51 protein-coding genes and 3 pseudogenes (2 of these 54 only partly in view) are annotated in these 57,671 nt (G+C 42.9%); 9 read left to right on the top strand and 45 right to left on the bottom strand.

Annotated features, from left to right (window positions below; all coding sequences use genetic code 11):
* Window positions 1-367: pseudogene (tpx, locus tag AC0L6V_RS23095) on the bottom strand (thiol peroxidase) (it extends 132 nt beyond the left edge of the window).
* Window positions 368-394: 27 nt separating this feature from the next.
* A complete protein-coding gene (locus AC0L6V_RS23090) occupies window positions 395-865 on the bottom strand; it encodes a cold-shock protein (RefSeq protein WP_321160391.1) in 471 nt (156 codons plus the stop codon).
* 288 nt (window positions 866-1,153) lie between these two features.
* On the opposite strand from AC0L6V_RS23090, the gene AC0L6V_RS23085 reads away from it, so the two are divergent.
* A complete protein-coding gene (locus tag AC0L6V_RS23085) occupies window positions 1,154-1,366 on the top strand; it encodes a SlyX family protein (protein ID WP_265220677.1) in 213 nt (70 codons plus the stop codon).
* Between the two features lie 20 nt (window positions 1,367-1,386).
* Here AC0L6V_RS23085 and AC0L6V_RS23080 read toward each other — a convergent pair whose 3' ends face one another.
* From AC0L6V_RS23080 to cysM, 9 genes and pseudogenes are all read right to left on the bottom strand, one after another.
* A complete protein-coding gene (locus AC0L6V_RS23080; RefSeq protein ID WP_265220676.1) occupies window positions 1,387-2,181 on the bottom strand; it encodes a class I SAM-dependent methyltransferase in 795 nt (264 codons plus the stop codon).
* A gap of 65 nt (window positions 2,182-2,246) precedes the next feature.
* On the bottom strand, window positions 2,247-3,047 hold the full coding sequence (locus AC0L6V_RS23075; RefSeq protein ID WP_265220675.1) for an undecaprenyl-diphosphate phosphatase: 801 nt from the start codon (window positions 3,045-3,047) through the stop codon (window positions 2,247-2,249).
* Between the two features lie 4 nt (window positions 3,048-3,051).
* Entirely contained in the window at window positions 3,052-3,759 is a 708-nt protein-coding gene (tsaB, locus tag AC0L6V_RS23070) for a tRNA (adenosine(37)-N6)-threonylcarbamoyltransferase complex dimerization subunit type 1 TsaB (RefSeq protein ID WP_265220674.1), read from the bottom strand.
* Window positions 3,760-3,766: 7 nt separating this feature from the next.
* Entirely contained in the window at window positions 3,767-4,423 is a 657-nt protein-coding gene (gene adk / locus AC0L6V_RS23065) for an adenylate kinase (protein WP_265220673.1), read from the bottom strand.
* A gap of 227 nt (window positions 4,424-4,650) precedes the next feature.
* Window positions 4,651-7,281, bottom strand: a pseudogene (ppc, locus tag AC0L6V_RS23060) (phosphoenolpyruvate carboxylase).
* Between the two features lie 71 nt (window positions 7,282-7,352).
* The gene (gene mazG / locus AC0L6V_RS23055) at window positions 7,353-8,156 is read right to left on the bottom strand and encodes a nucleoside triphosphate pyrophosphohydrolase (protein WP_265220672.1); all 804 of its coding nucleotides are present in this window, start codon (window positions 8,154-8,156) and stop codon (window positions 7,353-7,355) included.
* Window positions 8,153-10,402: a GTP diphosphokinase gene (gene relA, locus AC0L6V_RS23050; RefSeq protein ID WP_265220671.1), complete on the bottom strand. Its 2,250-nt coding sequence runs from the start codon at window positions 10,400-10,402 to the stop codon at window positions 8,153-8,155. Before relA ends, mazG begins: the two co-directional genes overlap by 4 nt.
* A 16-nt stretch (window positions 10,403-10,418) precedes the next feature.
* Complete coding sequence (rlmD, locus tag AC0L6V_RS23045) at window positions 10,419-11,735, bottom strand: 23S rRNA (uracil(1939)-C(5))-methyltransferase RlmD (protein WP_409419146.1); 1,317 nt, start codon at window positions 11,733-11,735, stop codon at window positions 10,419-10,421.
* Between the two features lie 119 nt (window positions 11,736-11,854).
* Window positions 11,855-12,748: a cysteine synthase CysM gene (gene cysM, locus AC0L6V_RS23040; RefSeq protein WP_265220669.1), complete on the bottom strand. Its 894-nt coding sequence runs from the start codon at window positions 12,746-12,748 to the stop codon at window positions 11,855-11,857.
* A gap of 375 nt (window positions 12,749-13,123) precedes the next feature.
* Between cysM and AC0L6V_RS23035 the strand changes: the two genes are divergently transcribed.
* The gene (locus AC0L6V_RS23035; protein WP_265220667.1) at window positions 13,124-15,922 is read left to right on the top strand and encodes a response regulator; all 2,799 of its coding nucleotides are present in this window, start codon (window positions 13,124-13,126) and stop codon (window positions 15,920-15,922) included.
* On the opposite strand, the gene acpS is transcribed toward AC0L6V_RS23035, so the two are convergent.
* The 8 genes from acpS to glgC form a co-directional block, all read right to left on the bottom strand.
* The gene (gene acpS / locus AC0L6V_RS23030) at window positions 15,885-16,298 is read right to left on the bottom strand and encodes a holo-ACP synthase (protein ID WP_265220666.1); all 414 of its coding nucleotides are present in this window, start codon (window positions 16,296-16,298) and stop codon (window positions 15,885-15,887) included. The genes AC0L6V_RS23035 and acpS overlap by 38 nt on opposite strands.
* A 26-nt stretch (window positions 16,299-16,324) precedes the next feature.
* Window positions 16,325-17,062 (bottom strand): DNA repair protein RecO, encoded by a 738-nt coding sequence (gene recO / locus AC0L6V_RS23025; RefSeq protein WP_265220665.1) that lies wholly within the window; start codon window positions 17,060-17,062, stop codon window positions 16,325-16,327.
* Window positions 17,063-17,067: 5 nt separating this feature from the next.
* Window positions 17,068-17,970: a GTPase Era gene (era, locus tag AC0L6V_RS23020; RefSeq protein WP_265220664.1), complete on the bottom strand. Its 903-nt coding sequence runs from the start codon at window positions 17,968-17,970 to the stop codon at window positions 17,068-17,070.
* Complete coding sequence (gene rnc / locus AC0L6V_RS23015) at window positions 17,963-18,646, bottom strand: ribonuclease III (protein WP_111608048.1); 684 nt, start codon at window positions 18,644-18,646, stop codon at window positions 17,963-17,965. The genes era and rnc overlap by 8 nt, the downstream gene beginning before the upstream one ends.
* Before the next feature lie 18 nt (window positions 18,647-18,664).
* Entirely contained in the window at window positions 18,665-19,489 is an 825-nt protein-coding gene (gene lepB / locus AC0L6V_RS23010) for a signal peptidase I (RefSeq protein WP_409419145.1), read from the bottom strand.
* Window positions 19,490-19,540: 51 nt separating this feature from the next.
* Complete coding sequence (gene lepA / locus AC0L6V_RS23005) at window positions 19,541-21,346, bottom strand: translation elongation factor 4 (protein WP_409419144.1); 1,806 nt, start codon at window positions 21,344-21,346, stop codon at window positions 19,541-19,543.
* 240 nt (window positions 21,347-21,586) lie between these two features.
* Window positions 21,587-22,219: a riboflavin synthase subunit alpha gene (locus AC0L6V_RS23000; RefSeq protein WP_265220662.1), complete on the bottom strand. Its 633-nt coding sequence runs from the start codon at window positions 22,217-22,219 to the stop codon at window positions 21,587-21,589.
* Window positions 22,220-22,556: 337 nt separating this feature from the next.
* The gene (gene glgC, locus AC0L6V_RS22995) at window positions 22,557-23,810 is read right to left on the bottom strand and encodes a glucose-1-phosphate adenylyltransferase (protein ID WP_409419143.1); all 1,254 of its coding nucleotides are present in this window, start codon (window positions 23,808-23,810) and stop codon (window positions 22,557-22,559) included.
* Window positions 23,811-23,902: 92 nt separating this feature from the next.
* On the opposite strand from glgC, the gene glgA reads away from it, so the two are divergent.
* On the top strand, window positions 23,903-25,336 hold the full coding sequence (gene glgA / locus AC0L6V_RS22990; protein WP_265220660.1) for a glycogen synthase GlgA: 1,434 nt from the start codon (window positions 23,903-23,905) through the stop codon (window positions 25,334-25,336).
* Between the two features lie 49 nt (window positions 25,337-25,385).
* On the opposite strand, the gene AC0L6V_RS22985 is transcribed toward glgA, so the two are convergent.
* The 3 genes from AC0L6V_RS22985 to AC0L6V_RS22975 all read right to left on the bottom strand — a co-directional run bounded on the left by AC0L6V_RS22985 (window position 25,386) and on the right by AC0L6V_RS22975 (window position 28,622).
* Window positions 25,386-26,222 (bottom strand): substrate-binding periplasmic protein, encoded by an 837-nt coding sequence (locus AC0L6V_RS22985; RefSeq protein WP_265220659.1) that lies wholly within the window; start codon window positions 26,220-26,222, stop codon window positions 25,386-25,388.
* A gap of 275 nt (window positions 26,223-26,497) precedes the next feature.
* On the bottom strand, window positions 26,498-27,478 hold the full coding sequence (locus tag AC0L6V_RS22980) for a penicillin-binding transpeptidase domain-containing protein (protein WP_418139106.1): 981 nt from the start codon (window positions 27,476-27,478) through the stop codon (window positions 26,498-26,500).
* Window positions 27,479-27,500: 22 nt separating this feature from the next.
* Window positions 27,501-28,622, bottom strand: coding sequence for a transglycosylase domain-containing protein (locus AC0L6V_RS22975; protein WP_418138648.1), 1,122 nt, complete (start codon window positions 28,620-28,622; stop codon window positions 27,501-27,503).
* Between the two features lie 462 nt (window positions 28,623-29,084).
* Between AC0L6V_RS22975 and AC0L6V_RS22970 the strand changes: the two genes are divergently transcribed.
* Complete coding sequence (locus AC0L6V_RS22970; protein ID WP_265220657.1) at window positions 29,085-29,414, top strand: Rieske (2Fe-2S) protein; 330 nt, start codon at window positions 29,085-29,087, stop codon at window positions 29,412-29,414.
* Between the two features lie 101 nt (window positions 29,415-29,515).
* Here the strand turns inward: AC0L6V_RS22970 and AC0L6V_RS22965 are convergent, their stop codons facing one another.
* Window positions 29,516-29,932, bottom strand: coding sequence for a DUF2798 domain-containing protein (locus AC0L6V_RS22965; RefSeq protein ID WP_473483172.1), 417 nt, complete (start codon window positions 29,930-29,932; stop codon window positions 29,516-29,518).
* Between the two features lie 130 nt (window positions 29,933-30,062).
* Between AC0L6V_RS22965 and AC0L6V_RS22960 the strand changes: the two genes are divergently transcribed.
* Window positions 30,063-30,509, top strand: coding sequence for a MarR family winged helix-turn-helix transcriptional regulator (locus AC0L6V_RS22960; protein ID WP_265220655.1), 447 nt, complete (start codon window positions 30,063-30,065; stop codon window positions 30,507-30,509).
* 27 nt (window positions 30,510-30,536) lie between these two features.
* Here the strand turns inward: AC0L6V_RS22960 and AC0L6V_RS22955 are convergent, their stop codons facing one another.
* From AC0L6V_RS22955 to AC0L6V_RS22945, 3 genes are all read right to left on the bottom strand, one after another.
* On the bottom strand, window positions 30,537-30,887 hold the full coding sequence (locus AC0L6V_RS22955) for an HD domain-containing protein (RefSeq protein ID WP_418138646.1): 351 nt from the start codon (window positions 30,885-30,887) through the stop codon (window positions 30,537-30,539).
* On the bottom strand, window positions 30,847-31,173 hold the full coding sequence (locus tag AC0L6V_RS22950) for an HD domain-containing protein (RefSeq protein ID WP_418138645.1): 327 nt from the start codon (window positions 31,171-31,173) through the stop codon (window positions 30,847-30,849). The genes AC0L6V_RS22955 and AC0L6V_RS22950 overlap by 41 nt, the downstream gene beginning before the upstream one ends.
* 132 nt (window positions 31,174-31,305) lie before the next feature.
* Window positions 31,306-31,917 carry an OmpW family outer membrane protein gene (locus AC0L6V_RS22945; protein ID WP_265220653.1) on the bottom strand — a complete coding sequence of 204 codons (612 nt, stop codon included), beginning with the start codon at window positions 31,915-31,917 and terminating at the stop codon, window positions 31,306-31,308.
* A gap of 315 nt (window positions 31,918-32,232) precedes the next feature.
* On the opposite strand from AC0L6V_RS22945, the gene AC0L6V_RS22940 reads away from it, so the two are divergent.
* On the top strand, window positions 32,233-33,114 hold the full coding sequence (locus AC0L6V_RS22940) for a carboxylate/amino acid/amine transporter (RefSeq protein ID WP_265220652.1): 882 nt from the start codon (window positions 32,233-32,235) through the stop codon (window positions 33,112-33,114).
* Between the two features lie 67 nt (window positions 33,115-33,181).
* Here AC0L6V_RS22940 and AC0L6V_RS22935 read toward each other — a convergent pair whose 3' ends face one another.
* Window positions 33,182-33,907, bottom strand: a complete 726-nt coding sequence (locus AC0L6V_RS22935; protein WP_409419140.1) for a YccT family protein — start codon at window positions 33,905-33,907, stop codon at window positions 33,182-33,184.
* A gap of 356 nt (window positions 33,908-34,263) precedes the next feature.
* Here AC0L6V_RS22935 and AC0L6V_RS22930 point away from each other — a divergent pair, with 356 nt between their 5' ends.
* Window positions 34,264-35,163, top strand: coding sequence for a GGDEF domain-containing protein (locus AC0L6V_RS22930; protein ID WP_418138644.1), 900 nt, complete (start codon window positions 34,264-34,266; stop codon window positions 35,161-35,163).
* Window positions 35,164-35,179: 16 nt separating this feature from the next.
* On the opposite strand, the gene AC0L6V_RS22925 is transcribed toward AC0L6V_RS22930, so the two are convergent.
* The 15 genes and pseudogenes from AC0L6V_RS22925 to AC0L6V_RS22855 all read right to left on the bottom strand — a co-directional run bounded on the left by AC0L6V_RS22925 (window position 35,180) and on the right by AC0L6V_RS22855 (window position 54,532).
* Window positions 35,180-35,614 (bottom strand): GNAT family N-acetyltransferase, encoded by a 435-nt coding sequence (locus tag AC0L6V_RS22925; RefSeq protein WP_265220648.1) that lies wholly within the window; start codon window positions 35,612-35,614, stop codon window positions 35,180-35,182.
* Between the two features lie 162 nt (window positions 35,615-35,776).
* Window positions 35,777-36,124 carry an MgtC/SapB family protein gene (locus AC0L6V_RS22920; RefSeq protein ID WP_418138643.1) on the bottom strand — a complete coding sequence of 116 codons (348 nt, stop codon included), beginning with the start codon at window positions 36,122-36,124 and terminating at the stop codon, window positions 35,777-35,779.
* Window positions 36,125-36,288: 164 nt separating this feature from the next.
* On the bottom strand, window positions 36,289-38,280 hold the full coding sequence (locus AC0L6V_RS22915; protein WP_265220646.1) for a cache domain-containing protein: 1,992 nt from the start codon (window positions 38,278-38,280) through the stop codon (window positions 36,289-36,291).
* 196 nt (window positions 38,281-38,476) lie between these two features.
* Window positions 38,477-39,805, bottom strand: coding sequence for an esterase-like activity of phytase family protein (locus AC0L6V_RS22910; protein WP_418138642.1), 1,329 nt, complete (start codon window positions 39,803-39,805; stop codon window positions 38,477-38,479).
* Between the two features lie 212 nt (window positions 39,806-40,017).
* Window positions 40,018-40,362, bottom strand: a complete 345-nt coding sequence (locus AC0L6V_RS22905; protein WP_265220644.1) for a response regulator — start codon at window positions 40,360-40,362, stop codon at window positions 40,018-40,020.
* Window positions 40,363-40,385: 23 nt separating this feature from the next.
* Window positions 40,386-41,822 (bottom strand): sensor histidine kinase, encoded by a 1,437-nt coding sequence (locus tag AC0L6V_RS22900; protein WP_265220643.1) that lies wholly within the window; start codon window positions 41,820-41,822, stop codon window positions 40,386-40,388.
* A 180-nt stretch (window positions 41,823-42,002) separates the two neighbouring features.
* The gene (locus tag AC0L6V_RS22895) at window positions 42,003-42,611 is read right to left on the bottom strand and encodes a hypothetical protein (protein WP_418138641.1); all 609 of its coding nucleotides are present in this window, start codon (window positions 42,609-42,611) and stop codon (window positions 42,003-42,005) included.
* A gap of 31 nt (window positions 42,612-42,642) precedes the next feature.
* Entirely contained in the window at window positions 42,643-43,065 is a 423-nt protein-coding gene (locus AC0L6V_RS22890; RefSeq protein WP_418138640.1) for a hypothetical protein, read from the bottom strand.
* Between the two features lie 99 nt (window positions 43,066-43,164).
* Window positions 43,165-45,678, bottom strand: a complete 2,514-nt coding sequence (locus AC0L6V_RS22885) for a hypothetical protein (RefSeq protein WP_265220640.1) — start codon at window positions 45,676-45,678, stop codon at window positions 43,165-43,167.
* Window positions 45,679-45,726: 48 nt separating this feature from the next.
* Window positions 45,727-46,773 carry a toxin VasX gene (locus AC0L6V_RS22880; protein WP_265220639.1) on the bottom strand — a complete coding sequence of 349 codons (1,047 nt, stop codon included), beginning with the start codon at window positions 46,771-46,773 and terminating at the stop codon, window positions 45,727-45,729.
* Window positions 46,760-47,680 carry a DUF4123 domain-containing protein gene (locus AC0L6V_RS22875; protein ID WP_265220638.1) on the bottom strand — a complete coding sequence of 307 codons (921 nt, stop codon included), beginning with the start codon at window positions 47,678-47,680 and terminating at the stop codon, window positions 46,760-46,762. The genes AC0L6V_RS22880 and AC0L6V_RS22875 overlap by 14 nt, the downstream gene beginning before the upstream one ends.
* A 3-nt stretch (window positions 47,681-47,683) precedes the next feature.
* A complete protein-coding gene (locus AC0L6V_RS22870; RefSeq protein WP_418138639.1) occupies window positions 47,684-49,822 on the bottom strand; it encodes a type VI secretion system Vgr family protein in 2,139 nt (712 codons plus the stop codon).
* 80 nt (window positions 49,823-49,902) lie between these two features.
* Window positions 49,903-50,421, bottom strand: a complete 519-nt coding sequence (locus AC0L6V_RS22865) for an Hcp family type VI secretion system effector (RefSeq protein ID WP_265220636.1) — start codon at window positions 50,419-50,421, stop codon at window positions 49,903-49,905.
* A gap of 275 nt (window positions 50,422-50,696) precedes the next feature.
* Window positions 50,697-52,298, bottom strand: coding sequence for an isocitrate lyase (locus AC0L6V_RS22860; RefSeq protein WP_265220635.1), 1,602 nt, complete (start codon window positions 52,296-52,298; stop codon window positions 50,697-50,699).
* A 61-nt stretch (window positions 52,299-52,359) separates the two neighbouring features.
* A pseudogene (locus AC0L6V_RS22855) lies at window positions 52,360-54,532 on the bottom strand (malate synthase G).
* 143 nt (window positions 54,533-54,675) lie between these two features.
* Here AC0L6V_RS22855 and AC0L6V_RS22850 point away from each other — a divergent pair.
* Window positions 54,676-55,146, top strand: a complete 471-nt coding sequence (locus AC0L6V_RS22850) for a helix-turn-helix domain-containing protein (protein ID WP_418138638.1) — start codon at window positions 54,676-54,678, stop codon at window positions 55,144-55,146.
* Between the two features lie 19 nt (window positions 55,147-55,165).
* A complete protein-coding gene (locus AC0L6V_RS22845; protein WP_418138637.1) occupies window positions 55,166-56,203 on the top strand; it encodes a DUF3612 domain-containing protein in 1,038 nt (345 codons plus the stop codon).
* 122 nt (window positions 56,204-56,325) lie between these two features.
* On the opposite strand, the gene AC0L6V_RS22840 is transcribed toward AC0L6V_RS22845, so the two are convergent.
* The 3 genes in view from AC0L6V_RS22840 to AC0L6V_RS22830 are tightly spaced (at most 17 nt apart) and all read right to left on the bottom strand, a layout consistent with a single transcriptional unit that may run on beyond the window.
* Entirely contained in the window at window positions 56,326-56,553 is a 228-nt protein-coding gene (locus AC0L6V_RS22840; RefSeq protein WP_265220632.1) for a DeoR family transcriptional regulator, read from the bottom strand.
* Window positions 56,554-56,570: 17 nt separating this feature from the next.
* Complete coding sequence (locus AC0L6V_RS22835; protein ID WP_265220631.1) at window positions 56,571-56,789, bottom strand: hypothetical protein; 219 nt, start codon at window positions 56,787-56,789, stop codon at window positions 56,571-56,573.
* Window positions 56,790-56,799: 10 nt separating this feature from the next.
* On the bottom strand, window positions 56,800-57,671 hold the 3' portion of the coding sequence (locus AC0L6V_RS22830; protein WP_418138636.1) for an MFS transporter. The gene runs 67 nt beyond the window's last position; 872 of the gene's 939 nt are visible here — the last part of the coding sequence; the start codon falls outside the window, past its right edge — the gene reads right to left on this strand; it ends in the stop codon at window positions 56,800-56,802.

Raw genomic sequence — 57,671 nt, 5'->3', positions numbered from 1 at the left:
AGTAGTAAAAACAAGACCGTAGTCCTCGCCAAAAGTAGAGCGGAAAGTCGACCCAGTATCAACATTATCAATCCCTTCAGCGCCACAAAAACGAGCCGCAGCAAAAGGTAAATCAGCAGACACACAAAGTACATTAACGCCTTTTAACGCTGCCGCTGACTCATTAAACTTACGAACAGACATCGCACAAGTAGGCGTGTCAACGGAAGGGAAAATATTCAATACCAGTTTAGCGCCTTTATAATCAGCCAACGTAGCGACGGATAAATCCGTTTTAACAAGCTCAAAAGCTGGCGCAGTAGAGCCCCACCGCAGGAAGAGAACCAGCCGTTTCAAAAGGATTACCTTTTAGTGTTACTGTTGCCATAAATACCTCTTTAAAAAAATAAGAAAATTAACCGCGAATAATAGAGACATTCTCAGCTTGCTTGCCTTTTTCACCTTCGGTGACATAAAAACGAACCAGCTGTCCTTCAACCAAAAAGCGACGACCACGACCACGAATAGCGCGATAATGAACAAATACATCATCACCATTCTCCATCGTTAGAAAACCAAAGCCTTTCGATGAGTTAAACCACTTAACGGTTCCCTGCTCACGATCATCATCTTCGTCTTCTTCAGAGTCTGAATCATAACCTACAGAGCCGACTTGACTCACCATGGCACCAACGTAAACAGAAACCAGTATAAAACCAAAATACACGAGAAAATGTTGGCCGATCTCTTCTTGCAATACGCCTGCAATAAGCAAAGGCACAATCAAAGCAATAACAAGGCTAACTATAAATGTACGTAACGAGAAAAAAGCAGAACCAACAGAAGATTCTTTATTACGCGAAACATTATCCTGATGATCATTCATAACAGTATATCTCTTATCAAATTAAATATTATTGTGAAGCGAAGCCAATTTCAAAGAAAACAGACTCCGTATTAGTGCAAAAGTGAATAAATGAATATTTTACTAAACTCTTTCTAAAATCACCGTGCGAAGCAAAAGAAGATAGTAGTAAAATACACAACTTCTTTTGAGAGCAATTTTCACGCCACTCTTACATTTTAAATGACCGATACTTGCGCCATATATTTTTATAGAAGAGTTCTTAAAATACGAGTTTAGCTTGTTAAGGTTAACACACAGAAGGTATCTATGAACACCTCACAAATCAACCAACGTATCGACGAACTGGAATTCAAACTACAATTTCAAGAAGATACGATCGATAGTTTAAATCAAGCGCTAATCCATCAACAAAAAGATTTACTACTAATGCAAGAAAAACTGACGATGTTAGGAAAACAGCTTGAATCCTATCGCCAGCAGCAACCTAACTTTGAAGCAGAAAAGCCACCACATTATTAGATATCACTCTTAAAATAATACTACATAGAAAGAGAATCGAGCGATTTGAGCACATAGACATCAAATCGCCCAGATTTTCCCTCTAATTGGTAAGTTGGTTGTGTATTATTTAAAAATGTTGCCCCTTTGGGACGCTTTACTACAACACGATACTTTGCCAATTCCATGGCTAGGGGCAATAATGTATCGGCATCATCGTCCTTTCCAACTAAATCCCTAAAAAAAGCCATTTCTTTTTTGGCCGCTGCTGACGATTTATCAGTATGTGGATACATGGGATCCAAATACACAACATCAAATACGGCATCATTAGAGATACCACTTATATCCGTAGTCAGTAACGACATCCTTGCCACAATATCAGCCACTTCATGGTGAAATGCGGCTCGATACAAACCATCTTGAAGCATCGCTCTAACAAAGCCCACACGCTCACAAAGCGACACTGAGCATCCAAGGCAAGCCAGAACAAAAGCATCTCGCCCAAGTCCCGCTGTCGCATCTAACACGGATAAGTTAGAGCCTTTATTTAAACCAACCGCTTTCGCAATATCTTGGCCCTTGCCGCCACCAAAACGCCTTCTATGATCTACCGCTCCAGAGGTAAAATCCACATAAACAGGTTTAGGCGCAGCCTTGCCCGTCTTTGCCACCGCAATACCATCTGGTGTATGCAATAAAAGATAATCGTAATTAGCAACAAACTTTATCGGCCCGGTAAGCGATAAGAAAGGCAAGCCTAACGACTGAGCTGACAGTCGAGCATCAGGTTCCAAAAACCTATCTGTTGTTGCAACCGCGATAGAATGAAGCAAACAAACCTCTCCTCGAAATAGTATAAAACACCTTATACGCTGAGCCGTACAAAAAAACCAAGGTATTAAAGATAAACAATCGCTAAAAGAATGAGACCTAAAATCAATCGATAGACAAAAAAGGGAAAGAAACCTATTGTATTAAGCCATTTCAAAAATAAATAAATACAAATATAAGCGCTGATAGCAGACAACATAACGCCCATAAAGATCCCACTCCAATCTACCGCCAAATTAGACGACACAAGCTCAATGGATTTTAGACCACCAGCTGCCAAAATAAGAGGGATGGACAAAAGAAACGAAAAACGCGCCGCACTTTCTCGGCTAAAACCAAGAAAACGTGCCGCCGTCATAGTAATACCGGAGCGTGATGTACCAGGGATTAAAGCTAATGCTTGAGCAAACCCGATGTATAACACACTTTTGAAACCAAGCTCTTGTTCTGATTTGGTCGTTGCTCCATAACGGTCTGACAACCAAAGCAATACCCCAAAACCAATGGTGGTGTAGGCAATTACCTCCAGTGAGCGCAAATGTGTTTCAATAAAACCATCAAACACCAAACCGGCAACACAAGCTGGCAATGTCGCCAGACAAATCCACCAGCCTAGCCGACTATTAGGCGTCGATTGCCTGTCTCTAATAGAAATACACCAAGCCACCATAATCTGGACAATATCTTTTCTAAAATAACCAACGATCGCAAGTAATGTGCCTACATGCACAGCAACATCAAACGCCAACCCCTGATCTTGCCAACCAAGCAGCTGTGCCGGCAATATTAAATGAGCAGAACTCGATATTGGCAGAAATTCAGTCAATCCTTGAATAACGGCCAAGAAAACAATTTGATACCACAACATACAATTAACGTTTTCCTATTCGAGGAGCCTGCTTTTCCCACGTAATTTCATCTCTTAGATAGGTTGGAATCGCATCGTATGCACTGACCATATCACCTCTTTGAAAGGCCAGCAGAGCCAATTCAGCAATACATGCCGCACGAGGTGCAAGGTCGACCAAAACATGTTCAGGAGGAACAGGAAGCAACGGTGTAAGAATATTGTCATAACACCAACCAGAACCGACACCGTTAAAATGAGTGGAAAACGCAGACAAGTCGGTCGGTTTCACTACGCATTCTTCAATTAATGCATCAACTTGGTAATTCCCCGCTACTTTATTAACGCAGTAGCCGCCCATATAGATTTCCCCCATACGGGCATCAAGCGCTGCCAACCAATTATTTTGACCCGTGGTTTGAAAACCCTCCAACGACAAAGCCGCGAGCGTTGACACAGGAATAACAGGCAGATCAGCGCCAAAAGCCAGTCCTTGAACGACACCTGCACTGATCCTCAGCCCCGTAAAAGACCCAGGACCTCGGCCAAACGCAATCGCATCAAGATTCGCGAGCGTCAGCCCTGCTTGGCTTAATATTTGATCCACCATTGGGAGAATCAGATCATTATGAAGGCGAGGCGCCATGCGGAAATCTTCCAACACAACACCGTTTATAGACAACGCCACTGAACAAGCTGGCGTTGAAGTATCTAATGCTAAAATAACCGCCATTGCGTGTTTAGGCCTTTAACGATGCTAATAGACTTTGTTTGATCTCATTCAAATCACCAACACCATTCACTTTAACGAATTTAGGCGCCGTCGCACTGTCTGCTTTTAGCCAGTCTTGGTAATAACCAATAAGTGGTGCTGTCTGTTCATGATACACACCTAAACGCAGACGAACCGTCTCTTCTACGTCATCAGCACGCTGAACAAGGTCTTCACCTGTAACATCATCTTTACCTTCTACCTTCGGTGGATTGTAAACTAGATGATAAGTGCGACCGGATGCCTCATGAACGCGACGACCACTCATGCGTTTAACAATTTCTTCATCCGCTACATCAATTTCGACCACATAGTCAATCTTAACACCCGCATCCTTCAACGCATCTGCCTGAGGGATAGTACGCGGAAAGCCGTCAAAAAGGGCACCATTAGCACAATCCTCTTGAGTAAGACGTTCTTTGACTAAACCAATGATAATGTCATCAGACACAAGCTGACCGGCGTCCATTACCGCTTTGGCTTTTAGACCCATCTCACTTCCTGCTTTGACTGCGGCGCGTAACATGTCTCCAGTAGAGATCTGAGGAATGCCAAATTCTTCCGTAATAAATTGAGCTTGAGTGCCCTTACCAGCGCCTGGTGCGCCTAATAATATTACTCGCATAAAAAGTCTCCAAAAAAACTACGTAAACTGAATAGCAAAGGTGACCAACACAACAAACCATTGACGTAAAATATGCACGGCAACAAAGTGTTCAGGCAAACCATTTGCATGCTAAAAAATTGAATGGTCGCCAAGCATACCCAAGCTGCCCTTCACTATGCAAATTTACGCGTCTTTTTTTATCATTTTCTTACTCATAGTGAGCATTTTCTAACCGTATAATCCCATTAACCTGTGTTTTGCATTCCGCTGGCAATACCCGCCATCGTAATCATTAACGCTTTATTCACCTCAGCATTACCTTCATCTTTACGGCTGCGATACAAAAGTTCAGCTTGCAAATAGTGCAATGGGTCGATGTAAGGATTTCGAACATCGATAGATTGACGAATGGTTTTATTGTCTTCAATAAGGCGTTCTTGTTTTTTCAACAACTTCACAAGCTCGCTTACTTGCTTCAATTTACCACGTAACAAGCGCCCTAAACCTTGCAGTTCTTCACCAACAAGTCGCTTTTCATAATATTCCGCTATTTCGAGCATCAGCTTTTGCTAACACCATGTCCAACATGTCTAAATACGCACCAAAGAACGGCCACTTTTTGTGCATCTCACGTAATTTTTCCAAATTACCAGAATCAACGCCTTGTTGTAATGCGCTCTCAGCCCCCAACCAAGCCGGTAACATCAAACGAATTTGCATCCAAGCAAAAATCCAAGGAATAGCTCGTAGACTCTCTACCCCCCATCAGAACGTCGACGGGCAGGACGTGAGCCTAATGGCAGTTTTGCCAACTCTTGCTCTGGCGTTGTGGCTCTAAAATACGGCACGAAATCTTCATGTCCACGTATTATTGAACGATATTGATTCATCCCCACTTCCGCCATTTCATCCATAATGGCACGCCACTCCTCTTTCGGAGGAGAAGCTGGTATTAAAGAGGCTTCCATTACAGCCGAGCAATACAGTTCAAGAGACCGCACGGCAATATCAGGGATACCAAACTTGAAACGGATCATTTCCCCTTGCTCGGTAACACGAATCGCTCCATTAACGGAACCCGGTGGCTGAGAAAGAATCGCCACATGAGCTGGACCGCCGCCACGACCAACGGTGCCGCCGCGACCATGGAACAGAGTCAGGTGAATGCCATGCTTCTTGCAAAGACGTGTTAAGGCTTCTTGGGCACGATATTGCCCCCAAGTTGCTGCGATCTGTCCCGCGTCTTTCGCTGAATCTGAGTAACCAATCATGACCTCTTGATGACCATTGATGTAGGACTTATACCAAGGAATCGAAAATAATTGCTCAATAATCGGTTCAGCATTGTCCAGATCCGCCAATGTTTCAAACAAAGGCACTATGCGCATAGGAAAGCTCACACTAGACTCTTTCAGCATCAGAGCAACTGCCAAAACATCTGATGGAGCACTCGCCATGGAAATAACATAAGAGCCAAAAGAGTTTTGCTGCCCTTTCGAAATCATCTTGAAGGTATCCAGCACCTCTTTTACTTCTGCAGTCGGTGTCCATTCCATTGGTAACAGAGGTCGTTTAGAGTTTAACTCAGTTAACAAAAAGGCTTGCCGAGACGCCTCATCCCATTCAGCATAATCACCTAAGCCATAAAAACGTGTAATCGCAGACAAGGCATCAATATGACGAGAAGCATCTTGGCGAACATCTAATCGTACAAGGGTGGCACCGAATGTAGCAGCACAGCGAATCAGATCCAACAAAGAGCCATTGGCAATAACCTTCATACCGCAATCTAATAAAGATTGGTAACATAATACCAAATCATCGATAAGCTCTTGAATATCAAGAAAAACATCTTCAGATGAAGTCGGCTTTCCATCCAAACTTGCTTTCGCCCAATTTTTGGTCGCCAGCATTTTATTCTCTAAGTGTCGCAACACTTCGCGATAAGGTTGCGCACTGTCACCAACACGCTCACGCAATGCTGCGTTGCATTGCGTCATAGAAAATTCAGAACGCAACACGTTGAGATCTTTTATGTAAAGATCAGCCGCCATCCAACGAGCCAGCAAAGTCACTTCTTTCGTCACTTTGTGAGTAACATTTGGGTTGCCATCACGGTCACCGCCCATCCAAGTTGCAAAACGAATGGGCGCTAAATCCAGCGGTAAGCGATCGGCTTTAGAAAATTGGCTAAACTGCTCATCCAGTTGACGAAAGAAGCGTGGTACGGCTTGCCACAAGGACTGTTCAATCACAGCGAAGCCCCATTTAGCCTCATCAACTGGTGTCGGCCTTTCTTCACGAATTTCATCCGTGTGCCAAGCTTGTGTAATAATTTCCTTCAAGCGTCGTATGTGTTTGGTTTCTTCGAGTGGTAAAATATTGTCTTTGTCTAAGGCTTCCAACTCGCTAGAAATATTGTCATATTTTCGAATCAAAGAGCGACGAACCACTTCTGTTGGATGAGCTGTCAACACAAGTTCAATAGATTGTGATTGCAATGAGGCAATCATTTGTTCAGCGGTAAAATTTTGCTTGGAAAGGCGGGTCAGTAAATCGCCTATGGGATTATGGTAAACACCTAAACTTTCATTCGTACGACGACGGTGAACTCGGTGGTATTGCTCCGCAATATTAGATAAGTTCAAAAACTGATTAAATGCTCGAGCGACAGGCACAATCTCTTTGTCTTCTAAAGCTTCTAAGGCCTGAATAAGCGCTGCCGAATCTCCAGATTGACGGCCATCTTTCGAAAGCTGGCGTATGTTTTCTACTTTTTCAAGAAAGCCTTCGCCCAAATGATTACTCATACTTTCGCCAAGACAATCTCCCAGCAACCTAACATTTTCACGTAATGACGCCTGACGATCACTCACTTCACCCTCCTAAAATTACCAATAGCACCAGCTTAAAGGCGTTCTTTTTATCCATTAAATAGATGCGCAGTCTACAAACCTTCTCGTTTGGCCTGCTCCCAATAACGGTCTAATTCCTCGAGAGAACACTCTGTTAATTTTCTATTTTGCATCGACACAAGAGTCTCTATGCGACCAAATCGGCGACGAAATTTTATATTTGTCTTATTCAATGCCACATCGGGTGATACCTTAAAATGACGAGCTAAATTACAGACAGCGAACAAAACGTCGCCCATTTCTTCTTCTATGTGCAAAACGTTTTGCTGTTTCATTGCTTCTTCAAGCTCGTCTAGTTCTTCCCGAATCTTATCGAATACAGGAGCAACGTTTGGCCAGTCAAACCCCACCTTAGCGGCTTTTTGTTGTATTTTCACCGCTTGCATTAACGCGGGCATGGAAGCAGGAATATCCGCCAAGAGACGTTTCTCACTATCCCCTTTCTCCAATGCTTTAATCTGCTGCCACTGATCAGCAATTTGCTGATCAGTAAGCAATGTTGGCTCACCAAAACGTGTTATATCGCCATCGGGAAAAACATGAGGATGACGACGCAGCATCTTTTCGACAATCCCATTCACCACCTCATCAAACGAAAAGCGCTGCTCTTCTTCGGCCATTTGCGCATAAAACACTATTTGAAACAGTAAGTCGCCTAGTTCTTCCTGCAAGTCCTCAAAGTCTTCACGCTCTATCGCATCTAGCACTTCATAGGCTTCCTCTAAGGTATAAGGCGCAACACTTTTAAAGTTTTGCTTTTTATCCCAGACGCAACCAAACTCTTTATCCCGAAGACAACGCATTAGATACTGCAACTGCTGCATTGATTTGCTCAAAAGTCCCTCTCTCTGAATACATTAAGCACATTGGGTAACTGATTAATACGATGTAATAACTTACTTAATACACTTAACTCACCTACCTCAATAGTAAAGCGAATGTTCGCCGTATGATTCTCCTTAGCGGATAACGTATTCATCGACAGCAAGTTGACTTTTTCATTGGCCAGCAAGCTGGTAATATCGTTTAACAATCCCGTTCTGTCATATGCCTCAACTTGAATGTTTACTGGATATTGGTTGTCTAGCTCTTCCCCCCAACTCACATCAATAATCCTTTCCGGCTCATCTAGCCCAAGTTGAACAATATTAATGCAATCTTGCCTATGTACCGATACACCTCGACCTTGAGTTATATAACCAACAATGTCATCACCAGGAATAGGGTTACAACATTTCGCCATCTGGGTAAGCAGCTTGCCAACACCCAAAATATGAATATCGTTATCAGACGATTTGTGACGGCTCTTTTTCAAGCGAATAGGACGCGCTGGTGCACTTTCACCATTAAGACTGTAAAAATCGTCAATGACGCGCAGCACTCGCGCTAGCTGAATGTCTCCAGCACCAAGCGCTACATATACCTCATCTGCGTAAGAAAAATTAAATCGAGAGGAAATCGCCTGTAAATCAATACGATTATCATCGAAACCAAGGCGCTTTAACTGCTTATCCAGAAGGTGCTTACCCGCGTCTAGATTTTTTTCTCTGTCTTCTTTCCTAAACCAGTTCTGAATTTTGGCTCTGGCTCGGTTGGTTTGCACATACCCTAAAGTCGGGTGCAACCAGTCACGACTAGGACCGCCTTCTTTCGTTGTCAGGATTTCAACCTTATCACCCGTTTTTAAATGCGTCACCAGTGAAATGATTTTGCCATTTACTTTGGCACCACGACAGCGGTGACCAATTTCTGTGTGTACTCGATAGGCAAAATCAACGGGGGTAGCATTAATAGGCAAGTCAACGACATGGCCGTCGGGCGTAAAGACGTATATACGATCTTGCTCAATGTCACTGCGAACTTGTTCAGATAAAGACTCCAAATCCCCTTGTACTTCATGAAAATCCAGAATGGTTCTTAGCCATTGCAGCTTTTCTTCATAACTGGTGCTGTTGGAGCTTAAATCCGTTCCCTTATATTTCCAATGTGCGCACACGCCCAATTCGGCATCTTCATGCATTTTGTGGGTACGAATCTGGATTTCCAGCGCTCTTCCTTGAGGGCCAATAACCGCAGTGTGCAAAGACTGATAGCCATTTGACTTCGGGTTACTGATATAATCATCGAACTCATGGGGAATAGGCCGCCACAAATTGTGTACTATGCCAAGAACGCCGTAACACTCCATCGGCTCATCCACTAAGATACGCACCGCTCTGACGTCGTACACCTCATCAAAACCGATGTTTTTATTCTTCATTTTGCGCCAAATGCTGTAGATATGTTTGGCTCGTCCCATTAAATCGGCGTGTATATTAATGCCCTTCAAACGCTCATCCAATAAGGCAATCACATCATCAATATACTGCTGACGATCAAGACGCTTCTCATCCAACCAGGTCGCGATTCGTTTATAATCAGAAGGATACAGATAGCGGAAAGAGAGATCCTCTAATTCCCATTTGATATGGCCAATTCCTAAACGATGGGCTAAAGGGGCATAAACACTCTGCACTTCAAGCGCCACAGCGACACGACGCTCTTCATTCTGATGTTTCGCTTCTTTAATAGCGCAGGCACGCTCAGCCAGCTTAATCAGCACAACACGAACATCATCAATAATCGAAACCAGCATTTTACGCAAAGATTCCAACTGATTTTCGCTACTACCAAGCACTTCAGCCGCAGAATCGGCGGTGAGGTTTTTAGAGACCTCACCCATGCGCATTACCCCTTCAATAATCGAAGACACTTTACGACCAAACATCTCAGTCACACGAGAAATAGGCAATTGATCTTCTCGTACCACTCGGTACAAAGCTGCAGCAACCAATGAATCTTGATCCGCCCGAAAACCGGACAGAATTTCGACCATTTCTAATCCAGCACGAAAAGTACTGGCTTGCGCGCCCCAATAAGAAGGTCTGGCACTTTTTAATTCTGATTGGCGGGCCAATTCACAGGCCATACGCAAAGGAACGCGAGCACTGTCATCAACCAAATGAGAAAACTGTGCCATCCAGGCATCAATATCAACACTGCCATCGTCTAATACAGGATGATCTTTTCTTACCGTTACCATTTATCCGCCCTTCAATTTACTTCTTTTTTTGCAATAACATCATGGTTTCTACATGCGATGTTTGCGGAAACATATCCATCAAACTAACACGTAAAACACGATATCCTTTTGCAACTAAATACTCGGCATCCCTCGCTAAAGTAGAAGCATTGCAAGAAACATACAATATTTGCATGGGTCCGATTTTTATTAAACTGTCTAAAAACTCAAACGCACCCGCACGAGGTGGGTCCAACAATACTTTGGTAATCTGTTGCGTTAAAAGTTCATTTTTTACGGGCTTAGTCAAATCTGCCGCCAAAAAAGACACATTATCAAGGCCATTCAGGCGAGCGTTCTCCTTAGCAGCCTCAACCATCCCCTCCTGAACCTCTACCCCAATAACCGATTTTGACAGCTGAGCTAAAGGTAAAGAAAAATTTCCCACGCCACAAAACAAATCCATTATGACATCCTGTTTATTTGGCTTTAACCAATCTAGTGCCTGCAACACCATTTTTTGATTCATACTGGCGTTGACTTGAATAAAATCTTGCGGATGATACTTCAGTCTTAGATTACTAAGATCATAATAGCGCATTTTATCCGTGGTAACGTCTGCTCTGCTCGCTTTCGGTGCTTGCCAATACAATGCCGTATTTTCTTTTATTGCCCAATCTTCCCAAATAGCTTGCAGTTCAGTAGACACTGGAGATATTAGGCGAAATAAAACGGATACCCCTTTAGTGTCTTCCAATAATTCCACATGCCCAAGTTGTGTAAACAAAGTACTGACTGACAATGCTTGCTTCAAGGAGCGAAGTATGACTTGAAGCTTATCCGTCAACACAACACAACGATCAATAGAAACTATGTCATTTGACGCTTTCCCACGAAACCCCAACACCATTTGACCATTTTTATGATCAATAGCGATACGCGCTCGACGGCGATAGCCAATAGAAGTATCCGACAGTAATTCAAGAGACTGGGTCGTAATAAGATGGCGCAATTGGCCTTGTAACCAGTCCGCCTTTGCTGAAAGTTGCTTTTCTCTTGCTAAATGTTGAAAACTGCAACCACCACAAGCATGAAAATGCTGACAATCTGGCTCTACCCGGTGGACACTAGGTTCGATGATATGAGTTAACACCGCTTCATCAAAACGACGACCATTTTTGGTCACTTGGGCAGCGACTGTCTCTCCAGGTAAAGCCCCTTCAATAAAGGTTACTTTTCCTTGCAAACGCGCAACACCCTTTGCTTCATGAGTTAGTCCCTCTACGTTAAAAGTCTGTATGGGACCTATCGACTGAGATTTAGGGGCACGACGCTGGGGGGTTCTTTTTCTCAAAGGGGGCTCTCTTGTTCCTGACTATTTTTCTGGTCAAATAGGATAAATGCCCAAGTATTCTATCGCATCTATCCCTAGAACTGTACGCGAAAACAAGCCCTTAATTAATAAAAGGTCTTTTAGCCATCGAACACCCCTGTTGATAGATAACGATCTCCACGATCACAAACAATCGCAACAATGACAGCATTATCGAGTTGCTCGGACAAAGCCAAGGCTGCCGCAACCGAACCGCCAGAAGACACACCACAAAAAATCCCTTCTTCTTTTGCCAAACATCGCATAGTCACTTCTGCTGTGGTTTGCGAGATATCCATCACTTTATCTACTTTAGTCTCGTCAAAAATCGAAGGCAGATACGCCTTTGGCCAACGACGAATACCAGGGATACTCGAACCCTCTTGCGGCTGAAGACCAATAATTTGAATCGCTTTATTTTGCTCTTTTAAATATTGGGATACCCCCATAATGGTTCCAGTTGTCCCCATAGAGCTAACAAAGTGTGTCACAGTCCCCTGAGTCTGCTGCCATATTTCTGGACCTGTGGTCAGATAGTGGGCATTAGGATTATCTTGGTTAGCAAACTGATTGAGCACAATACCAATACCTTGATCCTGCATCTCTTGAGCAAGATCACGTGCTCTTTCCATGCCCTCCTCTTTTGTCACCAAGTGCAAAATCGCCCCATAAGCCGACATCGCTGATTTACGCTCCTGACTCATGTTATCTGGCATGATTAAATGCATCTTGTAACCCTTAATCGCTGCGGCCATGGCCAAAGCGATACCGGTGTTACCACTGGTTGCTTCAATTAAACTATCGCCTGGCTTTATATCTCCACGTAACTCAGCTTGAAGTATCATGTTAAGCGCAGGACGATCTTTTACTGATCCAGCAGGGTTTTGACCTTCTAATTTTAGCAACACCGTGTTGCGTGGATTTGGATTGATTCGCTGCAAGCGAACCAGAGGTGTTTGCCCAATCAAGGACTCAATACTAGGATATTGGATCATATAAAAACTTCATTGACATTGATGACTTAGGGAATGAAACTTAACTATTTAAGAACACTAATGGCAAACAGTACAATAAGAAAGCGTTATAAACTTAGTTTCGATTTGACATTCTAGGGCAAGAGTATGCTCGTAACACGCGTTTTCACACTACTTTTTTTATTACTTTTACTAAGTAGCTGTGAAGAGTCCACTGAAGACCTCACTGGGCTAGATACCATTGAATTAAGAAAGAAATGGCGTGAATGTGCCTATATTCATGCCCCATCCAGCCGTGAAAAACAGACATGCGATAACTATGAAAAAGAATGCACAGATCGACAGAGCAAAGGCAATTTGGCCTGCTATTAATTCATTAAGCAGATTAGTAATACGATGAAATTGCATTTCCTCACCAATCTGTCACCACTTAGCGTAAGCCGTAAACTCTTTTGGGCGCTATTCACGCCTGTGTTTGTTATCTCACTGCTCACCAGCCTTTTTTTACTGTCAACTCGTTTTGATGATTTGAATCGCCAGTTGTTTGAGCGAACTAAACAAATTACAGAGCAAGTCGCTATGACCAGCGAATATGCGATTGTCTTTTCCGATCAAAACATGATGTATCGAATACTGCAAAACGCCCTCAGCAATCACGACATCAACAGCGTGCAATTATTCAACAGCGAGCAAAAAATCATTGCTGAACTGGGCAACGCACCCATACAAAACATTATGGCTTTCACAGAAGAAAGTCACATTATCGAATACGATGACCACCTAGAATCAATGAGCGCCATCTACTACGCTAATAATTCACTGGACGGCATATTCAATGCCCAAACGGACCTATTTAATCCTACCAACCAACGCAATCTAATTGGCTGGGTCAAAATTGAGGCCAACAAATCTGCGATCAAAATAGCAAAATATCAATACGCCAGCCTGATCATCTCTATTTTGGTTTTGCTAAACATACTAACAATTTTAAGCGCATATCATATTTCAACGCATTTAACACAGCCTCTCAATAAGCTTGCTATGGCTTTAAATAAGCTCGTTAAAGGCCAATTCTCAGCCGCAAAATTAACGAAACTACCACTAGAATACGCGGAACTGCAAAAGGACCTACTTGATCTAACTGAGAGATTAGAACACCACCATGAAGAACTCATTATTGGCATAGAACAATCGACCGAAGACATCCGGCGTAGCATGGACAGCATGGAGGAAAAAAGCGCGCAATTGCACATCGCCAATCGAGAGGCAATGGAGTCAAATCGCTTGAAATCGCAATTTCTAGCCAACATCAGCCATGAAATTCGCACGCCTCTGAATGCCATTTTAGGTTACACAAAAACGCTACAAAAAGACATTGCCGATCCCCAACAACGACTCTATGTAGATACCATCGAGCAATCAACAAACAGCTTGCTAGCGATTATTGGTGATATTTTGGATTTCTCGAAAATTGAAGCAGGAAAATTAAATCTAGAAAACAATCACTTCAACTTAAAAGCACTAGTAGATGATGTTTATCAGACGTTGAGTGTTAACTTACTGACTAAAGAAAAACAAATTGATTTAGTACCAGAGTTTTGCGCGAATATTCCGGAATGGTTTGTTGGTGACAGCACTCGCATTCGGCAGATTTTAACAAACCTAATCGGCAATGCCATTAAATTCACCCATCAAGGATCAGTACGCACAAAAGTATCCATCGCTTCACAAACCTCTCAGGAAATCACCTTATCCTTCCAAATCATTGACACCGGCATAGGCATACCGGAACACAAGATACATCGTCTATTCAAGCCCTTTTCTCAAGTAGACACCAGCACCACACGACAGTTTGGGGGAACAGGCCTAGGACTGGTCATCACTAAAAAACTGGTCGAGCAGATGAAAGGAAAAATTGAAGTCAGTAGTGACCCAAGCATTGGTTCAACTTTTCGCTTTACTATCACTCTAAAAAGGTCAAATAAACTCAGTCAGCACAAAAAGAAACTGGATCGACGCGTCCTGCTGCTCGAACCTAGCACCACCTATAAAAACTACCTAACGGCCTACTTAGATAGTATTGGTATTCGCTATGTCGCCTGCTCAGACATAGAACAGATCATCTCGACTTTAAACAAACAACACGATGCCATTGACGCCATCTTATTGAGCGTTACTCCTGACGACCAAAACACGACAGAAGCACGGGAACTGATTAGTTATTGCGCGCAACAATATGCCATTCCCAGTATTATGATGGTACAACCACCAGGTCAAATAGCGCACTATCCTGATCTAAAGAGCCTATGCAGTGACATACTACTTAAACCAATCAGTCAAGACAGGTTATACAAAGCATTGTTACACATCAACAAAGCACCGATCGAGTTACTGTCTCAGAAAGCACTCTCACCAGCCAATCACGAGCACTTGAAAAACTTTAAAATATTGGCAGTGGACGATTCTCCAGTCAATCTGCAACTACTGAATCATTGGCTCACGCCAGCCGGCGTCAGGGTGTCATCAGCCTACAGTGGACGCCAAGCGATAGACATGGCAATACATGAAAAATTCGACTTAATATTTATGGACATTCAAATGCCTGAAATGGATGGCATGGAAACGACCCAACAGTTACGACAACTAAAGCATTATAAGAATACTCCTATTATCGCACTGACAGCACACGCTTTGGGATCAGAGCAACAGCAAATACTTGCAAGCGGCATGAATGCCTACCTAACCAAACCCATCGATGAAGAGCTACTCTTCGCCACCATTGAAACATGGCGTAATAATACAAAAACCTTTCAAGATCAGGTAGATGACAAGCTCGTCAATATTTTTGATTTAGACAAAGCACTCGCTGTCGTTGATGGTAAAGCCGACATAGCAAAAGAGATGTTTGATATGCTAGCGGACTCTCTAGATGCGGAAAAAAAGTTAATTCAACATCACTTAGAAAAACAAGATACTGAAAAACTCATAGAAGTAGTGCATAGAATACATGGAGCCTCCAAATACACTGGCACCATTAATATTGCTCGCCATGCTGGCTTTTTAGAAACACATTTAAAAGAGTTAGGTTTAGAAGATGTTGACGGTGTGGCAGAAGACTTTCTTGAAGCCATTGAAGAACTTCTGAATCACAGAAAGCTTATTCCTTGGCCTCAATCTTTGCACTCAACACCTTAGATTCGAGAACAACAAAAGCCTGAGCATACACTTTCTCATCCGTTAGACTTAAATGCCATGCCACAGGGAAGTCATAGCGCGCAGTAATACTTTCATCAACCATGAGAACCGGCTGTCCAGAAGGCAAATTACTGATGCTAAAGTGTTGAAAACTTACCCCCGAACCAATCCCTGTTCCTAACGCCTTCACTGCCGCTTCTTTCGCTGCAAAGCGTTTTGCGACATAAGCATTGGCTTTATCTGCGTTGCTGATTTCTAACCAGCGTTGTTTTTCGGCAGCCGTCAATATGCGGTCAATAAAACGCTCTCCCAAACGCTCAACTGACTGAGCGATTCGTGCTATCTCAACCAAATCCGTCCCAACTCCGATAATCAAACTCCCCCCTTTAATAACGTAAATCATCACAAGGCACGAAAAATAGGCACCCCGAGATGCCGATCACCTTGAAAAGGCTGCTTTGGCAATAAGCGCCTCGAAACGATTGGCTTGCCATTTAATAAACTATCCAGCCAGTTACGATGTAACTCCTTGGCGAGACTTAACACTTGTTTATCCGTCCATTTGCCTGCGTGATAATCAAGGGCTATCTGCCCTTCAACAAACAACATAGGCGTTTGTTTTGGTATTTCACCATGATAAGGCCGTAAACCGAACTTATAGTGAAATTGATAAAGCTGACGCGCTTCAAGAGGCTCACCACGACCTGTAGATATCATGTTAATGCCGACACCAAGCTCGGAAAATAACCCCACCTCAAATCGACGTAACAAGGGCGCAATAACCACCCCTGAATGCAGACTTTCAATCAGCCATTGATATAATGCAAACACCTCAGGCAATGGCAAATTGGCAGGCAAAAGCTTTTCAAGTAACTCATGCACATAAAAAGCCGCGTACAAAGACAACCCCTCAAGCACAGCAGCGGCTTTTACCGACTCCAAACTTTTCACGGTTTTTAAGTCACCGCGACCAGAAAGCTCCATTTCGTAACATAAAAAAGGCCCAGGAATGACCCGAGCCTCTTTTTTTGGTAGTCGCCAAACACCTCGAATCAAACCTTGCTCAAGAGTTAATGCATCAAGCAGAATTTTGCCATCTTGAAAAGGCCGAGTATGAATGACATACGCAGAAACGCGCATTGAGATTATTCTTCCTGGTAACCTAAACTGGCCAAGGCACGCTCATCATCAGACCAACCTGAACGCACTTTAATCCAGAGATTCAACATGACTTTATGTTGAAATAAGTTCTCCATATCAATACGCGCCTCTTTGCCTATTAGCTTAATTTTATCACCACGCTCGCCAATAATGATGCGTTTTTGCCCATTTCGCTCCACCAAAATCAGCGCACTAATATGAATAGCCGTCTCTTCATAGACAAATTCTTCAATTTGCACGGCCACTTCATAAGGCACTTCTTGACCAAGCTGGCGTGTGATCTTCTCACGAACAATTTCAGCGGCCAAAAAACGTGAACTGCGATTGGTTATTTGATCCTCAGGGTAAAACTGCGTCCCCTCTGGCATATAACTTTCAACCAAACGTTCTAAACGGTCTAAATTATTATTACGCAAGGCGGATATTGGAACAATTTGCGCAAAATCCATCCGGTCAGCTAGGTTTGCCAAACGTGGCAAAAGATCTTCTTTTTGATCAAGTTGATCCACCTTATTCACTACCAGAATAACGGGACAGCGAGCGTGTTTCACTTTTTGTAACACCGCCTCATCTTCTTCTGTCCAACGATCCGCATCGATAACAAACAGCACCACGTCGACATCTTTTAATGCCGCCGCTGCGGTTTTATTCATGATGCGGTTAATGGCTTTGGCCTCCCCCAGATGCAAACCGGGTGTATCCACATAAATAGCCTGAACATGGCCTTCTGTTTTTACACCAAGAATCTGATCGCGGGTGGTTTGCGGCTTTCGCGACGTTATGGATAATTTCTGGCCTAAGATATGATTAAGCAAAGTTGACTTACCCACATTTGGGCGGCCAACAATGGCAATATAACCACAGTGCGTCACTTCAACGTCAGACATCTTTCTTTTCCAATTTTTTCAAGGCTTTTGCTGCAGCATTTTGCTCTGCGATTCGACGACTATTTCCCTTGCCTTCTATGGCACTTTCACAAAGCTCAATATGACAATGCACATAAAAAGTTTGGTCATGAGGCTCGCCTACAATATTCACAACATCGTACTGAGGTAACGCATGCTTTCTGGCTTGAAGATACTCTTGAAGCCTCGTCTTTGCATCTTTGGTCACCACTTTTAAGGATGTCGCATCTAAGCGCTCTTTGTACCAGGCTAAAATATGCTGACGACAAACTTCCATGCCCGCGTCTAGGTACATACCACCAATGATGCCCTCAACCGTATCGGCTAAAATAGAATCTCGTCTAAAACCACCACTTTTTAACTCGCCAGCCCCCAGTTTCAAATAATCTCCCAGCTCAAATTCTCTTGCCAGTTCAGCTAGAGTATCACCCTTTACTAGCGATGCCCGCAGACGACTTAATTCGCCTTCTTTAGCCTTTGGGAAACGATGAAAAAGGTCTTCCGCAATCACATAATTAAGGATAGAGTCACCCAAGAACTCAAGGCGCTCATTATTTTTCCCACCAAAACTACGGTGCGTTAGCGCCAGTTCAAGCAGTCCAAGGTCAGCAAAAAAATACCCTATGCGCTGACTCAGCTTCTGATACGATGAACTCAAAATTTCTCCAAAAAATACTTATTCAATCAAACCGTTATTTTTAAAACTTGGGATACTAAAAAATTCGTCCCAATGCAGCCATACATAAAAAGCACGACCTTTCATATTTTCATCTGGAACAAATCCCCAAAATCGACTGTCAGCACTATTGTCTCTGTTGTCACCCATCACAAAATAATGGCCTGCTGGTACAGTCCATTCACCTTCATGTGGGGTAAATCGGTAACTATTATAAATCTCGTGTTGTGCCTCACCCAAGTGCTCAGAAAATACATCTACTGGCTCTTGATTTGGGTTCAATGACACAGGCAACTTGGCTAAAAATTCTTTGCTAACTGGCTCACCATTAACCATCAATGTCTTATTATGATAGCTGATTTGATCACCAGGCAAACCGACCAAACGTTTAATATAGTTTAAACTAGGATCAAGTGGGTATTTAAATACAACCACATCACCACGTTTTGGTTCTGTAGTTGGAATAATGGTTGTATTTAAGACAGGTAAACGAAGTCCATAGTCAAACTTATTCACCAGAATAAAATCACCTATCTTTAATGTTGGCAGCATAGATCCTGACGGAATCTGAAAGGGCTCAACAACAAAAGATCGCAAACCAAAGATCACCGCAATGATAACGAAATAGGACTTCACCTCCACCACCAGCTTAGGTGTTTGCGCCAATCGCTGCTGGGCATCCTTACTGAGAGCTTTGCGTGTCTCTGTTGGCATATTTACCAACAGAGCTTTACGCTTGGGAAAATACACAATACGATCATACACCCAGAAGACACCCGTCACTAAAAACGCAATGGCCAGTATCAATTCGAAATCAAAACCCATACTTCATTTCTCCATCAGGGCGTGCTGAGCACGCCTGTTGTTTTTCTGGCTCTAGCTGTCTAGCTGCAAAACCGCAAGGAAAGCAGATTGTGGCACCTCAACGTTACCTACCTGCTTCATACGCTTCTTACCTTCTTTTTGCTTCTGCAACAATTTCTTCTTACGGCTCACATCACCACCATAACATTTGGCAATTACGTTTTTACGTAACGCTTTCACTGTCGTACGTGAAATGATTTTTGCCCCCACAGCACCTTGAATCGCCACGTCAAACATCTGACGCGGAATCAAATCTTTCATTTTTTCACACAAAGCACGACCTTTATACTGTACGTTATCTTTGTGCATGATCAGCGCCAAAGCATCGACACGCTCGCCATTGATCAAGATGTCTAATCGACATAAAGGTGCAGCACTAAAGTGGGAGAAGCTGTAATCTAACGACGCAAAACCGCGGCTACAAGATTTTAGTTTATCAAAGAAATCCATGACGACTTCGTTCATGGGTAACTCATAACGCAACTGCACTTGACGACCAACATATAGCATATCTTTTTGAATGCCACGCTTTTCCACACACAACGTAATAACGTTACCCAGATATTCCTGTGGCACTAAAATATTGGCTTCGACGATTGGTTCGCGCATTTCTCGAATCGAACCAGGATCTGGCATTTTTGATGGACTGTCAACGTTAATTACATCGCCATTATTTAATTCGATTTCATACACTACCGTTGGCGCAGTCGTGATTAAATCTAGATCATATTCACGTTCTAAACGTTCCTGGATGATCTCCATGTGCAGCATACCCAAAAAACCACAACGGAAGCCAAAACCTAGCGCATCCGAGCTTTCTGGTTCAAAGAACAAAGAAGCATCATTCAATGTCAACTTATCAAGGGCAACACGGAAATCTTCATAGTCATCAGAGCTAACAGGGAACACACCCGCATAAACTTGAGGTTTCACTTTTTGGAAACCCGCTAATTGTGGAACATCTGGCGTAGAAGCGTGGGTAATGGTATCCCCTACAGGCGCCCCATGAATATCTTTAATACCCGCAACAACATAGCCAACTTCCCCCGCTCTAAGCATACCAGTTTCTTTTCGCTTAGGCGTAAAAATACCTGTCATATCAACCGGATGTGTTTGTTTGGTTGATTTAATGAAAATTTTATCTTTCTTACGCAACGTGCCTTGTTTGATACGAACAAGAGACACTACACCCAGATAATTATCAAACCATGAGTCAATAATAAGCGCTTGCAAAGGCGCATCAACGTCACCCTCTGGCGGTGGAATCGTCGCAATCAGGCGCTCTAATACATCATCCACTCCCAAACCTGTTTTTGCCGAGCACGTCACCGCATTCATCGCATCAATGCCAATGATCTCTTCAATCTCAGCACTAACACGTTCTGGCTCTGCTTGTGGTAAGTCAATTTTATTCAACACAGGCATCACTTCGAGGCCTTGCTCGATGGCGGTATAACAGTTTGCAACAGACTGTGCCTCCACGCCTTGTGCAGCATCAACCACCAACAATGCCCCTTCACAAGCAGCAAGGGAGCGCGACACTTCGTAAGAAAAGTCAACATGTCCCGGTGTATCGATAAAGTTCAACTGATAAACTTGCCCATCTTTCGCATGATAATCGAGCGTGACGCTTTGCGCCTTGATGGTAATACCACGTTCACGCTCAATATCCATCGAGTCAAGAACCTGAGCAGACATTTCACGTTCACTCAGACCTTCACAAGTCTGAATGAAGCGGTCGGCTAACGTCGATTTTCCGTGGTCTATATGGGCAATTATCGAAAAATTGCGTATGTGCTTAAGATTATTAGAAGACACTATTTACTCACACTTAAAAAGCGATATTTGAATGATTACCTGTTGAAAAACGCTCGTTAAACACCTATTTCATTCTGAGTGACAGAAGAATTAAACACCATCGTCATGACAATCATAAGAAATACGCACCAACACGTTTTCAGGATAGAAATTGGCGAGCATTCTACCGAAAATTGGGCAAGGACTCCATTTATTTCAAAACCAAGAAGAATTAGCCTCTTAAATCCGTTCGAAAGTGATTTAAGGCAAAACAATCCCTCTTTGCTTCAAGATACGCTCAACGGTATCGACGGTTGCCTGAGTGTGCGCATCGATTTCAAGATTCACTCGATCTCCTAGTGACAACATACCAAAGGTCGTTAATCTCAATGTTTCTGGAATCAAAGACACTTCAATCCAATCATTACCAATAGCGCTAATTGTCAAACTCGCACCATTTAGACCCACATAACCTTTATCAAACAAATAACGTCTTGCATCCACTTCGTGCTGACGATCTGTCGTAAAGCGGATATGGACACTTTCTTCAATTTTTTCAATTCGCGATACGGCAACAGACGTCATAATGTGACCAGACATAACATGCCCACCAATCTCGTCCCCCATTTTAGCAGCACGCTCAAAGTTTACCGTATCCCCGACCTGCAAAAGGCCAATATTGGTTAACGCCAACGTGGTATCAATTACATCAAATGTCAAAACATCATGACCAATCTCAGCAACGGTAAGACAAACACCATTGATAGCCACACTTGCCCCAAGCTGCTGACCCAGCATAACACCGGCTGGAAACACCACCTCTAAACGTTTGTTACGACCCACTTGATCGGCCGCTTTGACCATCGCGGTCCCCTGAACGATACCCGTAAACATAAAACCTCCTCACTAATAGGTGAAAATACAAACATATTTACCCAATACACTACGCCAAATGAAAGACTGAAGAAGAAATGAACACCAATGTCCAAAGCTGCATACCGACTGGTTTTGCGTAAGTTATCAAAGATTCACCAATAGGGTTATCCACAGGTTACGGGGATAACCAATTCTCTATTCAATAATCTAAAAGCGAAACCCTACTAATGCGTCCAATTCAGCATTTTACAAGGCACCGGTACACAAGATAATGAAACAAAGCTTTTCAAGGCACACAAAAAAGCCGCTGATATGAGCGGCTTCTTACTAAATCAACAATCATTCCTTGAAAGTACTATTCAGGCAATGCCTCAATCATCTCTTGCGTCACTAAAGTAATACCGTCTGAATTTCGATAAAAGCGAGCTGCATCTGCAACAGGGTCTTCACCAATTATCGTGCCTTCTGGAATATGGCAGTCAGAATCCACCACCACTTTACTAAGACGACAATGCCGACCGATATTGCAGCGAGGCAAAACTACAGATTTAATCACATGAGAATAAGAGTTTACTCGAACATTATTAAATAGAATGGATTGCTCGACCGTTGAACCCGACACAATACAGCCAGCCGACACGACTGAATTCAATGCCGTACCAATGCGCTCTTCGTAGTTATAATTGAACTTTGCTGCAGGTCGTTGATACTGCGCTGTTCGAATCGGCCACTCTTCATCATACAAATCCAACTCTGGCACCAATCTTGTCAGATCCATATTCGCTTCCCAATAGGCCGTTAATGTTCCTACATCACGCCAATACGGCTTATCAGGATAACTGCTATTACTAATGACACTATTGGAAAAATGGTGAGCTTTAATTTTGCAACGCCCAACAAACAAAGGAATAAGGTCCTTACCAAAATCATGACTTGATTCGTCATCGCTTGCATCTGAACGTAAGTTTTCAGACAAAAACTTCGTATTAAAAATATAAATACCCATGCTAGCAAGCGACACATCAGGCTTACCCGGCATCGTAGGTGGATTAGCCGGTTTTTCTTCAAACGCTATAATGTTATCGTTTTCATCAACATGCATTACACCAAACTGATCCGCTTCTTTCAGTGGCACTTCTATGCACGCCACCGTAACATCTGCACCGCTTTCAATATGGTCTTGCAGCATCAAACTGTAATCTTGTTTATACACATGATCACCAGCCAGAATCAGAATATACTCGCTGTCTAAACCATCTATCATACTTAAGTTTTGATACACGGCATCGGCTGTACCACGATACCAGTCACTGCCAGTCTGTTGCTGAGCAGGCCATAGTTCAATGAACTCATTAAAATCCGATCGCAGAAAATTCCAACCTCTTTGTACATGCTGATTCAATGTATGAGAGCGATACTGAGTCAGGACGGCAATACGACGCATACCTGAGTTAATACAATTGGAGAGAGGAAAATCAATAATTTTATATTTACCCGCAATAGGCACTGCAGGCTTAGAACGATTATCCGTTAGCTGTCTTAATCTTGAACCACGTCCACCGGCTAGAATAATGGACAAAGTTTTCATACGCGCCGTATTTAAATCCATGTGATGCCCTTAAAATTTTTATCAACACACCTATTTGAAGTCCTATTTAGGTATACTCTGATCATTATTCCAAATCAATAAGATGACTAATAATGAAAATACTCTTTGCTGCTTCCGAAATTTACCCCCTAATCAAAACAGGTGGATTAGCCGATGTGGCTGGCGCACTACCTGTCGCGTTAAGAAACAAAGGCCACGATATCAAACTTATCATGCCAGCGTATCAAGGCATACTAAAAAAAGTAGCGCCTATTCAAAAGAGTATCAACTTAGGAAATCCATTTGGCGTTGGAGATTTACTGTTACTTGAAACCCACATTCCTGACAATGACACACCAATCTGGCTATTACAATGCCAAGCACTTTACGAGCGTGAAGACGGTCCCTACGTCGACAAAAATGGCATCGACTTTCAAGACAATCACATACGCTTTGCCGCCCTTTCTTGGGCTGTTGCAACATTAGCGTTGCACGGCAACCTAATAGATTGGCAAGCAGATGTTCTACACTTAAACGACTGGCAAACTGGGTTTGCAGCTGCCTATCTTAAAAGTTGGAAAGTAGACCACATTCCTATTGTAACCACCGTACATAATTTACGTTATAACGGTAGTTTTGATATGAATCAATTTTCAGACACACACTTATCACCAGAACTCTTAAGCATGCATGGCATGGAGTTTTATGGTCGATTCTCAGGACTTAAAGCAGGCTTAGTGTATGCCGACGCAATTACCACGGTCAGTCCAACCTATGCACAAGAAATTCTCACGCCTGAATATGGAGACGGCCTAGATGGCACCCTAAGAGCGATGCAAAATAAATTAAGTGGCATCCTCAATGGCGTTGATTACAACCAATGGTCACCAGAAAAAGACGCACTCATTCCGCAAAATTACGACATAGACACGCTTCATTTAAAACAAACAAACAAGCTTGCTTTATTGCGAGAAAACTCGTTGTCAGAAGACCTTAACTATCCCGTATTTGGTGTTGTGAGTCGACTCACTGAACAAAAAGGACTGGATCTTGTATTACACGTTATGCCCTCATTATTAGACAAGGGTGCTAGACTGATTGTGCTTGGCTCTGGTGATAAAAACCTAGAGTCAGGCTATTTAGAATTACAAAAAAATTACCCGCAACAAGTCGCCGTTCGTATTGGGTATTTCGAAGATTACTCTCACCGAATACAAGCGGGTATCGATGCCCTGCTCATACCCTCACGTTTTGAGCCTTGCGGGTTAACACAGCTGTATGCCTTAAAATACGCCACATTACCCGTTGTAAGGCAAACCGGAGGATTAGCAGACACTGTGTTTGAAGAGGGCGACAAAGCCAATGGCTTTGTCTTTAAAGAGGCCAATGGAGAATCCCTAAAACTGGCCATGGAAAGATGCATGGCGTGCTTCTATGATGGCAATCGCTGGCTACAAAAACAACAAAATGCCATGCGTTATGATTACAGTTGGGAAGCTGTTACAGATCAGTGGGTTGATTTATACCAGTCCTTGTTAAATCGCTAAAAATAAAAAAGCGAAGCAACTTTGCTTCGCTTTTTTTGCTCTCAGCATACTAAGGCAAGACCACACTAATGCTACTATGCGCTTCCCATTCTTGAACGCCATTAATCAGTGCTTGTTCAGTAAAGCCATCTTGCTTCATTTCTTGCAGCGCCGTCGCAATACGCTGTTTGATTCCGCTATCATTACAAGGCGATTTTTTAGACATAGTCAGGTACAAACCCTCACTACTAATATATGGCACTGCCGCCACAATAAAATCGGACAATCCCAACATGGTGGCATAAGCATGAGCAGGGCTCTTTTCATACAAAACGTAATCCACTCTATCAGCCTCAAGCATACGCAAAGCTTGTGATAGACTAGAAACAGCCAAAATATTCAAATTACGCTGGGCATATTGATCAAACTCTTGACCAAAACTGTTGTTAATGACCGTGACCCCCCACTTACCTTTTAAATCTTCCTTTTTACTAAAAGGAAAAGTTTTATCTTTGCGCTGCCAAACAACACTTGTCGTATGCAATATCACAGGCGTGAAATAATCCATATAATCTGCGCGCTCATTCGTGTAGAAAGCCCCAGCCATTAAATCAATACGACCATTTTTAACTTCTGTCTGAGCACGAGACCAAGGACCAGAATGAACAAGTGTGATAGGAATATCAATACGCCGACTAAGCTCATCAATAACAAGGCGATTCACACCATGAAGTTCTGTTGATGTGTCATTTTCTCGCCACAAGAAAGGTGGATACTCAGAATTACCTGTGGCTGTGAGAGCGTTACAAGAAGAGGTCAGAGGCAAATTTGTTACGCCAAAAGCCATACCAGCATTAAAAAAAGTTGCTGCAAAAAAACAGCCAACTGCATATGTGTAAAGCCGCATAGCCGCGCCACTCCATTACCTATAAAATTAAAATAACCAAAAGCATTTTTCTTCTAAGTATCAAGGTGGTGTTATTTCCAAGAAGAGCCTAACACGTCTTCTCAGTACGACAACTAAATCTCCTGTATTGTCTAATATCCTACTTCCGTAAAGGCACCTAAAATGCTCAGTAAAGATCGACCTAAACAGTAACCTTTTTATTTTCAACAACCTAAAAGGCTATATAAGAATAAAAGAATTATCAATCTTCTTTTTATCTTTCATATAAAGACAAACTAAAAAGGCCAAAAACATGAGCTACTATCTTTTGGTTCAGTTCCTAGAATAAAGGCTAATGTCGTCTTCTCTTTGCAACGATCCGCCGCAATTTCAAACTGACTGTCTAATACACTGAAACGTGCAGCACCATCAGGCAAGTTTTCAGGTAAAGAGATTGGATTAACATGACGAGTAAAGTCTATCCAAACGTTTTGCGCACCACTGCTGCCAGTGATACTTAATGGCACATTGTCATCATCCCCCAACCATACCGTAGACGAGTAATCACCTGTAATGCCAACAAACCAGCTGTCTTTTTGTTGGTTGGTTGTTCCCGTTTTAGCGGCAAAATTCAGATTTGGAAAGGCCGCTTGAGCAGCACGCGCCGTTCCAATTTTTGGTGTTTTTGTCATTCCATCCAAAGTTACAGCCAACACAGCATCGGTGAAAGGCACATCATTATGTTGATCAAACCGCTTCATGAGCTGATCATTCTGATCCATCACAGCAAGTACGACACCAAGCTCACTACTCTTTCCCTGCGATGCTATTGGCTGGTACAAGCGTGACACTTCAAACGGCGATAACTCCAATGCCCCCAAAGCCACAGCAGGATGCATAGTAAATGGTCGTTTCACACCAAGCTGCCTTAAAGTGTCACCAACTCGATCAAAGCCTATTTGTTGCGCCAAGGACACCGTGGCCAAGTTATAGGACTTTGCCATAGCTTCATAAAGATGCACTTCTCCATGGGTCTGTCTGTCGTAATTTTCAGGCTCCCAAGTTTTCCCACCTACATTAAAACGCAGTTTTTTATCTTCAATCTTAGACCACCAAGTAAAACGCCCCGTTGCTAATGCTGATAAATACAACGGAGGTTTCACTAATGAACCGATCGGTCTCACCGCCCCTAATGCTCGATTAAATCCCGTATAAACTTGACCACTTGATCCTACGACAGCGCGAACTTGACCTGACAGTCTATCTGTTACCACCATAGCGCCTTGTAACCCTCTTAGTTTAGGGTCTCGCTTTTCTAACACCTGCACTTGGCGTTGCATAGCTAAACTTGCCGCACGCTGAGACTCGAATATCAACACCAGTGTAAATTCGTAAATTCTTGGTTGCCAGAGTGCTTTCATCAAAATCTCTCGACAGCTGCATAGCCACCAAGTCTAAATAATCGCCAAATATAGAACGCTCTTTTTTCTTACTGGCGAGCCGAAGAGGCTGCTTTATTAAACGATTGTAATCTGCATCGGATAACCGTCCCTGACCTTTCAATACTGCCAATACCATGTTACGTCTATCTTTGGCGCGTTTTGGAAAGCGTTCGGGATTATATAAAGAAGGACCTTTCACCATACCCACCAGCAAGGCAAACTCGTCAATGTTTAACTCATTAAGTGGACGACCAAAGAAATGCTGACTCGCAGCGGCAAAGCCATGTAAGGCACTATTACCCAGCTGAGCCAAATACACTTCATTCATATAAGCCGTAATAATGGCTTCTTTTGAATAATGATATTCAAGCAGGATACTCATTACGACTTCTGTCAGCTTACGCGTGTAGGTACGCTCAGAAGTCAAATACATATTTTTAACTAACTGCTGAGTCAGAGTAGAACCACCTTGACGTCGTGAGCCATGAGTAAAATTCACCACCAAAGCGCGAGCCATACCGGTTAAAGAAATCCCCCAGTGCTCATAAAAATCTTGATCTTCAACAGCAATCAAAATATCCATTAAAGGCTTGGGAATGTCATCATAGGTCAAAATTTGGCGGCTCTCTGTATTACCACCATACAAAAAACCGATACGCTGAGGCTCAATTCTCGCTTCTGCAATTTCGTCACCATTCAGTGCCTGTATCACCAACCGTCCGTTTTGAAACGAAAAAATGCGTCTTTCACTTTTATGAAAGCCTAAGTGATCAATATATGAGCGCAAATGAGCGCTTACTTTTGTCTGACTACGAGCAGCCCAACCAACATTCTGACTGTTACGCCCAAATCGATACCCTGTCTCTTCTAGTAAGTCTTCAAGATCTTGCTTATTCCAAGGTGCACCATTACGCAAAACTATGGGCGCACTGTAGACTTCAGAAGGCACTTGCCATTTCTGCCCTTCGAAACGACTCACCACTTGTCCATTCAACCACCACACCCAAACAGAGAAAGGAATACTACCAACTAAAGTAACGATGAGCCCCCATTTAAAAAGGGTGCTGAATACTCTCTTCAGCAAAGAAGATTTAGGTTTTTTTCTTTTGTGTCGAGGACTTAGACGAAGGTTTTGCAGGCGTTTTTTTAGTCATAACTGACAATTATAAGGAGCTTGATGTCAGCAAGCAACGATCCAAAAACAACTAACTTAATTCTTGCATATTGACTCGTGAGTAATAGCACTTTAGAGTCTTTGATCACGGAAAGTTTATTTAACTGACATTTTCCTGAATTTCACCAGCTCAGTCGGCAACAGAATTGGACAAAACACCACTAAGAGTATCGCTGTAATCGTAACTTCTCTTAGTTCGCATAATTATGGAAAGCAGCAATTCTGTTGGAATAAACAACATTCATCATAAAAAAGTGCGGTAATCACGTGTTTAATAAATATCTAATACCGAACGCGCACGACCTTCCAGAAGGCAAAGCGCTCAATATCACTGTCGAACAGTCTACGTTCTTAGTCACGAAACAAAAGGGACAGATTATCGCTTTCGAAAACCTGTGCCCCCACCAAAACAAACCCCTTAACTGGTCTTCTGAGTCTGTACTTGACGACGAGGGCGATTATCTACAATGTCACCACCACGGCGCCCTTTTTTCACCTTCAGATGGTGTATGTATTACTGGTCCTTGCCAAGGCAGTCAATTAAAGAAAGCCACTGTCGGAATGGAACAAGGCAACTGCTATCTGCTTTTTGCTTAATCGGCCACTGAGTATTATTGAAGTCGTGGAAACCACATCGGGCGATGACTAAGTTGAGGCTCATCATCTTTTTCTAATAGCTTTCATATCAAGAAATTATTTTAAGCTTTAGCCCAAAAAACAGCCAATTTTGGCTTAATCACAAGCGACATTAAAATAGAAATAACCAGACCTGCAGGTAACGCAGAAATAAAAGTCGCCCCCCACAAAGCAACAAACTCATTTAGAACAAGAAAACCATGCAAATTTATTGTTGTTACGATAGCCATAATAGATTCCATTATCACCGCCATGATAAGCCCGAAAACAATATTTTTTTGCATCATAGACAAAGTGTAAAACACTTTATTGACAAGACTATTCGTCACAATAGAAATCACACCACCGATTGGTGCAATACATAAAATACACAATGCAAACGACGACAACCAAGCAGCAATAAAATGACTAGAAAAACCCATATTTCGCCAAGTCATTAAAAAGGTTAAAAATCCCCCGATAACCACAATAAAACTGATAATGATGGCAACTTTCTGAATTTTTTTGACATAGATACCCTTCCAAGGAATGATAGTGTGAGAATAAAACTAATTGACAAAAGCAACTATAATACATTAAGTTGACTTTGTCAACTACATGGGAATCACTATGCATAATACTGAATCAGCGCTTCAAACACTCTTCATGAATACAATTGGCGGGCTAAAGACTTCCATGAAAAACATCATGAAAGAAAAACAACTCTCCCTATCTCCAATGTATTTTATGATTTTAAAAAACATTCACGATACACAAAACTGCACCGCAAATTATCTTGCTGACATCACAGAGAAGGACAAGGGTCAGATCACTCGATTGGTCCAGGAGTTGATAAATCAGTCACTCGTGACCAAAATGCCAAACCCGATAGATAAACGCAGTCAGTTTCTCAAATTAACGCCACGTGGAATGCAGTGTTATCAAGAGTTAGCCAGTGCCGATCAAGCGGTACTAAAAGAGATGAGGGCAGATATTAGCGATGAAGAGCTGAAGCATTTTTTGACCATCGGTGAAAAAATGCTCTCGAACCTGAATGCGATCAATAACAAAGCATAATACGTTTTTTACACAAGCAGAATGTCATTAGATTTCTAACGCTAATTGCTCTAAGAAAATGCGCATTATTTTTTCACGCCTCCTGCCTTCCAACCTAGCCGAAGGCGTGTTTAAACCATCCGCAATACGAAACAACTTATTATAAAAATGATCAATTGCATAACGTCCATCATCAGGCTTACGCTCATCACAAAAGGGATCATCCTGCGCATATAAAACTCTGTTTATTGCACCACTCACTTGCATACAACGAGCAATACCGATAGCCCCCAGAGCGTCCAATCGATCAGCATCCTGAACGATTTTGGCCTCAAGCGTTTCTGGCTTCACATCAGCACTAAAGCTGTGAGCTCCGAATCGCATGATAAATTGCGTCATAATACTCTTTTGGATAAGCAATTGAACGCAAAAAATCAACGGCTTTGTCTCCTGCCAACGTGGAAGCTAGATGCCGCTGTACATGATCTTTGGGCAAAGACACGCAATCATGCAAATACGCCGCTGGTATCACTATCGCTAGATCGGCCTGTTCCTCACAGGCCAATTGCCGAGCAATCTTAACCACTCGATTAATATGAGCGAGATCGTGAGCGACATCGGTATGCTTTTGAGTATCTAAAAAGGCATAGAATTGCACTTCATATTTGGTTAACCACTCAGACACGATTCAGGCTTCCCTACTACAAAAATGATAAAACATTATAAAAGGTTTCGAATATAAACACTAAAAAGCACCAATAAAAAAGGCTTTGATCCGAAAATCAAAGCCTTCATTGTCATTAATCGCAGAACAATATTAAAAGGTGTAACCCACACTGCCCATAAAGGTGACTGGATCAATATCAGCATCAATGGTTCCAACGCTTGTGTGCACGTCAGTGTTAATATCCATGTACCAAAGCGATGCATTCGCAAACCAGTTTTCAGCAAAATTCACATCAACACCGACTTGAGCTGCCAAACCAAAAGAGTTATCAAGATTCACATCCGTACCAGCTAACGCCCCTTTGCCTTTTTCATCAAAGAAAACGGTATAATTCACGCCAGCGCCAACATAAGGACGAATTTGACTGTTCGCTTGAGCAAAATAATATTGCGCCATGAGAGAAGGCGGTAAATGAGAGACTTCGGCCACTTCTCCCAAACCTTTTGTCGATACTTTGTGAGTAAAAGGTGTAGCAGCTAATAGCTCAACACCAAATTGCTCCGTCAACATATAGGTCAAAGTCACTCCAACCTGAGTATCGTTATCAATCTTTAATTCACCTTTATTCAATACATTATCACTACTTTCATTCGGCATAACCACAGCAAGACCGCCACGAACAAAAATATCACCAGCATCATGGGCTAAAGCAACAGAGGAACAAAACGCAGAAACAAGGGCAATGGGAAGTATAGCTTTCATAATCGATTCCTTATTAGTCAAACAACATGTCTGTGACTAAAAGGTAACAGGATAAATATTTAAATTATTAACCTAGATCAAGGTTTTACTCCCTGGTCAGCCGCGATAAACACAGCATATCGATTAGATCAAGAAAAGATGAACTACCCCAATCAAATCACTTTCCACCCAACTGTGCATACAAAAAGACAAAATCAAAAAATAGATCACAAAAATAACACTAGTAAACCCATTGAAATATAAAAGTAAACTAATTTACCGTAGCTCAATTTATCGGTAAACTTTGCGAAATATTTTCTTATGGAAGAAATCTGCATGCCAATACTTATAGCCGTTACCTTACTTTGGGCTTTTTCATTTAGTTTAATTGGGGTTTATCTTGCTGGCCAAGTCGACGCTTGGTTCTCTGTTCTGATGCGAGTATCCCTTGCAACATTGGTCTTTTTACCTTTTTTAAAACTGCGTCAAATAGAAGCAAAAATCGCCCTAAAACTGATGATATGTGGCGCACTACAGCTTGGTATTATGTACGGCTTTTACTATCAATCTTTCTTGTATCTCTCCGTTCCAGAAGTGCTATTGTTCACTGTAATGACCCCCTTGTATGTCACACTTATCAACGACATGCTGGATAAACGCCTCAACATCGGCTTTGCCATCAGCGCATCATTGGCCATTCTTGGCGCTGTCGCGATCCGTTACCAAGGTGTGGACGAAGGCTTCATCAAAGGCTTAATTATAGTGCAGTGTGCCAACATGTGTTTTGCCGCAGGCCAAGTAGGCTATAAACGAATAATCGCAAAAGAGCGCCCAGACCTGCCACAACGCACGGTATTTGGTTGGTTTTTTATTGGTGCCTTGGCGGTGGTCATTCCATGTTATATCGCTATGGGCAACACAGAACAACTGCCTACAACGACGCTACAATGGAGTATTCTGATTTACCTTGGGATTGTGGCTTCTGGTTTAGGCTATTTTGCTTGGAACAAAGGGGCGACGATGGTGAACATAGGCACGTTGGCTGTGGCAAATAACTTGCTCATCCCAGCAGGCATAATTGTCAATGTGGTCTTCTGGAATCGCGATGCCGATATTTTTCGATTAGCCATCGGCGGCGGAATTATCTTGATGGCGCTTTGGGTCAATGACAAATTCAACCAAAAATTTACTAACGCAAAAACAGTAACAGCCAAATAACAATCCAATAAAAATGCCCAATAAACATTGGGCATTTTTATCCGCAAAGGAACTAGTTAACCATGTATTACTCTATCAACCATTTTTGAAAGGCTTTTTGGTCTTCTTGATTGGCTTTTTTAAACCAAAATTGTGACATGTCGAATTGAATACTGGATGCAGCAGGATTATATGCATCATCAGCAATCCAAATACGAATATCCTTACGAGTTGCATCATTGGATTGATTGTACCAGAATTTCATCATATCAAACGCAACATCTTGAGACATGGTAGTTGGAGCAGAGACAGGGCCAGTAGAGGATATGTCATGTGAAGCATTCTTCGCTGTTAAACGCTCAATCTCTTCCACATAATCACGTGTATTTTGAAAACCGGATTTCGTTGCTAAAATTTGGTGTTGATAATCAACTTCCTTGCCGCTTAGTTCATCATGAATGGTAAACTGTGGACTCTTGGCATTCGCCTCAGCTTGCTTTCGGGTCGATATATATGGCGCTTTTAACGTAAGATACGTATCTTTTTCAAACTGTAAGTCCAGTACAATTGGCTCAGACTGAAAGACTTGAGTATCACCACCACTGCGTAATAATTTATTAAAACGTACCACAATCTGGTGCTGACCTGCATCAAGGTCTACTTTAAAGTCACTGCCGAATCGGCCTGCACTTTCAAGGTCAACATACATGATCTCAAACGACCGAGGAACCTCAAATGTTGCCGCCATTAAAGGCGATGTCATTGATCCAAACAATACGGTAACAAACACCAAGATACGATTTTTTAAGAACATAGAACACCCCTTACAACACATAACAAAAAAGAAAAGAATTTAGCATATAGTTCCGTGTTCTTTGTTTAGTAAAATAGACATATAAGAAACTTGCTAGATTTTGTCTTTTTTCATACCCTAAAAAACTAACTGATCAGGAAGTTAGATAGGCTACGAGTTGTAAAATATAGTATTGAAGACTTACTAGCGGCTAAAAACAGGATAACACTCATAAAATTATGCCAAACAGTGCACAGACTCAGCTCAACCATACGCTGACCTTACGGATCATAGAGCTGTCAATATTAACCTTGGCATCCTCACTGGTTATCAGGCCACTCTTTGTTGACTTATCAGACATTTTTCTATGGTCAGCTGTGGTAAACCTCATCCTTACCTCTGTTTTTTATTTTGTCGTCAGAGCACATATTGTCCCGAAATGGGAGATAACCCTTTCACTTATTGTCGCTCTAATCATTATCATGCCAACTCTCGCCATTTCCGGCGGAGTAAATAGTCAAGTCGCCTATTTTTTACCACTTTATCCTATTTTAGCAGCGTTAATAGGTGGTGCCAGAGAGTCTATTGCGATCACGATCATTCTTGTAATTTGTACGCTATCAGCAACTGTATTTGGGCATCTTCTGACCGATCTGACAGAAGAGGTGTATTCAGCGGAAAAATCCTTTGATCGTGGTTTTTGGTTAACAGCAGCGATTATTTTTAGTGCATTTTTTGGTCATTTCTTCTTACGTAAATACGCAGAACTGACAACAAAATTGAATGAGGAAAATACTCAAGATCCTTTAACGGGTCTTTTAAATAGACGAGGGCTAAACATCTATTTCAGTATAGAACTTAAAAAATCACTATTCACGTCGTCACCGTTAAGCCTAATTTTGATCGATGTTGATTATTTCAAAAAAGTGAATGATATGTTCGGACATGATATTGGTGATATCTGTCTGATTGAGGTAGGTCAGTTACTCAAAAGAAATCTTAGAAACCAAGACATTATTGCTCGATTTGGTGGAGAAGAGTTCATCATCATCCTACCCAACACCAGTAAGGATGGCGCAGCACTGATTGCCGAAAATCTAAGAAACCTAGTATCAAAAGAAACCTTTAGTGATTTCAATCTGCCACTTACCATTACCTTAGGTGTGACTGAATATGAAAAACACAACGATAATGCATTAAATATGACAAAGCGAGCGGACAAAGCCTTATACAGAGGCAAAGAAAATGGACGAAACAGAGTCGAGCTATCAAAATAGTCCACATCCGCCAGTCTCAATCAAATTCATTATAAACATCCGGATTCCATTTCTGCATAAAGGTTTCAGGATAATTCAACGGTGTATACCCAAATTGCCCATACAAACCATGAGCATCACGTGTCGCCAATAGAATTCTGCGTAAACCTTGTAACGATGGGTAATCATGAATTTCCTGCATTAGCCACTTTGACAATCCTTTTCCACGATGTTCTTCATCAATAAATACATCGGCTAAGTAAGCAAACGTGGCTTGATCAGTAATCATTCTAGCAAAACCTATTTGCTTCCCTTCCTGAGAAAAAACGCCAAAACATAATGAGTTATCAAGCGCTCTTTTCAATGTTGTTTGAGGAATATTTTTAGCCCAATAGGTATTTGATATGTAATGATGAATAACATCAAAGTCCATCTCTTTATAATCCCAGCTAATGCGATAACCAGAAACCATTTTAGTCCTCCAATAACTCTTCAGTGTATTTACTCTCTATTACGCCATCGACTATATTTAGAATGTACCCCTCGAGTAAAAGCCGAAGAGTATACTTCTAAAATGTCCACGCCATATAAAATAGCCACCACAATAAAAGACAGTTTTATCGCCACATAAGAGTCAATAATAGCAATACACACACCTATTGCGGCTAGAGCCCCAGATGGTCGCTGCAGAAGTGACGCCAATCACAGAACCGTCTTTTGACAACATAACACCTGCCCCGAGAAAACCAATACCGGTAATCACCTGCCCTATAATTCGTGATGGATCCGTTATATCAACTGCAACCAACATAGAAGACGTAATAAACACATAGGTTCCGAGCACAATCAGTGCCGAAGTCCTTATACCTACAGGCTTTCCCCTAAGCTGCCGCTCTAAACCTACAATCGCACCGCAAAAAATGGCAGTTACAATCGCACTCCAGCGGTAAGGAGCAATGGAAAATAACAACTCTAAATTCATACAAGCTTTCTTAGGGCAGATGCCATGAGTGGAAGAATAAAACCTTATCAATAGGTTACTAAGTTTTTGCTATTAGTACAGTTTTTAATCAGAGATACGCACAGAAAAATAAAACACATATTAAAATAAAGACGTCTTCCATGACGTCATATGAATATTTTAGGCTAACAAGGCACAAGTACCCAAGCTATAATCGTATTCTCATAACCATCTTGACGTTTGTATTCTCGGTATCCGTTCGACATCGCAGCACCAATAAGATACACATTGCCATCGAATCTAATAGCAGTTGCTGTACTGCCATCTTGAAAGAGTTCAGTCAGGCTAATCTCAGGAAAAAAGACACTGCCAACAGCATGATCATCTGACGAACTTGCAATGACAAAGCCTTTATCTGTGGTGAACAAGGCTTTCGTACCTGCTTTTACAACACCGTTCTCTCTAGGCAAAATATCATTAAGAATGGCACGAAACTCTACCGTAGAATCGAATACGATACCGATACCACCAACCACCACATTGTTTTTTTCAGGGCTACGAATAGCGGCATTATAAATGTAAGTATGTGCACCACCATAACAATCAAAAGGCATGAATGGCGATACGCAGTAAGAGTAAATATCTTGCGAATGAAACACGCCCATTCCTGCAGAATTTGCCTCTATAGTCTGTCCAACTTGATGTTGATAAGTGTCATCTGAAAAAGCAAGATAACGCCCATTTTGATCATAAACGTATAAGTTATGATAAACAGTATACAAAGAGTGTATTTTCTCTAATGTCTGACGAATACGATTTTTATCAATCTCTGGTGTTGACAATGCCGTTTGTAACGACGTGCTCAACCCCCACCAGCGACAGTCATTTGCACGTTCATAAAGGTTACGATCCATAATATCTACTGCCAAGTTAGCTTGCAGAGCTATTGCGTTCAATTGACCTGAAATAATAGTAGAAAACAATGATTCAATAGAGTTCGCAAACACATTGTCTATGTCTCGACCAATCTTTTTGATGGCTTCTAATACCGGCACAAACTCTACTGCATCTTTGCGAGCCGCTGTGATAATGCCATTCAGAACAATCAACTCTAAATCATCATTAATAGAAATAGATTGGCGACGGATATCAAATAAATCTGCTGAAATAAGCCCAGCAAGATCAGCAACTAATGTTTGATGATCCTGTGTATCACTTACGCCCCTATCCATGTTTTCTAATACTAATAAAGACCCCATATGCCAATTTTCAGGTCCAGTATAACCTTGATAAGGTTGGCCTTTGGTCGTCACTTGCACACAGTCTTTATGATGAAACAGCACTACTTTTGGCACAGCGCTTATAGACAAATGCATCGGAAAATCCTGCTGGTAACGTTGTGGAGCAAACAGCACATCACCCGCACCATTTAAGAGCAGAAAGTGATTATCCTCCTGTTCAAATAAAAGATGATTGGTAATTTCTTCTAGCTCATTTTGAAAGCGAAAACACAAAACAATAACACCAACAACGCGTCCCTCATCTATTACCGCATTAGCATACAAAAGGTTTGATAGAGAACCCGCCATTAAAGACGTTTGCCCGAAATACTCCACATAGCGATCTGGATATGTAATCGCCTGCTGAATGAACGCATCCTGCACCTTGCCTCGTCGTGAAGGCTGGCTAAGCTGAAACACCACCTCCCCATCAAGCGTAATGAGAAACGCATCTTGATAAACTGAATAAATATCAACATAGGCTTGAAATCTCTGTCTTAAAAAAACGCCATCCTCTTCTTTTTTATCACTATTTTTTAAAAACTTGACAACATTATGGTCTGTAGCTAAAAAGCCAATATCAGCCGTTCGCTCAAAAAGGTTACGAATTAACACATCAATCGCCATCTGGCAGCGAGACAGATCTTGCATAATTACTTTTCGAGCATGCTCGTTTGTCAAACTTTCGATCAATCGCTTTTGCAAGATTTGGAACTGCCCAAGGGTATTATCCATATCCTCTAAAATTGTCGAGGCAACTTCAAAACTATTAATCTTGCCTATTAAGGCAATTTTTTCCCACCAAGTACCCAGTGATTTTAATGTTTGATCGTACTTATCCACCCCTTTGATAAAATGCTTAATGATTGATTGGTTTTTAACAAGGAACATGTCCACTAAAAATATCCTTGAAAGCATTGAAGATCGCCGTAAACAGCAATTAGCTTGCCAACACCAATACCACTGAAAAAAAGCAAAATAATAGTGAATGACACATAATAAGAGCCAATGAGTTAGGGAATAACTCTGCTTATTTAGGATATAAAAAAGGAATGCCCTTAGACATTCCTCTTTCGTCGTTTTGATAGATCGATCAATTCCCCATCAAATCTGCTTTAATAATGTAGAGACGATTCGAGTCAATTGTGCTTTGATCAAGGTGCTTTTGCTCCAACTTACCGTTAGTTGACCAAGTAGCAAAATCGTCATCGTTTAGTACCCCAAGATGATTGTTATCAATCACCCATAAACCTTCCATCTTATCGTGTGGATAAGCCACTTCCTTCACCATATCAACCACCAAGGTTTTGCTGACAGGTTTGATCCCTTTTGCCGCTAATGCATCCCAACCGTTTTTCTGTACATATTGCTCAAGGGTCAGCCCATCAATCATCAACCCATGACTTTCATCTTGCTTAATAGAAGAAGATAGAGACACTGTCGAAAGCGGTGTTCCCGTACTTAAATCAACACGATAAACCTGTTTTTGAGCATTCGGCTTAGCCTTTGATGTACCATCAGGACCTCCAAGTAAAAAACTTCCATCACGTTCTAACACCAAAAACTGGTTAGCCGTTAACGCAGAAATTTCAGAATTGGAATTCTCCGTTTTCTCTTGACGATACAGATACTGCTCAGTGCGGCCATTATTCAAATTCACCATGACAATACGAGTCAAATCGCCTTTATGCGCTGCTTTATCGGGGTTCGTCAATGTCGATTGCATAATGCCCACCAAGGTGGTTTCATCAGGTGTAATCGCTAAACCTTCCATGCCTCGATTAGCACGACGATGTTGAAATTCCGTAGGCAAATGAAACCTCACCCGACTATCGTCTTTAAAAGCATTAATACGGCCAATTTCGACGCCATTAGCATCAAAATGTACGATATGTGGACCATATTCATCACTCACCCAAAACGTACCGTCTTTAAGCGCAACCAAACCTTCGCCATCTAGGCCATAATCGTCCAATTTAATAGGGTTGGTCATTTTATCATACGGCTTGCTGTCGTCTTCTAACACCAACCTACCATCAGCATGATAAGGTGTTTCACCTGTACCACCCAACGCCGATGTATTGGGAAGGCCAGAAATCAAACTACCATCAGGTCGTTTTAATAGAATACTCTTGACCATGGTAATAGCACCGTTTGACGACACTTCAAATAAACCAATACGAGGCGTGTAATCGGCCACAGGAAAACTCTTTCCTTTACCATAATCACCACTGTAATCTGCATTTGGACCGCGATCGGTTAACGCATAAAACTGATTCGCTTGATTTGGATTCCCTATCATTGCCGATCCAAAACCACCATTGCGAATTTTAAATGGCTGATTGGTTTTTGCATCCACAAGATCGTTACGCAATACCGAATAGGGTAATGGGACTCCCTTGCTTCGGAAAGTTCGCCACAAAGTCAGAATTTTTTATTGTCGAACCATTGCTTGTACAACCAGATAAAACACACACAGAAATCAAACTTGCTAACCAGATTTTATCCATCATCGTTTGCCTTTTTAATATGCTCGCACATATAGATTATTGAAATTGTTTCTAAAGCATAAAAGACGGCCGTGACGATTTGATGAATTCTAAATGACAATTAAATTCTGAAATTATTTCTACGTTAAAGACTTCCTTCTTTTCGAATTTTAGTAACCATAGCTTCTAAATCTTCAAACAAAAAAGGTTTGCTTAAAAATGCGTTCATGCCAGCATCAAGACATTTTTGTTTTATGCTAGCCTCAACATGAGCAGTGAGAGCAACTATCGGTGTTTGCTTTAAGTGTCTGTCTCTTTCTATCTGTCGAATAGCTGACGTTGCTAAAAATCCGTCCATTTCTGGCATATTACAATCCATGAAAATAACATCATAAGGTTGGGCACTATTAAACCTTTCCAGTGCCATTATGCCTGTTTCTGCACAGTCAACGGAGCATCCTAATTTTAGAAAGAATTGCTCGCAGAGCATTTGGTTCACCTTGTTATCTTCAACTAAAAGAATGTGTAAATCTGATTGTAGGTCAGGCTTCCCCCTATTTTTGTTGATGACTTAAACGATTTTTGTTGCATCGTTTGTGCAATCAAAGTAAACGGAAGCTCAATGGTAAAAACACTTCCCACCCCCAATTCACTTTCAACCGAAATAGTCCCCTCCATAAGCTCGACTAAGCGTTGAGTAATACTCAGCCCCAGCCCTGAACCGCGAATATTGGGATTAAAATGGTTAACTTGATAGAATTGCTCGAAAATTTTACCTTGGTCTTCAGATGAAATACCAATACCGCTATCTCTAATAACAAACGACAAGATCAGTGTATTTTCGGCATGACTTTTCTTAGAAGAAACCTCAATAGATATTTCCCCTTCATGGGTAAATTTAAGAGCATTTCCGATGAGGTTATAAAGAATTTGATGTAGCAGATATGGATCGCCTTGTACTAATTCAGGTATATCACCAAACGTACAGAGAAAATTTATTGGCTTTATATCAAACTGCGGGGACAGAAGTAATACAACTTCATTTACGACATTACGTGGACTAAACTCGATTTTTTCTAATTTTAGTTGCTCTGCATTGATTTTAGAGTAATCTAAAATATTATTAATAATATGCATTAATGTTCGGCCAGCATTATTAATGACCGTCACTTGCTGTTTCTGCTGCTCATTAAGATCTCCCATAGATAACAATTGAGCCATTCCCAAAACACCATTCATTGGCGTTCGTATCTCATGGGTCATCGCGGCCAAAAAATTCGCTTTAGCCTGACCAGCCAACTCAGCAGCTATCTTGGCTTTTTCTAGTTCTTCCGCCTGCTCTGACAGTTTTAAATTATCATTCAGTGCCTGCCAATAAATGCGATTTTGTTGCTTCCCTGTTAGAAAAATAAATAACCCATAACCTAATATTAAACCGGTAACAATAAAATTACCTGGATTATCCAAAAGCAAGCCCGCTGCTAAGGCAAATGGCCAACAGATTAAGACAAAATAACTGCGCATTATCTTATAAGAAGGGGCCAATACGGTAACACCACCAATACTAATACCCGCCGCCGCCATCATATTGATTGACACCGCTAAATCGACCATTGGGTTAACATAAAATAACCAAGCGGATCCACTCACCCAAACAATAGCAGAAGCATTATAAACAAATGCATAACGAGAAAAATATGAAGAAATATCCATAGCATTAGATGAAGAAACGCTAAAAAACAACACTAAACGATAAATTTGTAACAGCAAAAAACAGAAAGAAAAAGCACCAATAATCTCCAAGTGTGCTCGTGCTGCCGTGGAGCTAAAAACCGCAGCCCAAAAGGCCAGCAAATAAAATACTCCACCAAACCTGGAGCGTTGAGCTAAATCCTTTAAGCTAATATGGTTGACTTGCTTATCACTAAGCATATAGCGTGAATGATTCAAACATGCTCTCTTAATATCTAGGCATAAGACTATCAGCGAAAATCAACTGATTTATCTGCTAGATAGTAGAGTATTTTAGAAATATTGAACACTAGAGAAAAAAACCAGCAGGGGGAAACTGCTGGTTTTTTGTTATCAATACACTTTGACGCTTATTTCATTAACCACCGAGTCCATTGGCTACTTCTTCTTATTACGATTGTGTTTTTTGCTTACAGTGGAGTTAGGGCCTTTGAAGATATCGATTGGCTTGCCTGTCGCTGGGGTGTTTTTCTGAGCCTTTTCGATCTCGTCCATTTTTTGCTTAAACTCTTCGTCTGTCATATCGCGCCAGTATCTTGGGTTGCGGTTATGCTCTTTGTCGTACGCGATGGTGGTTGGGTCACGTTGACGAGCTGGCTCTAGTACTAAAATATCTGGCAGCGGTTGGCTGATGTCCATGTAGCGCTGCACCATATTCCAAAAACGAAGGTATTCAATCACTTTATGATTGGCGCCCATGGAACCGCTAATCGGCACGCCTACAGAATAATCACGGTAACGATGAATTAAAGTTAACGAGTAATTTAAAAAGCCTTGCTGAGTCGGTGACGACATCAATACACAATCAAACTCAATAAAGGGATGAGTAAAATAAGGCTTATTCTTTTTAAACAAAGTCACCATACCCGTCGTGCGGTTTAACTCAAACACTCGCTTAGACCGTAAAAAAGGTGCAACAAAAAAATAACCCGCATTCAACAGAAGAAAATGAACATAAATGAGTAAACAAGGCAAGGTCGCGTACAAAGTAACTTCCGAAAAAGCTTCTGAAGGGCCTTCATTCCAGCCCCCCTAACCACCACATTAGTAGAAAAATGACATACAACAAAGGCAACAAGCCCATTAAACACATCTTGGCGATGCCAACTATTAAAAAATATAATTGGGACCAGCCACTTAAAGATTCTCCATTAAGACTTATTTCATTCCAGTAACTCTGTTTTGAACTTTTTCCTCCTTCTGTCATCTTAGAGGGTGTCATATCGTCCAGACCATAGACGGTGATGCTGTCCGTGGTGTGGCTGAACGAAAAAGGTTTGCCGCTAGTCATCATGCGGCGTAAAAAGCCCTTTTCTTGGCGTGGCTTCTGAGCAGGAAAATTCTGTGAGTTATAAGCCGTGTCTTGATATTGGCTGATGGTATTCTCCGATTCTGTTTGCGAGTCGTTTTGTTTTTTGGTGGTGGCGTTAACAAAAGCCATGTATTTGATCCTTTACTGTTTAGCGCTTATGGCGCAAATTCGTTCACTCTTAGAGCGAGCTGCTTGTGGCTCTAAGAAGTCGTATCTATTTCAATTCTGTCAGGTTTGTTGACTCGGCGTCATGGTAACGGCTTGATTGATCCAAGATGTTTCATCCTCCGTAAAACGCGGCGGATCAAATACCTCGTCCTCAAAAGTGACTTTATCCAATGCTGGCATGGGAAACACTTCATCGCCAATGTGTAATCTCACTCTTGCAATAAAGGCTTTTGAATAAGTGTAAGTATGATGCTTTCCGCCAAACCAAGCACTTTCACTATGGGCTTGAGGTAAAGCAACATCGTGTTTTACAAAATAAACGGTGCCATCCGAGCCATCCGATTGTGCGAGAATCGGTAATGCTCGATTGCCTAACGGTTTGACTTCCTCGTCATGGGAAATAGCGGCGGTTCGAGAAGAGCGGGTTTCAATTTTCTCCAAAGCCGCAGGACGAACATAAAAATCGATACGGGCGTTGTCCTCCCCCATGAGCGCAGCGAGGTTACTGCTCACTTGTATCGCATGGGTGACGCCTTTAGACTGCATGGCGACATTAAAGTCCTCTGGTAAGCCTGTTTGAATACCATATGGATAGGCTTTTATTTCCACAGAGAATAGGCAATTCACAAAGCGCTCGAACGCGACTTTATTATCTTGCAGATGGGCGTATTGTTCACCTGGATCCTCTGCAAAGGGGCCATTTTTTAACCACTCTTCAATAGGTGTGTCTAAGAACAACATATATAAGAGTGCCCCCGAGACCGCAATACCAATGCCTAACCAAGCAATCGGCCCCATCCCGAATAAAATAGGCGCACCAGTGGTAAATAAGCCCGTAGCAAGGGTAGACATTGTTGTCCCCACAGCAACCATCGCCATCGCCATACTGGCATCGTCGTCATTCTTAGCTGACAAGCGAATCGCCTCCCAACCCGCCATACCTGCGGTCAGTAAGCCACCAACAAGCCCCGCCACGGCTAAACGGCTCAGACTGCCAACCAATTTAGCACTATTAGTAAAATAGTTAATAAAGGACGCAACTTTACCGGATACCTTAACCATCTCCTTATTCGCTGCGCGAGTTAACCAAGAAGCATTTTGTCCATGCAAATTCGCCGCATGGGTCACCGCCACGCTCAAGTCAAGAGAAGCACTTGCTATGTTTAAACCAGAATAAAGCCATCCGTTTTCCTTAAATGTAGTCAGGTGCTTAAGATTTAACACCAAATTCACGGTTTCAATAGCAACAATCCAGTACGGGATTCGTATGCGCTCGTAGGCGTTGCTGCTGTTAATCTCAGTATTGTTCATGTTCCGCAAAGCACGCTGGGTATTGGCTTGGTTATAGGCTTGTGCCATGTTGCTGTCTTCTGGCAACACCACCACTTTTAGATTACCACGCTCCGCTAAGTTGGCCTTGTCCGCGTTATTAAAGGGCTTTTTATTAGATGCCACCACTAAGCGGCCATTTTCTTCACGCAATTGACCTTGTAGCCCTTTACGTCTTTTGTTTTTAATGTGCTCTCTATCATCGGCACTCAGGCCAAATTTCAACCCTTGACCATGCACACCCACTACATAGCCCTTGGTTTGCGCTCCTTGGGCTGAGGTGAACAACATTTTCCCAAGATAGGTCGGATTCGTTGCCTTCGTTAATGCCAATACGGATGCATAGGCTTGGTTAAATTGAATAACTTTGGCTTCTGAAGCCACATCTTTTATAGACATCAGAGCTTCGTAGTAACCCTTTAGAATATTATCTAGAATGCTGCTTACACGCCTTGCTTGAGAAAATGCATCCTGTGCTTTATCTGACAAAGAAGCAGCCACGTTACTCTTGGTAATAAACACGAGATCAATGACTTCCAGCTGGTCATCTTCGAGCACAAAGTCGTTAAGGCTCCATTGTGCTAGGCTTTGAGGGGTGGCAAAGCCGGAACCATCATTTAAAGCTTCTGGAGACGTATATTCAGAGTCTAAGGGAACAGCTCCTTCTTCAACAAATAGCACTTTACAAAGAGGATGGCTACTGGAGGATAAGACATTTCTGAGGGTGGCATGACAGTCTTCTACACTCAGGCTATTTATCTGATTTAGCGGTTGATCAGACGGCAAGTAGTCATGTATGTACTGGTATTTCGAAAAGGCGTCAATTTTGTCGATGTTAATACTCAATGCGCTCATAGCATGACCGACGATCTTATGTGCACCTGCTGAATTAAGGCCATTTAGTGAAGATATATCACGTAATACATCGGCCGTACGTTGACTATTAAGTACTTGATCCAAGTGATATTGCAGTTCTTTGATGTCACGGTTGGCAATCAAGCGTTCTCGTGTACGCAATGTTCGATGAAAACATCCGCTTAAATCACGGCTGACATCATCGTTGAATTTATAAAGCGGATTCTCTTTTTCACCAAACCGTTCTGTCATGATCATTTGTTGTGTCAGTTCGGCGGTCTGATAATACTCTTGTTGGCTCATATTCACATACAGTTGCTGCATGTACGCCGCACCAGAAAGCACCATAAAGGCACGCTGTTTTAAATCAAATATAGGATCATCGAGCACTAAGGTTCTTAGCTGGCGAGCTTTGGCATCACTCAGATAATCTAAGCTTTATGACGCTTCCCAAGTTATATCTAGATCATTGTCATTGGTGATCAGAGACTTCAACGCCGTTTCTTTCATACCGTATTCGTACTGGAACGCACTTCGGTGCATCAGGGCTTCGAATTGTTCATCATCATTGTTATTGGCATTTTCTATGCCATTTTTGATGTCTGTATATTGTTGATTTAGCCAACTTCCGCTTAGGTCACGGTTAAACTTAAGTGGCTCACCAATATGCCATTCAATGTCCGCGCGAGCTCGCATTTCAGGTAAGTCGCTCGCAAGTAGAACACAAGCCTCTTTTTGTCTATGGCTGGGTGGATTATCAGCGCCTCTTAACTCGTGTAAGGATTGCGCGCGTTTCTGCAGCTCTGCTACATTATTTTCAAAATAATTTAAACGCTCGCCGCTCCATGGCACCTCTGAATAGGCAAGGTAGACAAGCGTGTCTTGGTTGTTGTCTTTTACTGGTAGCCAAATATCTTTTAGGGGGTTACCCACCGCCTCTCGTTTGTCTGACGAAAAAGTCTCGTTTTCACCGGTACGATAGGCAGACAAGTCCACGTCGAAGAACTGCACACCTTCGCTATCAGAGGCATGTATTTCCAGTTCCCGCCATGCTTTATTGTTATAAAACACGTAGAAGTAGCCATTACGTGAAGGAGCGTAGCGTTCATTATCTTGTAAGTGAGGATTATAAGTAGGCAGCAGCGTCAATGGCACCACCGCATGCATTAAGTAATCCTGCTCGCCATCCACACGCTCTTTGGGCTGAACATCATTAAATAACGGCAAAAGGATATCACCCTGCTGCCCTGCTATCGCTAAGCAAGCATCCACGGGAGATGCGTTTTGCTGCCATGGCCAGCTGTTAATCGTCGTATTCACCAATGGCATAGAGACCAGCTGACCTTCAATATCTTCTTTGCGGCTCGCGTCTTGCGCATCATAAAACTGAAAACGGCAGCTTGCATCATGCTGCACCCCAGTGACTTCGATAAATACTTTAGTGCCATCACAGGCAGGGCCTGAGCCTATTTTATCCGTTGGCATACGATTCATCCTTTTTAATCAGCATTTCTATATGATGTAATTTTTGAGCTTCATTCAATGACTGAATAGCTTTTATATCAAGGCGCTCAAACAAACTGGCAGCCACCTTTTCAGCACTATAATGCTCTTGATCACATGGGCTATTTTGCGCTCGACATAAAGTAAGGTATTGATAAATATTGTCTAGATCAGCAAAACCCAGTGTCTCTGCCTCATTGAAGTAGCGTCGATATTGAGTCCATATATGGCTATCTTTTAGATCTAACGAAACATTCGTGAAGTATGTTGTTAACGCTCTATCAATATTCAGCAGCTTAAAAGCCGCTTCTTGTGACGGCGTTATCACCCATGATGGCGTATGAGCTTCTGCTTTATCTGAATGATTTTGAACTTTGCACCATAATCCTTGGTTGGGTGAATTTTCTGCGCCATACCAGCAAACTTGTTTAATCATTCCAAGCCATGATTCTGTGTTGGTACGCAACTCCGTTTCACCAAAAAAATAGTTTGCTACGTTGGGGTTGGAATAGTGCAAAATGCCTTTTCTTCCTGAGGAAAAAGACACAAACAAACGCTGGCGTAAATGAGCCAGTAACGCTTCAAAGCTGGTCTCTTCAGTCACCGCAATTAAAACGCCTGTCCAACCTTTTTTTGTGAGTGCATTCTGCTCGTATTGTTGAAGCAAATGATCTCCTTCACGTACCCGAATAACATAAGGACTAACATCAAGGAATGTGGAAAGATCGGAATCAAGGTACAAAGCTGCACTTTCTACACTGTTGCTGTGGGTATAAATATCAGCACTTAATGTTGGTGTACTAGCAGGAACACTGTTAGCAATTAGGTAATACTGTAAGCCAGCCTCAAATGAATCCGAATGTAGATTTAACGTATCTGATGTAATCATCGGTTAATTATTCCCACAAGGACAATCACCTAAAGGACAGGTTCCGTCGGCTCTCTTTTGACACACTTCGGTGACTAGTTCATTTTGCAACTGATCCGATATCAATTGATGTTTTAATGCTGCAGTTGCCACTATTGGCGCTTCATTGCCCTCTGGCGCCTCAAGGTTGGCATCGTATTCCGGTGACACAACACTGAGCGGTAGTTCGGGTACTGCCCCACTAAATCCACTGCCAGAACCCGCACCACCGCCTGAGTTTAGGTTGATGGCAGAACCGACTAGATGAACCCCTGAACCATCAATTTTTAGGAAGCTTCCCCCGCCATTAAGGTGAGGCTCAGCCCCTGCGTTAACCACCAATTTCACACCGCTGCTTAGGTGAATCTCGTTCCCAGCATCGAGCACCGCTTTCGAACCTACTTTCTGTTGTAAGCTTCCGTCCACCATAAGTGTGTGATCTTTATCTATCTTGTGGCGACTTTCGCCTTTGATGATCAGGTGGTCGTTGCCTGTGCCGTTTTCACCGCCGATTTGGGTGAAGCGGTCGTTGTCGATTTGTCTGTGTTGGTCGTGACCGATGTGAGTAATGCTGTCGTTGAGGACATCGGTTTCGTGGTCTTTTTGCGCGTGTACATAGACTTTTTCGTTGTCGACTTGGTCTTCGAAGCTAATCTCGTTAAAGCCTTCCCCTTGGTGGGTGTCGCTGCGCCACACGGTTTTGGTTTTATTGTCCGGCAATAAATACGGTGGGGTGTTTTTGGCGTTAAAGGTGCGGCCAGTGACGATCGGTTGATCTGGGTCGCTGTTTAAAAAACTGACGATGACTTCGCTGCCGATTCGTGGGATGGCCATCATGCCATGTTGGTTACCGGCCCAGCCTTGGGAGACACGCACCCAGCAGGAACTGTGATCATTCGCTTCGCTGTATCTGTCCCATGGGAAGTGCAGTTTGACGCGTCCGTGTTCGTCACAGAAAATTTCTTCCCCTTCAGGGCCAACAACCGTGGCCATCATGGGGCCGTCGACACTCGGTTTGGGTTGTGGTGTCGCTTGCCAGTTGGTAGTGGCAGGAATAAAGGTAAAGCGATTGTTGTAGGTGGTGCTGCCCGTTTGGCCTTCTTCTTCCAAGACTTGCGGCTGGGTGCCGTGGTGTTCGACCCAGACCGGCAGCCACTCTTGGTTGATGGTGTCTTCGTTGTGCCCTTCGATGGTGATTTTCATGCCAGCTTGGATGCCTGCGTGGTTACTTTTTCCCACGAGAGTGCGAGCACTACGGCGCAGGTATTCTAGGCGTATGCGAGAAAAGGCTTTGCCTGTCACGTCGTCTTTGAAACGCCCCGGGGCATCGAAGTGTTCGTAACTGGGCAGCTGGTAATCCATGTTCTCGCCCTCTTGCTGGTGCAAGAAGCGGTAATCGGGCTTTTTGAAGCTGTAGTCTTTCAGTGTGCTTTGGCTTGGTAAGCTTTGTGTGTGGTGCGTCAAAGTGGAGATGTAAAGATCGTCTGAGCCACCACCGGATAATACATTGTACGGGATTTTTTCTGGGTACTTAGGTAAAAACTGGCTTTGATCAGCAAAGTGCAGCAGGTGTTTGCCTTCTTCGTGGGTGAAGTAATAGACCCAGCCTTCTTCGGCGGCCAATCGATGTAAAAAGTCTAAGTCGGTTTCACGGTATTGAACACAAAACTCGCGCTCTAGGGGCGTTCTTTGGGTGGTGAAAAGGTGTTCTGTGATGCCCATCTCATCCAACAGTTGGGTGATGATGGCTTGGGCGGTTTTCTTTTGAAAAATACGGCTGTTGTGACGTAAAGACAAACGTTCCAGTGCAGGAACGAGGGTTAAGCCGTAGTAGGTAAAGTTGTGCCCAGTGTCGCCTTTTTCAAACTGACGCACAATGCCGTGCACACGTTGTACTAATTCGCCATTGCGAAACAGGCGTAGCTCGGCGTTTTTATCGACGATGGTGTCGGCAGACAGGTCCGATTGACGACTGGCAAGAGACAATTGATAACGGAAGCCATAACAAGGCGAACCATCTTTCAGCAGAGAATCAGAGATCGATTCATGCCCTTGGTATTCTCGAACGACGAGGGTATCTTCTTCTATTCCGTCGAGTGCCAATGTAAACGTCAATGTAGCCATACCAGTTTCCTTTGTTATGACGGTCTAAAAATACGCAAAAAGGCCGCCTGAGTGAACAGGCGGCCCGTACCAATACAAGCTTACGCTTCGATTGGCTTACTCCAGTCGTCAGAACCAGACGTACCAGAGTTGATGTGATCCCAAGTGATCTTACGGTAAGCCATAGAGACCGTTAGGTTTTGTGTAAAGTTCCCCATTGTTGGGTCTTGGCAGTGTGGCATTTCGCAATGAATGTCCACGATAACCGCGCCTTCAAGCGCCGTTACGAAGAAGTTTTCTTGCTTGCCTTCCGCAGAGGTGCGGTACCATTTCAATTCCACTTTTGGCAGTTTTTCACCAGACGACAACGCGTTGTAAAGCAGTGGAACCGCTTTGTTCAGAGCAACGGTGAATTTGAATGGTTTGTGAACGCGCTGACCAGATGGGTTACCAGACTGAGGGTTGGTTGGCACCGTTACGTTGTGGTCGAACTTTTGCACCAGCATTTCGTCGTCATGGCCTTCCAAGCCCACGTCACCGATAGAATCAACAGACATAGCGCCCGCAGTGATCAGACCCTGAGATTCACCTTCGATAGAGATATAACATGGCGTTGGCATAATAAAATTCCTTATTCGTAAAATAGTAAAAACGTGTTCTTGAACACTCTATCCAGAAGAGCAATATAGATGCCAAAGAAAAATACCCAATACTTTCAAAGACTTAAATAAAGTCGAAGCCACCAGCGAGCAAGACTTTGCTTAGGGTTGGGCAAAAAACCGCTCAGCGAGCAAGAGTTTGCTAGATGAAGAACAAGCCCCTCTAATAAAAAAACCAGCAGGGGGAAACTGCTGGTTTTTTGTTATCAATACACTCTGACGCTTATTTCATTTCATCAGACTGCAAATTGATTCATGGTGTTGTCTTTACCTGATGCTTTTAATGCTTGCTCACCAGAGAAGTACTCTTTGTGGTCATCTCCTATATTAGAACCAGACATGTCTTGGTGTTTCACGCAGGCTAATCCTTGGCGGATTTCTTTACGCTGCACTTCTCTCACGTAGCCTAACATGCCCAGTTCACCGAAGTAGTCTTTTGCCAAGTTGTCTGTAGACAAGGCGGCTGTATGGTACGTCGGCAAGGTTATTAAATGATGGAAGATTCCTGCCTGTGCGGCGGCATCTTTTTGGAAGCGGCGAATACGCTCGTCGGCTTCCTCGGCTAACATGCTGCCATCGTAATCTTGTGACATCAGTTTCTCACGTTGGTACTGGCTAACGTCTTGCCCTTCTTCCAACCACGCATCAAACACTTGCTGACGGAAGTTCAACGTCCAGTTAAAAGACGGACTGTTGTTGTAAACCAATTTGGCATTAGGCATAACGTCACAAATACGATTCACAATGGCAGCAATTTGACCAATGTGTGGTTTCTCCGTTTCAATCCACAATAGATCCGCGCCATTTTGCAAAGAGGTGATGCAATCCAACACCACACGATCTTCACCTGTATTCGGTTTAAAGCGCACCAAACCATTCGGCAAACGCGTGGGTTTGATTAAACGATTTCCTAGTTTGATCGCCATATCACCAGATTTCATTTGCTCTAGTGAGGTCACTTCTTCACCGTCAATAAAGGCATTGTATTGCTCAGCTAAATCACCAGATGTTTGTGACACTGGAATTTTTTGCGTTAAACCCGCGCCCAAAGAGTCAGTACGAGCCACGATCACACCATCGTCCACGCCCAACTCCAAGAATGCATAACGCACAGCGTTAATTTTCGCCAAGAAATCTTCGTGAGGTACGGTTACCTTACCATCTTGGTGTCCACACTGTTTGGCATCAGACACTTGGTTCTCGATCTGGATACAACAAGCGCCCGCTTCGATCATTTTCTTCGCTAGCAAATAGGTCGCCTCTTCGTTACCAAAGCCCGCATCGATATCCGCAATAATCGGCACAACGTGCGTTTCAAAGTTATCGACTTTTTGCTGCGCCGCTTGCTCACGTACTTGATCTCCGACGGCTCTCGCGTCATCCATTTCTTTGAAAAGATGCTGCAACTCACGGGCATCAGCTTGTTTTAAGAAAGTATAGAGTTCTTCAATCAACGCTGGCACAGACGTTTTTTCATGCATAGATTGATCCGGCAAAGGGCCAAACTCAGAACGCATCGCAGCGACCATCCAGCCTGACAAGTACAAGTAGCGGCTGCGCGTGGTGCCAAAATGCTTCTTAATAGAAATCATTTTTTGTTGGCCGATAAAGCCGTGCCAGCAACCTAAAGACTGAGTGTAGTTCGCTGGGTCTTTGTCGTAGCTTGCCATGTCTTCACGCATGATCTTAGCCGTGTATTTGGCGATGTCTAACCCTGTATTGAAACGGTTTTGCAATTGCATTCTAACCACTGATTCTGGGTTCATCGCCGCCCAAGTTGGTCCTTGAGAATGAATCGTTTGGCTAGCTTGTTGCGTTTTATTTTTGTAAGTATGCATCGTTTTTCTCGCTCTTTAGGTTGTTTAAATGGGAACAGATTCTTTAATTATTAATTCGTTTTCAGTGAGTTTCCTTCACCTGCATTCGATAAGCATGAAGCAAGGGACTCGGTGTAGCCGTTCGGTTGAATCACGCCTTTAAAAATCAAATCCTGCGCGGCTTTAAACGCTAGACTCTTGGCATTTTGTGCCATCGGACGATATCCTTCCGTCGCTGTGTTTTGCTTATCTACCACCCGCGCCATACGCTGCATCACCTCATCAATTTGTTCTTTGCTACAAACTCCATGAAGCAACCAGTTCGCCAAATGCTGGCTGGAAATTCGCAGCGTCGCACGGTCTTCCATCAAGCCCACGTTGTTAATATCTGGTACTTTCGAACAACCGACACCCGCTTCAACCCAGCGCACTACGTAACCCAATAGCCCTTGAACGTTGTTTTCAATTTCCCGCTCAATCACTTGGTCCGACAAGGTCAAATTGCTTGGAATCGTCGGAATGGTCAGTAAATCCGTTAGATTCGCTTTCTGGCGATGTTTTATGCGATCTTGCACTTCAAACACATTCACTTGGTGATAATGCAAAGCATGCAATGTCGCCGCCGTTGGCGAAGGCACCCAAGCCGTATTGGCGCCGGCTTTTGGATGGGCAATTTTGGTTGCCATCATGGCCGCCATTTCATCCGGCATCGCCCACATACCCTTACCGATCTGTGCCTTGCCCGGTAAACCACATTGCAAACCTATGTCGACGTTGCGGTTTTCATAGGCCTGAATCCAAGGTTGAGTTTTGATCTGATCTTTCGGCAAGAACGGCCCTGCTTGCATGCTGGTATGAATCTCATCGCCAGTACGATCCAAAAAGCCGGTATTGATGAAAAACACCCGAGATTTCGCCTGGCGAATACACTCTTTCAAATTCAAGGTCGTGCGACGCTCTTCATCCATAATGCCGATCTTGATGGTGTTTTCTGGTAAGCTAAGCATCTGCTCAACTCGACCAAACAACTTACAGCTAAACGCCACTTCTTCAGGGCCATGCATCTTAGGTTTCACCACGTAAATGCTGCTGGTTCTACTGTTACGAATGCCCTTACTACGTTGCAAATCCAAGGCACCGATCAACACAGTAACTACCGCATCCATAATGCCTTCGGGAACAAAGTTACCCAGCTCATCTTGCATCAAGTCGCATTCCATCAAGTGACCCACATTGCGAATCAACAACAAAGAACGGCCATGTAGACGGTATTCTTGGTTGTCTAAATCCGTAAAAATACGATCAGGGTTCATGCGGCGCGTTTGCATCTGTCCATCTTTACTAAAGCTGGCTTCCAGCGTGCCTTGCATCAGTCCTAGCCAGTTGCGGTAAACCTCAATTTTGTCTTCCGCATCCACCGCTGCCACTGAATCTTCACTATCCATAATGGTGCTTAGAGCTGATTCGATAAGAATGTCATTGATATTGGCTGGGTCTTTCACACCGTTTTTGCCGTTACGGTCAAACTGGATTTCTACGTGCAACCCATTGTTTTTTAGCAAAATGGCTTCTGGCTCACTGCGCTGACCATTTACCGCCACCAGCTGACAAGGTTGTTTTAAGCCGATTTGGCTGCCGTCTTGAAAAAAGGCCAACAAATGATGGTAATAAACCACGTAGCTGATCACGTCTTTGTGAGAACCAGACTCCAGCGGAAACACGTCGTCTAAAAAGTCTTTGGCTTTGGCAATCACCACTTCGCCACGAGCTGGGTTGTAGCCTTTACCTGTCTCAAGCCCCTGTGTTTTCGCAATGACATCCGTACCGTAAAAAGCGTCGTACAAACTGCCCCAACGTGCATTGGCGGCATTCAATGCAAAACGTGCGTTCTTAACTGGCACAACCAATTGAGGTCCAGCCAAATGAGCAATCTCTTCATCGACATTCGCGGTGGTAATGGTGAAATCGTCACCCTCTTCAACCAAGTAACCGATCTCACGCAAGAAGGCCTCATAGGCTTTTGTGTCCATGGCTTGGTCTTTATGATCCAAATGCCATTGATCAATTTGTTGCTGCATCTGATCACGAGTCGCCAAAAGTTGACGATTAATTGGTGACAGATCGGCAATCAACTGTTCAAGGTCGCGCCAGAATTTTGTCGGTTTGATAGCGTGAAGCGGCAGCACTTCCTCATTAATGAAGTGGCAAAACCCTGGATGAAGCACACTGTTATTTCTTGCTTGGGGCATATTCATCTCGCTTTCCTTCTTTCTCTTATCGTTCTGATTCTTAGGGTTAGCAATGCATTTGATCTCTCTTACGATTGCTTGATTTATAGTCTATGCCCGACTAAGATAAAATTTCACAATAAGAATTACACAGTGTAAATTTTACAAAAATGAAAAATAAAAATAGCCTCAATCGTAAAGCCCATTTTTTGGGTACTAAGATCCGCAACCTGCGTAAACGCAACCGTTTGACCATGGAAGATCTGTCGGCGCGCTGCATAAAAGTGGACGCAGAATCGGCCCCATCGGTGTCTTATTTATCCATGATAGAAAGGGGGAAACGCATCCCCAGTGAAGACGTATTGGAAGTCATCGCCAGCGTTTTTCAAAAAGAGGTTGAATGGTTTTTGGATGATGTTCCAGAAGAAGACGCCATTACGCCAACGAAAGGGTCTGGTGGTGGCATCAATGGTATGGCATTAGAGCCAAACTTTTTGTTCTCCAAAGAAATACTGCAAATTGCCATTCCTGAAATGCTTTCCCAAACCGGTACCAGCGGTCGCCAATTTGCGCATTTGTTGATTCGAGTTTCACCAGGAACATCATCAAAATCATTTCCCCGATTTAGAGCGCGCTGCTGAAGAAGTTGGTCTCAAACGCTTGCCATTGAGCCTTGATGAGATTGTCGCCATCACTAAGCAGATGGGCTTGCAAATCAAGTGGTTTAAAAAAACACCCTTAGCGGTATTGCAGGAAATGGGTGTTGGTGAAAGCCATGTGGTGACGTCTTTTTTTGATCCGCCAAGCACGATTTACATCAATCAGATCATGAAAAATCAGCCTCAGCGTCTCAAGTACAACCTTGCGGTACACATTGGCCACACGGTTTTGCATGACAAAGACGGTTTGAAAAATGTGCTAGTTACAGGGCGAAATGAAATTTCCCCCTTACAAGCCAAAAACGCAAAAATACAATCGTCGGGGATGGATGCTCAGGATATTTTATTCGCGTGGCGAGATTTTGAATGCAGTTTTTTTGCTGGCGCTTTGCTGTGCCCAAAGGTGCCATTTCGACAAATGTTAGATCGCAATGGCTACGAAATTAATACCGCACAACTGGCAGGTGTTTCTGAATCCGTCACCATGCGTCGCATGACGGCCGCGTCACCTTATCCTCATTGGCATTATTTCGATGCCTACGCGCCAGGTAAGCTCAAAGCCATCTATCGAGGCAATGGCATTCCTTTGCCTTGGGGCAACATGAGCATGGTGGAAGACCCATGCCAGCACTGGTCGGTGTTTCGCAAAATCAGCGAACCAAGTACAGGCACCTCCGCACAAATATCGATTCTTAATGTCGGCGACGAGCCGCGAATATACGCCTGTGAATCAATCAAGGTGCAAGATCTTGCCGGCAATAGCCACGTACTTTGCTCCGGCATTGACTTGAATCCTGCTATTGATGCTCAAGGCAAAGACGCCCTCTCCATCGCGGCCGATTTACGCCAAGCGTGTGTCACCAAAGGCGGTTCCTCACAGATACCAAGAAGCATCAAAAAAGACCTCATGAGCGTGGCGAAAATTCTTAATATCAACTGGGTAGAACGGGGCATAGACAACGATGCTAGGTTGATTTGCTCTCGCGGCGCCGTCTGCCCGAGGAAACCGAGTTGTTATCAGCAATGCGAGAGAGCTTAGGTTTATCGGATAAAAAAGTGATGAAGTCTAAGCCAAGCCGTGTGGTGTTTTGTTAGGCTTGGCTTTTATTTCTGTATCTTTATCACTCTTAAAATTTGACGGTGAGTAAGACAAGATAACCACTACTTTTCTTTTTGTGACTCCGAACACTCTTCTACTGCCATTGCCCCACCGTCAATACGCTTTAACAAGCCCGCTTTTTCTAAATAAATCATATCGTTGCAAATGATGTTATCCGACACATTAAATCGCGGCTTTAGTGTCTCAGAGAATACTTTTCCATCCAATGCTAGCAGCAATAGTATGGTTTGTTGTCTCTGTATGCTTGGTCTATTCTCGGTGCTCATCATGATGCCTCTCTTCGTTATTAACGTAAGAAGGTGCTGTGATAACGCCTTAAGCGTTCGGTGGTCAGCAATATAATGCCTGCCAGCAACAGCAATATCATGGGGAACGAAGCAAAGGTGAGTATCTCTGCGGTGAAACCAAGTATTGGCGGTACAACCATGATACCGATATAAGCCGTGGCCATAGATAAACCAATAATGGCTTGCGATGCCGATGAGCCAAAACGTTTAGGTGTCATTTGAATGGTGTTAGGAAAAATTGGGGCGCAACCTAACCCAATCAATATCAAGCCTATTTTGGCGAGCCTCATCTGAAAACAGTAGCGCAAGCAAAATGCAACCAAACAAGATAATGACAACGCCTGAACGGATAAGGGTTTCTTCTGTCACTTTTTCAGCAATAACGCCACAGGCAAAGCGCCCTACTGTAATACCTAAATAGTACATGGCGACCCAAAAAGCAGCGTCTACTGGTAAAATATTGCGCTCTGTTGTGAGATAACTCGCCGCCCACAAACCAGTGCTCATTTCTATTGAGCAATAGCTAAAAAATACCGCTAACTGCAGTGGGACACCTTTCATTTTTAGTGCGGAAGCATTTGTCACTAACGGAGTGTTGGTCTCATTGCTTCTTACTGAGCTAATGACAAATTTTTTCCACAGAGGAAGCGAAGCAAATAATAAAATGACCAGTAAAAATTGCACAATCGCAATGGTCATATAGCCATCGCGCCAACCATCTTTGAGAGCCAAATAATTCGCCATTAAAAGTGGTCCAGCGGTCGCACCAACACCCCAAAATGAATGCAGATAGTTCATGTGCTTGGCTCTGTAGTGCAAGGCAACAAAATTATTCAGTGCCGCATCCACAGCGCCCGCTCCAACACCTAACGGAATAGCTAAGAACACAAGCGCCCAGGCTATATTGGACATACTAAAGCCAAATAATGCTATCGCAGTCAGCAAGACACTTAGCGCAACGACTTTTCCTATACCAAAATAATGAATCGCTTTTGTCACATAAAGGCTGGAGAGCACGGTGCCAGCACTGATGATGAGAGAAATAACACCGGCAAATTCCAGCGAGGCATTTAAGTCGTTTTTCATAATCGGCCAAGATG

Source organism: Marinomonas sp. G8-14 (genome assembly GCF_055808935.1).
The sequence above is the reverse complement of the archived record's forward strand: the minus strand, read 5'-3'. Positions and strand labels throughout refer to the sequence as shown.

Coding starts and splice junctions, on each gene's coding strand:
- cysM (WP_265220669.1), bottom strand. CDS start 12,748: ATGATCCAATATCCTAGTATTGAGTCCTTGATTGGGCAAACACCTCTG.
- era (WP_265220664.1), bottom strand. CDS start 17,970: ATGTCTGACGTTGAAGTGACGCACTGTGGTTATATTGCCATTGTTGGC.
- AC0L6V_RS22890 (WP_418138640.1), bottom strand. CDS start 43,065: ATGGCTTTTGTTAACGCCACCACCAAAAAACAAAACGACTCGCAAACA.
- AC0L6V_RS22840 (WP_265220632.1), bottom strand. CDS start 56,553: ATGATGAGCACCGAGAATAGACCAAGCATACAGAGACAACAAACCATA.
- AC0L6V_RS22960 (WP_265220655.1), top strand. CDS start 30,063: ATGCATAATACTGAATCAGCGCTTCAAACACTCTTCATGAATACAATT.
- glgA (WP_265220660.1), top strand. CDS start 23,903: ATGAAAATACTCTTTGCTGCTTCCGAAATTTACCCCCTAATCAAAACA.
- AC0L6V_RS22880 (WP_265220639.1), bottom strand. CDS start 46,773: ATGCCAACGGATAAAATAGGCTCAGGCCCTGCCTGTGATGGCACTAAA.
- AC0L6V_RS22985 (WP_265220659.1), bottom strand. CDS start 26,222: ATGCGGCTTTACACATATGCAGTTGGCTGTTTTTTTGCAGCAACTTTT.
- AC0L6V_RS22835 (WP_265220631.1), bottom strand. CDS start 56,789: ATGACACCTAAACGTTTTGGCTCATCGGCATCGCAAGCCATTATTGGT.
- AC0L6V_RS22925 (WP_265220648.1), bottom strand. CDS start 35,614: ATGGTTTCTGGTTATCGCATTAGCTGGGATTATAAAGAGATGGACTTT.
- AC0L6V_RS23090 (WP_321160391.1), bottom strand. CDS start 865: ATGAATGATCATCAGGATAATGTTTCGCGTAATAAAGAATCTTCTGTT.
- AC0L6V_RS22865 (WP_265220636.1), bottom strand. CDS start 50,421: ATGCCAACGCCATGTTATATCTCTATCGAAGGTGAATCTCAGGGTCTG.
- lepB (WP_409419145.1), bottom strand. CDS start 19,489: ATGGGTTTTGATTTCGAATTGATACTGGCCATTGCGTTTTTAGTGACG.
- AC0L6V_RS23000 (WP_265220662.1), bottom strand. CDS start 22,219: ATGTTTACGGGTATCGTTCAGGGGACCGCGATGGTCAAAGCGGCCGAT.
- adk (WP_265220673.1), bottom strand. CDS start 4,423: ATGCGAGTAATATTATTAGGCGCACCAGGCGCTGGTAAGGGCACTCAA.
- AC0L6V_RS22935 (WP_409419140.1), bottom strand. CDS start 33,907: ATGTTCTTAAAAAATCGTATCTTGGTGTTTGTTACCGTATTGTTTGGA.
- glgC (WP_409419143.1), bottom strand. CDS start 23,810: ATGGATTTAAATACGGCGCGTATGAAAACTTTGTCCATTATTCTAGCC.
- relA (WP_265220671.1), bottom strand. CDS start 10,402: ATGGTAACGGTAAGAAAAGATCATCCTGTATTAGACGATGGCAGTGTT.
- AC0L6V_RS22920 (WP_418138643.1), bottom strand. CDS start 36,124: ATGAATTTAGAGTTGTTATTTTCCATTGCTCCTTACCGCTGGAGTGCG.
- AC0L6V_RS22945 (WP_265220653.1), bottom strand. CDS start 31,917: ATGAAAGCTATACTTCCCATTGCCCTTGTTTCTGCGTTTTGTTCCTCT.
- recO (WP_265220665.1), bottom strand. CDS start 17,062: ATGCGCGTTTCTGCGTATGTCATTCATACTCGGCCTTTTCAAGATGGC.
- AC0L6V_RS23035 (WP_265220667.1), top strand. CDS start 13,124: ATGAAATTGCATTTCCTCACCAATCTGTCACCACTTAGCGTAAGCCGT.
- AC0L6V_RS22980 (WP_418139106.1), bottom strand. CDS start 27,478: ATGGTGGTAACAGATAGACTGTCAGGTCAAGTTCGCGCTGTCGTAGGA.
- AC0L6V_RS22940 (WP_265220652.1), top strand. CDS start 32,233: ATGCCAATACTTATAGCCGTTACCTTACTTTGGGCTTTTTCATTTAGT.
- AC0L6V_RS22955 (WP_418138646.1), bottom strand. CDS start 30,887: ATGACGCAATTTATCATGCGATTCGGAGCTCACAGCTTTAGTGCTGAT.
- AC0L6V_RS22870 (WP_418138639.1), bottom strand. CDS start 49,822: ATGGCTACATTGACGTTTACATTGGCACTCGACGGAATAGAAGAAGAT.
- AC0L6V_RS22875 (WP_265220638.1), bottom strand. CDS start 47,680: ATGATTACATCAGATACGTTAAATCTACATTCGGATTCATTTGAGGCT.
- tsaB (WP_265220674.1), bottom strand. CDS start 3,759: ATGGCGGTTATTTTAGCATTAGATACTTCAACGCCAGCTTGTTCAGTG.
- AC0L6V_RS23085 (WP_265220677.1), top strand. CDS start 1,154: ATGAACACCTCACAAATCAACCAACGTATCGACGAACTGGAATTCAAA.
- AC0L6V_RS22905 (WP_265220644.1), bottom strand. CDS start 40,362: ATGCTCTGCGAGCAATTCTTTCTAAAATTAGGATGCTCCGTTGACTGT.
- AC0L6V_RS23075 (WP_265220675.1), bottom strand. CDS start 3,047: ATGTTGTGGTATCAAATTGTTTTCTTGGCCGTTATTCAAGGATTGACT.
- AC0L6V_RS22850 (WP_418138638.1), top strand. CDS start 54,676: ATGAAAAATAAAAATAGCCTCAATCGTAAAGCCCATTTTTTGGGTACT.
- AC0L6V_RS22860 (WP_265220635.1), bottom strand. CDS start 52,298: ATGCATACTTACAAAAATAAAACGCAACAAGCTAGCCAAACGATTCAT.